Below are 57,532 nucleotides of genomic sequence, written 5' to 3' on the forward strand. Positions count from 1 at the left end.
CAGCGCGATGCGGTGACTGTGCTGGGCTACCTTTTCTACGTGGGCGATCGCACCAAAACGGATTTGCCTTATCTCGAAAAAACGCCGGGCAATCATGACTGGTATCACCTGCGCCATCAGGAAGCGCTCACCAGCGACGCGGTTGTGCATCTGGCGCAGGCGGCGCAGGATCGCTACGGCTTTAAAGATTTCAAACTGAAGGGCGGCGTGTTGCCCGGCGAGCAGGAGATCGACACGGCCCGCGCGCTGAAAAAACGCTTCCCGGATGCGCGAATCACGGTTGACCCAAACGGCGCCTGGCTGCTGGATGAAGCCATCGCGCTGTGTAAAGGGCTGAACGATGTGCTCACGTATGCTGAAGATCCGTGTGGCGCAGAACAAGGATTCTCCGGGCGTGAAGTGATGGCGGAGTTCCGTCGTGCGACGGGGCTGCCGGTCGCGACCAACATGATTGCCACCAACTGGCGTGAAATGGGCCATGCGGTGATGTTAAACGCGGTGGATATTCCGCTCGCCGACCCGCACTTCTGGACGCTCTCCGGCGCGGTGCGCGTGGCGCAATTATGCGATGACTGGGGGCTGACCTGGGGCTGCCATTCGAACAACCATTTCGATATTTCCCTGGCGATGTTCACTCACGTTGGCGCTGCCGCGCCGGGTAAACCGACGGCGATTGACACCCACTGGATCTGGCAGGAGGGCGATTGTCGCCTGACGAAGCAACCGCTGGAAATTAAAGACGGAAAAATTGCAGTGCCGGATGCGCCGGGTCTTGGCGTGGAGCTGGACTGGGAGCAGGTGCAAAAAGCGCATGACGCTTACAAGAAACTGCCCGGCGGCGCGCGCAATGACGCAGGCCCGATGCAATACCTGATCCCCGGCTGGACTTTTGATCGTAAACGCCCCGTTTTCGGCCGTCGCTAATTCATATAAGGACTGAATGATGAGTACACAATTTACGACCCCTGTTGTTACCGCTATGCAGGTTATCCCGGTTGCGGGGCATGACAGTATGCTGATGAACCTGAGCGGGGCGCATGCGCCGTTCTTCACCCGTAATATCGTCATTATTAAAGACAATTCTGGTCACACCGGCGTGGGGGAAATCCCTGGCGGCGAGAAAATCCGCCAGACGCTGGAAGAGGCGATCCCGCTGGTGGTGGGTAAAACGCTGGGTGAGTACAAAAACGTGCTGAATGCCGTGCGTCATCAGTTCGCCGATCGTGATGCGGGCGGGCGCGGCTTACAAACCTTCGACTTACGTACCACCATTCATGTGGTCACCGGCATTGAAGCGGCGCTGCTTGATCTGTTAGGCCAGCACCTGGGGGTTAACGTGGCATCCCTGCTGGGTGAGGGGCAACAGCGTAGCGAAGTGGAAATGCTTGGCTATCTGTTCTTTGTCGGCAACCGTAAAGCGACGCCGCTGCCGTACCAGAGCCAGCCGGATGAGAAATGCGACTGGTATCGTCTGCGTCACGAAGAGGCGATGACTCCTGATGCGGTCGTCCGCCTGGCGGAAGCGGCATACGAGAAGTATGGCTTTAACGACTTTAAACTGAAGGGCGGCGTTCTGGCGGGAGATGAAGAGGCGGAATCCATTGTAGCGCTGGCGAAACGCTTCCCGAATGCCCGCGTGACGCTGGACCCGAACGGCGCCTGGTCGCTGAACGAAGCAATCCAAATCGGTAAGTACCTGAAAGGCTCGCTGGCCTATGCGGAAGATCCGTGCGGGGCGGAGCAGGGTTTCTCTGGCCGCGAAGTGATGGCGGAGTTCCGTCGCGCGACCGGTCTGCCGACGGCCACCAATATGATCGCCACTGACTGGCGTCAGATGGGGCATACGCTCTCCTTGCAGTCTGTGGACATTCCGCTGGCTGACCCGCATTTCTGGACGATGCAGGGATCTGTTCGCGTCGCGCAGATGTGCCATGAGTTCGGCCTGACCTGGGGTTCGCATTCCAATAACCACTTTGATATTTCCCTGGCGATGTTCACGCATGTGGCGGCCGCCGCGCCAGGCAAGATCACCGCGATCGATACCCACTGGATCTGGCAGGAAGGTAATCAGCGTCTGACCAAAGAGCCGTTTGAAATCAAAGGCGGTATGGTGCAGGTGCCTGATAAACCAGGTCTTGGCGTTGAGATTGATATGGATCAGGTGATGAAGGCGCACGAGTTGTATCAGCAACACGGCCTGGGCGCGCGTGATGATGCGATGGGAATGCAGTATCTGATCCCGAACTGGACATTCGACAATAAGCGCCCGTGCATGGTGCGCTGACTGTATTGAACCGGTTTCGTCATGGGGTCGGTTCTTCTCCTGGTGTATGCTTAGTACAGTCAACATGCGTAAGGATGCTTTATGAAAATAGTGATCGCACCGGACTCTTATAAGGAAAGTTTGAGCGCTCTTGAGGTAGCGACCGCCATTGAGGAGGGGTTTCGTGAAATCTGGCCTGATGCGGATTACGTAAAACTCCCGGTTGCTGATGGTGGTGAGGGAACGGTTGAAGCGATGGTCGAGGCCACGGCAGGCCGGATTGTTGATGTTGACGTGACGGGCCCGCTCGGTGACAGCGTGCGGGCATTTTATGGGCTTTCTGGCGACGAACGTTCGGCCTTTATCGAAATGGCCGCCGCCAGCGGGCTGGAGTTGGTTCCACCGCAATTACGCGATCCGCTAAAAACCACCTCGTGGGGAACCGGTGAGTTAATTCGCCACGCTCTCGATGCCGGGGTGGAACATATTATTATTGGCCTTGGCGGTAGCGCGACGAATGACGGCGGCGCCGGTATGGTGCAGGCGCTGGGGGCGAAATTGCTGGATGCGCAGCACCAGGAGATTACGCAAGGCGGCGCGGCGCTGGAAGCGCTCTCAAAGATTGATATCAGCGGTATTGATAAACGTCTTGCCGCGTGTCGTATCGAAGTCGCCTGCGATGTCACGAATCCGCTGACCGGGAAAGAGGGGGCATCTGCGGTATTTGGTCCGCAAAAAGGCGCCACGCCGGAGATGATTCAACGCTTAGACGACGCGCTGACGCACTATGCCCGGCTGATTTCCCGCGATCTGGATATTAACGTATTCGAACTGGCGGGCGGCGGCGCGGCGGGCGGTCTGGGGGCCGCATTATATGCGTTTTGCGGCGCGGAGTTACGGCGCGGCATTGAGATCGTGACCGATGCCTTGCATCTGGAAGAGTGCGTTGCTGATGCGGATCTGGTTGTTACCGGAGAAGGGCGCATCGACAGCCAAACGATTCACGGCAAAGTGCCTGTCGGCGTGGCAAAGGTCGCGAAACGACATAATAAGCCCGTGATTGGCATTGCAGGTAGCCTGACGGCGGATGTGGGTGTTGTACACCAACATGGGCTGGATGCTGTTTTCAGCGTGATTTATACCATCTGTACGCTGGATGAGGCGCTGGAGAATGCCGCAGAAAATGTGCGCATGGCTGCGCGCAATATCGCCGCCACCCTTAACGTGGGGCAACATTTACGTTAACTGCCTGATGGCGCTGCGCTTATCAGGCCTACGGTCACGCACCTGTAGGCCGGTCACGTTGCGCTTATCAGGCCTACGGTCACGCACCTGTAGGCCGGTCACGCTGCGCTTATCAGGCCTACGGCCACGCACCTGTAGGCCGGATAAGACGCGCTAGCGTCGCCATCCGGCATCCCCTCATCCTAATATTTTCTTTGCTTCGCGCGCGACGTTGTCCATCTCATCAAGCAGTTCCAGGAACTCGGGTTCAAGCTCCTCTTCTTTGGTGCCGCTGCGTAACTGCTGCTCAATTAACTGGCACAAGTTTTTCATGCGCGGCACCCCGCTGTAGCCGCAGCTGCCGTGCAGCGTGTGGATGAGATCCACCAGCCCTTCGGGCGCCTCTCCCACCAGCTGTTCTTCAATTTTGTTACGCACTTCCGGCAGGAAGTCGATGAGCATTTGCAGCAGATCCCGCGCCAGATCGGATTTTCCGGCCGCCTGGCGCAGCGCCAGTTGCCAGTCGAGCGTTGCGTTCGGGTTGACGATAAACTCTGTCGATTCAGCGGCGGGTAATCGGGTTGCTACCACGGCCCCCGGCTTATAGCGTAACAGCAGACTGTGCAGCTTTTCTTCTTCTATCGGCTTGGCCAGATAGTCATTCATCCCCGCGCTCAGCAGCTTCTCTTTCTGACCCGCCATCGCATGTGCCGTCACGGCGATCACCGGCGTTTGCTGCTGATGCGGAAGCTGATGAATCAGCTCACAGGCGCGGATACCGTCCATATCCGGCATCTGAATGTCCATCAGGATCAAATCAAACTGCATCTGTTTGGCCCGTTCCACCGCCTGATGCCCGCTGTCGCAAAGCTCCACATGCTGGACTTTGTCCTCCAGCAGCGCGCCGATCAGCTTCAGGTTGGCCGGGTTATCGTCGACCGCCATTACCGTCATGGCGATTTTGTTCTCATCCGTCAGCAGCGGTTCAACATGCTGATTTAAATGGCAGTATTCCGTCAGCGCAGGCAGTAAACGCGTTGAGGTGAGCGGTTTTAACAGACAGGCCGCCGCGCCGCCTTGCTTGAGTTTTTCGGCGTTAATCTGGGCATGGCAAGGCAGCGCCAGCAGCAGGAAGTCCGTCATGGCGGCGGCTTTTGCCAGCCGTTCTTGCTGCATGGTGAGCGGTTCGTTAAAGGTCACCGGAACGCTGATGAGCAGGATATCGTAGTGATCCAGCGGCAACGCTGAGAACGTCGGGCTGTAGATCACCTCCAGCGGCGTGTCGCTCAGCATATCCAGCGTGCATTGCGCGGCGGTGGCGTTCGGTTCGACGTAGGCCAGCCGTTTTCCGACCAGACAGCGCGTTGGCGGCGCGTCGCTTATCACATTCGGGTTGAGATCGAGATTAATGTGGAACCAGAAAGTGGAACCGCGATTGGGCTGACTGTGGAACGAGATATCGCCGCCCATCTCATTGACCAGTTTTTGCGTAATCACCAGCCCCAGACCGGTTCCGCCATGACGGCGTGAAATGCTGGCGTCCGCCTGGCGGAAAGCCTGGAACAGACGCGACTGGTCGCGCTCGGGAATGCCGATGCCGGTATCGCGGATCTGGATTTCAATCTGTACTTTGGTATTACTGAGCGCGCGCTTTTCAACCAGAATGTCGATATTGCCGCTTTCGGTAAATTTAATGGCATTACCGACCAGATTGGTAATGACCTGCTGTAGGCGCAGCGGGTCGCCGATGACGTTATCCGGTACGTCATTTTTGATGTTTAACGTGAGCTCCAGCCCTTTGTCATGGGATGAATGCGCCAGCAGCGTCACCACTTCATCCAGCGTGCTGCGTAGCGGGAAGGGAATGCTTTCCAGAATCAGCTTGCCCGCTTCCAGCTTGGAAAAATCGAGCACGTCATTGATGATCGCCAGCAGGTTGTTGGCCGAACGTTCGATAGTATTGAGGTGATCGCGCTGGGTTGTATTAAGTTCGGTTTTTAGCGTCAGACGGGTAAAGCCAATCACGCCGTTAAGCGGCGTGCGCAGTTCGTGCGACATGTTGGCCAAAAACTCAGACTTAATACGCGCCGCTTCCTGAGCTCGCTTCTTCGCCAGATCCAGCTCAACGTTCTGGATCTCCATCTGTTCCAGCGTTTCGCGCAGATCCGAAGTGGCCTGATCGATATTATGCTGCATCTCTTCATGGTAAGCGGCAAGCGACATCGCCATTGAGTTGATGCCGTTTTTCAGCATATCCAGCTCGCCCAGCATAAAGCCCTCGACGCGGCTGTCGAGCTGCCCACGACGAATGCGGTCAACGGTATTGACCATATTACGAATGGGGCCGGTGACGTCGCGCATCAGACGCCAGCCAAAAATTAAGGCAATGCCGATACAGAACAGCATCATCACGCTGGAGATGAAAATCTCTTTGTACTGTTGCAGGCGGACGGACTTGAGATCCAGTTCAAGCGCCACATATCCCAACATATTTCTCGGCGTTTTGGCGTCTGTTACGGGGGATTCGTCCGGTGAATACCTTTCGGAGATAATCGGCGTTCGCAGGATCATAATGTCCCCGTGGCGGGTCACGCTCAGCCTGCGGGGAAACGGCTCCCCGGTGGCGAGCTGCATTTCTGACGGATCGAGATGGAAATTGGATGTGACAAACAGCCGGTTATTCTCGTCATAAACGGAAATGGCGCGCACGATGTCGGAGTGGCGGCGATGGAGAACGCTGATGAGCTGCCCGATTGATTCGCGGTTTTGCAGGTTCATGCCATATTCGCTGGAGACCGCAAGAGGTTCGATAATGCTGGCGCCAGCATCTTCCAGTTGACGCTGCAAGTCGTTATAGCGATGCACAACGAAAAAGATACTGAGCAGTAAACCAATGAGGACGGTCGGGGCCAGGATCAGAATCATCATGCGTGCGCGCAGGCTGTAGTTGGTCATGGAGTTCCGTTATGGGACAATTAGGGTCACACTGTTAAATTGAGAAATATCTCGTCGATGGCGCAATTCTACTCTGCAAAACGACGCGTGACGACGCGTCAGATCATAACCGTTACGGTCAATGACCTCGATCCTTTTGGTCAGGGCGTGGCTCGCCATAATGGAAAGGCGCTGTTTATACCGGGATTACTGCCCCAGGAAAAGGGCGACGTCGTCATTACTGAAGATAAAAAACAGTTCGCCCGCGCGCAAGTTAAGCGTCGCCTGAATGATAGCCCGGAACGGGAAACGCCGCGCTGCCCGCACTTTGGCGTCTGTGGCGGCTGCCAGCAGCAGCATGCCAGCGTCGCGCTGCAACAACGCAGCAAAAGCGCCGCGCTGTCGCGCTTAATGAAATGCGATGTCGCCGAGGTGATCGCCGATACGCCGTGGGGCTATCGGCGCCGTGCGCGTTTAAGCTTGAATTATCTGCCTAAAACTCAGCAATTGCAGATGGGATTTCGCAAGGCGGGCTCCAGCGATATCGTGGATGTCAGGCAGTGCCCCATTCTGGTGCCCCAGCTTGAGGCGCTGCTGCCTCGCGTCAGGGCGTGTCTGGAAAGTTTGCAAGGAAACCGCCACTTTGGCCATGTCGAGCTGGTACAGGCGGGGAATGGCACCCTGATGGTGCTGCGTCATACGGCGCCCTTGAGCGCGGCGGACAGAGAAAAACTGGAACGCTTTTCGCATTCTGAGGGACTGTCTCTGTTTCTGGCCCCTCAAAGCGACATACTTGAACCGCTTACCGGGGAGGCGCCCTGGTATGATTCAAACGGGCTACGCTTAACCTTCAGCCCGCGCGACTTTATTCAGGTCAACGAAGGGGTGAACCAGAAAATGGTCGCCCGGGCGCTGGAATGGCTGGATATTCAACCTGACGACCGGGTTCTGGATCTGTTCTGCGGCATGGGGAATTTTACTCTGCCGCTGGCGACGCGCGCCGCCAGCGTTGTGGGCGTTGAAGGCGTTCCGGCGCTGGTGGAAAAAGGCCGGGAAAACGCGCGGCGTAACGGATTACAGAATGTGACATTCTTTCACGAAAATCTCGAAGAAGATGTCACGAAGCAGCAATGGGCGAAAAATGGTTTTGACAAAATTTTGCTCGATCCCGCTCGTGCCGGGGCGGCAGGCGTGATGAAACACATTATAAAGTTAAAACCAATTCGTATTGTTTATGTATCCTGTAATCCTGCTACGCTGGCACGGGATAGCGACGCCTTGTTGAATGCCGGATACCAAATTCAGCGGCTGGCGATGCTCGACATGTTCCCACACACTGGGCATCTGGAATCAATGGTGTTGTTTGAGTGTTTGTAATGAGTCATGGCTTGCTGACTTCGGTAGGCCTGGTCCCTTAAGGAGAGGACAATGGTTGCGGTAAGAAGTGCACATCTTAATAAAGCTGGTGAGTTTGATCCGAAAAAATGGATCGCGAGTCTGGGTATCTCCAGCCAGCAGTCGTGTGAACGCTTAGCCGAAACCTGGGCGTATTGCCTGCAACAGACACAAGGACATCCCGATGCGGAACTGTTGCTGTGGCGTGGCGTGGAGATGGTGGAAATCCTCTCTACGTTAAGTATGGATATCGACACGCTGCGGGCGGCGCTGCTCTTCCCCCTGGCTGACGCCAATGTCGTCAGCGAAGATATCCTGCGCGAGAGCGTGGGGACATCGATCGTCAATCTGATTCACGGCGTGCGCGATATGGCGGCGATTCGTCAGCTGAAAGCGACGCATAACGATTCCGTCTCCTCCGAGCAGGTGGATAACGTTCGTCGGATGCTGCTGGCGATGGTGGACGACTTCCGCTGCGTGGTCATCAAGTTGGCGGAACGTATCGCCCATCTGCGCGAGGTTAAAGACGCGCCGGAAGATGAACGCGTACTGGCGGCGAAAGAGTGCACCAATATCTATGCTCCGCTGGCTAACCGGCTGGGCATCGGGCAACTGAAGTGGGAGCTGGAAGATTACTGCTTCCGCTATCTGCACCCGGCGGAATACAAGCGGATTGCCAAACTGCTGCACGAACGCCGCATTGACCGCGAGCATTACATTGAAGAGTTTGTCGGGCATTTGCGTTCTGAAATGAAAACCGAAGGTGTGAAGGCGGAGGTCTATGGCCGCCCGAAACACATCTACAGCATCTGGCGCAAAATGCAGAAAAAGCATCTGGCGTTTGATGAGCTGTTTGACGTGCGCGCCGTGCGTATTGTGGCTGAACGTTTGCAGGACTGCTATGCCGCGCTGGGGATTGTGCATACGCACTATCGCCATCTGCCGGACGAGTTCGATGATTACGTCGCCAACCCGAAACCTAATGGCTACCAGTCAATTCATACGGTGGTGCTTGGCCCTGGCGGTAAAACCGTTGAGATCCAGATTCGTACCAAACAGATGCACGAAGATGCCGAACTGGGCGTCGCGGCGCACTGGAAGTACAAAGAGGGAGCGGTCTCCGGGGGCGCACGCACGGGCCATGAAGACAGAATTGCGTGGCTGCGTAAGCTGATCGCCTGGCAGGAAGAGATGGCGGATTCTGGCGAAATGCTGGATGAAGTGCGCAGCCAGGTCTTTGACGACCGGGTGTATGTCTTTACGCCAAAAGGCGATGTGGTGGATCTGCCCGCAGGCTCCACGCCGCTTGACTTTGCCTACCATATCCACAGCGATGTGGGGCATCGCTGCATCGGGGCGAAAATCGGCGGGCGTATCGTGCCGTTTACCTATCAGTTGCAGATGGGCGATCAGATTGAAATCATCACCCAGAAACAGCCAAACCCTAGCCGGGACTGGCTCAACCCGAACCTGGGCTATGTGACGACCAGCCGTGGCCGTTCTAAAATCCACGCCTGGTTCCGCAAGCAGGATCGGGACAAGAACATTCTCGCCGGGCGGCAAATCCTCGACGATGAACTGGCGCATTTGGGCATCAGCCTGAAAGAGGCGGAAAAACACCTGCTGCCGCGCTACAACTTCAATGAGCTGGAGGAACTGCTGGCGGCGATTGGCGGCGGGGATATTCGCCTTAACCAGATGGTGAACTTCCTGCAATCGCAGTTTAATAAGCCGAGCGCCGCCGAACAGGATGCCGCCGCGCTGAAACAGCTTCAGCAGAAAACATACGCCCCGCAGAATCGCCGTAAAGACGATGGTCGCGTGGTGGTGGAAGGGGTCGGCAACCTGATGCACCACATTGCGCGCTGCTGCCAGCCGATTCCAGGAGATGAGATTGTCGGGTTTATCACCCAGGGGCGCGGTATTTCCGTACACCGGGCGGACTGCGAACAGCTTGTGGAACTGCGTTCTCATGCACCGGAACGTATCGTGGATGCGGTGTGGGGCGAGAGCTACTCTGCGGGATATTCGCTGGTGGTACGCGTTCAGGCCAACGATCGCAGCGGCTTGTTGCGGGATATCACCACCATTCTGGCTAACGAGAAGGTAAACGTGCTGGGGGTGGCCAGCCGCAGCGACACCCGGCAGCAGCTCGCCACCATCGATATGACCATCGAAATTTACAACCTGCAAGTGCTGGGGCGCGTTCTCAGTAAACTCAACCAGGTGCCGGATGTGATCGACGCGCGTCGTTTGCACGGTAATTAATTTTTCCAGGCCGGATACGCTTTGTAGGCCTGATAAGACGCGTCAGCGTTGCCATCAGGCATTGCCAGTTGCCGGATGGCGGCTGTCGCCTTATCCGGCCTACGTTGGTGACAATTTTCAGGATATTCCAATGAATCAAATCGATCGCCTGCTTGGCATCATGCAACGCTTGCGCGACCCGGAAAACGGCTGCCCGTGGGACAAAGAGCAGACGTTTGCCACCATTGCGCCGTATACCCTTGAAGAAACCTATGAAGTGCTCGACGCCATTGCCCGTGAGGACTTTGACGACCTGCGCGGAGAGCTGGGCGATCTGCTGTTTCAGGTTGTGTTTTATGCGCAGATGGCGCAGGAAGAAGGGCGCTTTGACTTTAATGATATTTGCGCTGCCATCAGCGATAAACTGGAGCGCCGCCATCCGCATGTCTTTGCGGACGTTGCCGCTCACAACAGTACCGAGGTATTAGCCCGCTGGGAGCAAATCAAAACCGAAGAGCGCGCGCAGAAAGCGCAGCATTCGGCGCTGGATGATATTCCCCGCAGCTTACCGGCGTTAATGCGCGCGCAAAAAATCCAGAAGCGCTGTTCGAACGTCGGCTTTGACTGGACGACGTTAGGGCCGGTTGTCGATAAGGTGTATGAAGAGATCGACGAGGTCATGTTCGAGGCGCGGCAGGCTGTCGTAGACCAGGCTAAACTGGAGGAGGAAATGGGCGACCTGCTCTTTGCCACCGTCAATATGGCGCGTCATTTAGGGACAAAAGCAGAGACCGCGTTACAAAAAGCCAATGAAAAGTTCGAACGGCGTTTTCGTGAAGTTGAGCGGATTGTTGCGGCGCGAGGCCTGGAAATGACGGGAGTTGATCTGGAAACAATGGAAGAAGTCTGGCAGCAGGTAAAACGCCAGGAAATTGATCTCTAACGAATTTAGGCAGTCAAGGGCGTTTTGTGTGATTTTTTAAATAACAAGCTCTTGATTTACGTCAAAAACATTTACCCCAAAGGGGCTATTTTCTCTTCCCGTTATGTTGATGAAACACCTTGTATACTGCCTCTTCGAGTTATTCGAGTCGCAACAAGGCGGCGACTGAAAGAATCCCCAGGAACATAGAAATGCGATGTGACTGGGGGGAGTGAAGGAAGCTAACACTGGTGCGGCTTGAAGAACGAAGGAGAGGGGATAATGAAAGTTTGTGGCGTACGCCATGTTCGGGTATACTGCTTTCCCGTCCTGGTTATTCCATCGTCTTTTAAACCTAACTTCTCAGGTTCAGCATGACAACGAACTATATTTTTGTGACCGGCGGGGTCGTATCCTCTCTGGGTAAAGGCATTGCCGCAGCCTCCCTCGCAGCCATTCTTGAAGCCCGTGGCCTCAACGTGACCATCATGAAACTGGATCCGTACATCAACGTCGATCCCGGTACTATGAGTCCAATCCAACACGGGGAAGTGTTCGTTACTGAAGACGGCGCCGAAACCGATCTGGACCTGGGTCACTATGAGCGCTTCATTCGCACCAAGATGAGCCGCCGCAACAACTTCACCACGGGCCGTATTTACTCCGACGTTCTGCGTAAAGAACGCCGTGGCGACTATCTGGGCGCAACCGTACAGGTTATCCCGCACATCACCAACGCGATTAAAGAGCGCATCATCGAAGGCGGCGAAGGCCACGACGTGGTGCTGGTCGAAATCGGCGGTACTGTCGGTGATATCGAGTCCCTGCCGTTCCTGGAAGCGATTCGTCAACTGGCGGTTGATATCGGTCGTGAGCACGCGCTGTTTATGCACCTGACGCTGGTGCCGTACATGGCCGCGGCAGGCGAAGTCAAAACGAAACCGACGCAGCACTCCGTTAAAGAACTGCTCTCCATCGGTATCCAGCCGGATATTCTGATCTGCCGTTCCGATCGCGCCGTTCCGGCCAATGAGCGTGCGAAGATTGCATTGTTCTGTAACGTTGCTGAAAAGGCCGTTATTTCTCTGAAAGACGTCGATTCTATTTATAAAATTCCGGGCATGTTGAAATCTCAGGGTCTGGACGATTATATTTGTAAACGATTCAGCTTAGACTGCCCGGAAGCGAACCTGGCCGAATGGGAACAGGTTATCTACGAAGAAGCGAACCCGGCGGGCGAAGTGACTATCGGTATGGTCGGCAAGTACATTGAACTGCCGGATGCCTATAAGTCGGTGATTGAAGCGCTGAAACACGGTGGCCTGAAGAACCGTGTCACCGTCAACATCAAGCTGATCGATTCGCAGGATGTTGAAACGCGCGGCGTCGAAATTCTGAAAGATTTAGACGCTATCCTGATCCCAGGCGGCTTCGGCTACCGCGGCGTTGAAGGTAAGGTCGCGACGGCGCGTTATGCGCGTGAAAACAATATTCCTTATCTGGGTATTTGCCTGGGTATGCAGGTTGCGCTGATTGAATTTGCGCGCAACGTAGCGGGTATGGAAAACGCCAACTCAACGGAATTTGTGCCAGACTGTAAGTACCCTGTTGTGGCGCTGATTACCGAGTGGCGTGACGAGAACGGCAACGTTGAAGTCCGTACTGAGAAGAGCGATCTGGGTGGCACCATGCGTCTTGGCGCGCAGATGTGTCAGCTTTCCGATGAGAGCCTGGTTCGCCAGATGTACGGTACGCCGACAATCACTGAGCGCCATCGTCACCGCTATGAAGTCAACAACATGTTGTTGAACCAAATTGAAGCTGCGGGTCTGCGCATTGCGGGCCGTTCCGGGGATGATCAGTTGGTCGAGATCATCGAAGTGCCGAACCATCCGTGGTTCGTTGCCTGTCAATTCCACCCGGAATTTACTTCAACGCCGCGTGACGGGCATCCGCTGTTTGCAGGCTTTGTGAAAGCCGCCAGCGACTATCAGAAGCGTCAGGCGAAGTAAGAAGTAAAAAAAGTTAGAACGGCAACGCGTACCAAAGGTACGCGTTGTTTGTCTGGAGTTTTAGTTTAACTTGTACTGAGGAAAACCTAATGTCCAAAATCGTTAAAGTCATCGGTCGTGAAATCATCGACTCCCGTGGTAACCCGACTGTTGAAGCCGAAGTACACCTGGAAGGTGGTTTCGTTGGTATGGCAGCCGCTCCGTCAGGTGCTTCTACGGGTTCCCGCGAAGCGCTGGAACTGCGCGATGGCGACAAATCCCGTTTCCTGGGTAAAGGCGTAACCAAAGCTGTTGCAGCGGTTAACGGCCCGATCGCTCAGGCAATCCTTGGCAAAGACGCCAAAGATCAGGCTGGCATTGATAAAATCATGATCGACCTGGACGGTACTGAAAACAAATCTAACTTCGGTGCGAACGCGATCCTGGCTGTGTCTCTGGCTAACGCCAAAGCCGCTGCGGCCTCTAAAGGTCAGCCGCTGTACGAGCACATCGCTGAACTGAACGGCACCCCGGGCAAATACTCCATGCCGGTTCCGATGATGAACATCATCAACGGCGGCGAGCACGCTGACAACAACGTTGATATCCAGGAATTCATGATTCAGCCGGTTGGCGCTAAAACCCTGAAAGAAGCAGTGCGTATGGGTTCTGAAGTGTTCCACAACCTGGCTAAAGTTCTGAAAGCTAAAGGTATGAACACTGCTGTTGGTGACGAAGGCGGCTATGCGCCGAACCTGGGCTCCAACGCTGAAGCACTGGCTGTTATCGCTGAAGCGGTTAAAGCTGCTGGCTACGAGCTGGGCAAAGACATCACTCTGGCGATGGACTGCGCAGCATCTGAATTCTACAAAGACGGCAAATACGTTCTGGCTGGCGAAGGCAACAAAGCATTCACCTCTGAAGAATTCACTCACTTCCTGGAAGACCTGACCAAACAGTACCCGATCGTTTCTATCGAAGACGGTCTGGACGAGTCTGACTGGGACGGTTTCGCATACCAGACCAAAGTGCTGGGCGACAAAATCCAGCTGGTTGGTGACGACCTGTTCGTAACCAACACCAAGATCCTGAAAGAAGGTATCGACAAAGGCATCGTTAACTCCATCCTGATCAAATTCAACCAGATCGGTTCTCTGACCGAAACGCTGGCTGCTATCAAGATGGCGAAAGACGCTGGCTACACTGCCGTTATCTCTCACCGTTCTGGCGAAACTGAAGACGCGACCATCGCTGACCTGGCTGTTGGTACCGCAGCAGGCCAGATCAAAACCGGTTCTATGAGCCGTTCTGACCGTGTTGCTAAATACAACCAGCTGATTCGTATCGAAGAAGCGCTGGGCGAAAAAGCTCCGTACAACGGTCGTAAAGAGATCAAAGGTCAGGCGTAATCCTGCTCTTCACTCTTAACGTAAAAAACCCGCTCCGGCGGGTTTTTTTATGGCGTGCGTTTGGCGCAGTTGCTGTGCATGACCTTAGCGAGGCTTTCTGCGATAATCACTGATTATCCCCTTAACAGAGAATGCTATGCAGTACCCGATTAACGAGATGTTCCAGACCCTGCAAGGTGAGGGTTACTTTACCGGCGTCCCCGCCATTTTTATCCGTTTACAGGGATGCCCGGTTGGCTGTGCCTGGTGCGATACCAAACACACCTGGGATAAGCTTGAAGATCGGGAAGTGTCGTTATACAGCATCCTGGCGAAGACCAAAGAGAGCGACAAGTGGGGCGCGGCAAGTAGTGAAGACCTGCTGGCGGTGATAAGCCGACAGGGGTATACCGCGCGTCATGTCGTGATCACCGGCGGAGAGCCCTGTATCCATGACCTGATGCCATTGACCGATTTACTTGAGAAGAATGGATTCAGCTGTCAGATTGAAACCAGCGGTACCCACGAGGTGCGCTGTACGCCGAATACCTGGGTGACGGTCTCGCCGAAGGTGAATATGCGCGGTGGCTATGATGTCCTGTCGCAGGCGCTGGAGCGTGCGAATGAAATCAAGCACCCTGTTGGTCGCGTCCGTGATATTGAAGCGCTGGATGAGCTATTGGCGACGCTGAGCGACGATAAGCCGCGAATCATTGCCTTGCAGCCAATCAGCCAGAAAGAAGACGCGACGCGTCTGTGCATTGAAACCTGTATCGCGCGTAACTGGCGCTTATCAATGCAGACGCACAAATATCTGAATATTGCGTGATAAAAAATCGTTAGCGCGCTTGCCGGGGGCGCTTCGCTTGCCCGGCCTACGGTCATACTCATTTGTAGGCCGGATAAGACGCAACGCGTCGCCATCCGGCACGTTCGCCCGTTCATTTACAGGCCGGATAAGACGCGAGATAAGGAATGCTACGCGTTCGACCAGCTTTGAATCGAATCGACGTTATCCAGATTGCCATGCAGCACTTCATACGACTTTTTCAAAATCACATCGGTGTATTGCGTTAAGTCGCGGAAAATCCCTTTATTCAGTGCGTCATAGCGTCTGGCATTGCTCTCTATCGGCATAAACACATCTTTTACCCGCACCATTTTTTCAACCGCGGTCTCATAGTTCGGGTACAGACCAAGCCCTATGGCCGTGTTAATTGCCGCTCCCAGACTCGCGCAGCCATTTATCACATTGCGTCTGGCGGGGAGATTGAACACATCGGCAAAGATTTGCATAAACAGGTCGCTATTCGAACCACCCCCGGTGATGATCACATGTTTAGCAAAGTGGTTCATTTCATTGCACATATTGTCGTAGTTGTTTTTCAGCGTCAGCGCAACGCTCTCCAGAATAGAACGGTAAATCCATGCGTAATCCATGCTGGAATCAAAGCCGATCATGATTCCTCGCTTGAACGGTTCCCAGGGATTGGTCAGCCAGTCGAGAACCGTCATTAAACCGTTACAGCCAGGAGGTACGCCGGCCGCTTTCTTATTGAGTAAATCTTCCGGCGACAGCCCCTGTGCTTTGGCGTCCTGAATCAGTGATTCGCCCAACATATCCCGCAGCCAACTGACCGTCCACATGCCTTTACGAATACCGTAGCCTTCATAGAGCAGGGTTTCGGGAATAGAAGACATAATCGGCCAGTAAGCGACCGGATCTTTGGGGAGCGCTTTGCCGTTCATCATCAGGGCGATATAAGTGCCTAATGAGATAACTGCGGTTTCATCGTCCAGCAATCCTGCGCCCAGTGCTTCCACCGGTTTGTCGCTGGTGGTGCAGACCACGGGTAAGCCAACAGGGAAACCTGTTGCCAGGGCGGCGGCTTCAGTCAGATGACCGAGCACGCTTCCCGGCATCTGGACGTCAAACAGCATCCTGCGCGGAATGTTGAACTTCTTCATCACCGCATCGTCATCGCTCCACGCCCAGGTTTTGTAATCCACCGGCCACTGCCCAAAATAGTTGGCGATATTGTCTTTAAACTCACCGGTTAAGCGATGCGACAGATAACCTGAAAATGAGGTGACATAAGCCACATCGGAGTTGGTATGCTCGTAGGGACGGGTTACGCGCGCGTCCTGCCAGCTAATCAGCGGAGCTGCGGGCATGCCGTCGGCTTTTAATAATGCGCGACAGCAACGGATGGAACCCAGACCGATTCCAGCAATGTCTTTTCTGTCACCCGAAAACTGACTCATCAGGTCTTGCCCTGCGGAGCATAAAGACGTCCATAAATCATCATCAGGATGTTCTGCCGTATTGGCATCGGGTGTATACATGGGCTGTAACAATCCTTTCCCTTCGCACACCACATTCCCTTCGAGATCGTACATCACGACCTTCGTACTCTGACTTCCGCCATCAATTCCAATGATGTATTTCGTCGACATTGTCATTCTCCTTAATTTTCTCTCTTCACTCGCCGGAGGCTTCTGCGGCCAGCGATGTCATCTTTTCCGGTGTGGCGTTAGCGGTACGAATTTTGCGAAAGAGCAAAAAGGTAAACAGAATCACCATACACAGCGCCGCCAGTCCCATCAGCCACATGTTGCGATAGGCTTCCGCTGCCGGGAGCGTGTCCTGCCAGTGGCCTACGATCGGATAAACAAAAACGTCGGGCAGAAAACCGATAACCGAGCAGATACCTACCGTCGTTCCCATGATGTAAGACGGCGTTCTGGCTTCACCAGGGCAGGCCCAGTAAAGCCCGCGTGAGGCGTAGCAGGTGAAGCCCAACAGCAGAATCAGGCCGATCCCCATCACGACAGACTGCGGATTTGAGTTGGTGACCAGCAGCGCAATAAGCGCGACGGCTCCGACAATGGAGAGAAGCTGAATGACACGCGTCGGCGATTTAATTTTGCTGTAAGTGGTAATGATGCCGCCCAGCGGGCCGCAGATAGCGCGGAAAATTTTGTTGATCACAATGCCCATGTAACTCGCGGCGACCAGCGACATGCCATACATTTCGGTCAGGTAGTTGGTGGAGTAGCTGAGGATGGCATAGATCGTAAAGACGCCGAAGATGACCATGCTGCAATACCAGGTGGTGCTGATGCGTAACACGGCCAGAATATCGCTGAGCTGGAATGATTTTTTCTCTTCTTTCACCGCGCTGCTGTGATGATGACCATCGCTGACGAAGAACCAGCACAGGATGCCCAGCAGGATATAGACCACGCTGTAAATCAGAATCACCGTTTTCAGGCTGTTGCTGTCATCCGGCGCGAAGCGAGAAAAGACCCACATGGTAAACACTGCCAGCGACATCACGCCGACGCCGCGCAGCCCTTCCATCCAGCCCATAATTTTGCCTTGTTCACTGTGATCGCCAAGCAGCGACGCGGCTTTAATGGATACGGACCACAGCATCAGGATTGTCGTAATCGCGAACGCGACCTGAATGCACAGCATGACCCATAGCGGTGGATACGTCGCCATGACCAGACCGAGTAGTCCGGTAATAATCATTGCGGAGGTAATCATTTTGCGATGGGAAAATTTATCGGCGATGATTCCGCTGGGCGCATAAAGAATAATAGCAGCAACACCAAAGGTACTCATTATTAGCCCTATTTCGGTATTGCTAAATCCCATAAATTTTGCCATGGGAATTTGATATATATAGCGTAAATAAGCCAGATCAAAACTGACGCCACCGCTAAAACTAATAATGGCGAGGGTTATCCAGCGGCGATATGAGTTGTGTTGCATATCGAATTCCCATTTGTAATGGACAAAAAAAAGAGAAAAGTAAGCCGCCTTTTCAGGAGGATTACTTTTCTCAGGTCTCTAGTAATTACGTTAGAAATAGCATGGAAGGGCAGCTTATAGTGTGAGAATAATCACGCTTCTTGTTTTTTACCATAATTACAAAGCGAACGGTTCATCTGTGATTACGATCACATTAGATGTCTGGAGGTTGTGCTAAAAATTTACGCCAGTTACCAGAGATAATGAGAAAGGTAACTTCCCTCTCGCGGGGGAAGTTACCTTTCTTTTTTTTTGCCTGAAGGAATTTGGAGCCAACTATGTCGATCGAATCTCTCAATGCATTCTCAATGGATTTTTTCTCCCTGAAAGGGAAAACGGCAATTGTAACGGGCGGGAACAGTGGTCTGGGTCAGGCTTTCGCAATGGCGCTGGCGAAAGCCGGAGCCAATCTTTTTATTCCCAGCTTCGTAAAGGATAACGGTGAAACGAAAGAACTCATTGAAGCACAAGGTGTTGAAGTGGCGTTCATGCAAGTGGACATCACCGAGAAAGGCGCGCCGCAGAAGATTATTGCCGCCTGCTGCGAGCGTTTTGGCACGGTAGATATTCTGGTGAACAACGCCGGGATCTGTAAGCTGAATAAGGTTCTGGACTTTGGCCGCGCGGACTGGGACCCGATGATTGATGTCAACCTGACCGCGGCGTTTGAGCTGAGCTATGAAGCGGCAAAAATTATGATCCCACAAAATAGCGGGAAAATTATTAATATCTGCTCTTTGTTCTCTTATCTTGGCGGGCAGTGGTCTCCGGCTTATTCAGCAACCAAGCATGCGCTTGCTGGTTTTACCAAAGCATATTGCGATGAACTTGGGCAATATAATATTCAGGTTAACGGTATTGCGCCGGGTTATTATGCCACTGATATTACGCTGGCAACCCGCAGTAACCCGGAAACTAATCAGCGTGTACTGGATCATATTCCGGCCAATCGTTGGGGTGATACTCAGGATCTTATGGGGGCGGCGATATTCCTCGCCAGTCAGGCATCAAATTATGTTAATGGTCATCTTTTGGTTGTCGATGGCGGTTATCTGGTGCGTTAATTTTAATATCGGTGGTTTCTGGTTTTTATTTTATTCTGCATTGACTATCAGGAAGGATTTATTATGTCATTATCCCGTGAAGCGATTGTTGACCAGTTAAAAGAAATTGTGGGTTCCGGGCGTGTTATTACGGATGAAACCGTATTAAAGAAAAACAGTATTGACCGTTTTCGCAAATATGCGGATATTCACGGCGTTTACACGCTGCCCATTCCGGCGGCCGTGGTTAAGCTCGGTTCGACGGAGCAGGTCTCTCGCGTTCTGGCATTCATGAATCAGCATAAAATCAATGGCGTGCCGCGTACCGGCGCGTCTGCGACGGAAGGCGGTCTGGAAACCGTCGTCAAAGATTCTGTGGTGCTGGACGGCGCAGGGATGAATCAAATCCTGAGTATTGATATCGAAAACATGCAGGCAACCGCGCAATGTGGCGTACCGCTTGAGATTCTGGAAAACGCGCTGCGTGAAAAAGGCTATACCACCGGACACTCGCCGCAGTCTAAGCCGCTGGCGCAGATGGGCGGTCTGGTCGCCACTCGCAGTATCGGCCAGTTCTCCACGCTGTACGGCGCGATTGAAGATATGGTGGTGGGGCTGGAAGCCGTACTGGCGGACGGCACCATTACCCGCATCAAAAACGTGCCTCGCCGGGCGGCCGGGCCGGATATCCGCCATATCATCATTGGGAACGAAGGCGCGCTGTGCTACATCACTGAAGTCACAGTGAAAATCTTTAAGTTCACGCCTGAAAACAACCTCTACTACGGCTATGTGCTGGACGACATGAAAACCGGTTTCGACATCCTGCGTGAAGTCATGGTGGAAGGCTATCGCCCCTCCATTGCGCGCCTGTACGACGCCGAAGATGGAACCCAGCACTTCACGCATTTTGCCGACGGCAAATGTGTGCTGATTTTTATGGCTGAAGGCAATCCGCGACTGGCGCAAGCCACCGGAGAAGGGATTGCGGAGATCGTGGCGCGCTACCCGCAGTGCCAGCGGGTGGACAGCAAACTTATCGAAAACTGGTTCAACCATCTGAACTGGGGGCCGGAAAAAGTGGCTGCCGAACGCGTACAGATCCTGAAAACCGGCAATATGGGCTTCACGACGGAAGTATCCGGTTGCTGGAGCTGCATCCATCAAATCTACGAAAGCGTGATCAACCGTATCCGTACCGAGTTCCCGCATGCGGACGATATCACCATGCTGGGCGGCCACTCTTCTCACAGCTATATCAACGGCACCAACATGTATTTTGTGTATGACTACAACGTGGTGGACTGCAAGCCGGAAGAGGAGATTGATAAATACCATAACCCGCTCAACAAGATCATCTGCGAAGAGACGATCCGTCTTGGCGGCTCAATGGTGCATCACCACGGCATTGGTAAGCACCGCGTTCACTGGAGCAAGCTGGAACACGGTAGCGCCTGGCCGCTGCTGGAAGGTCTCAAGCGCCAGTTTGATCCAAACGGTATTATGAATACAGGCACGATCTACCCGATTGAAAAATAGAGAGTTATACGCAAAATCCTTTAAGCTGCATCAGGCAGCTTAAAGGGCGAAGCGTATAAACGGCTTCTCAACCGGGAAGCCGCGACTTTACCGGACAATGAAGGGGCTACGATGAACACTTCACCGGTGCGAATGGATGATTTACCGCTGAATGGTTTTCATTGCCGCATTGCTGCGCTGACATTCGGCGCGCATTTGACCGATGGCTATGTATTAGGCGTCGTCGGCTATGCCATGATCCAACTGACCCCCGCCATGCAACTGACGCCTTTTATGGAAGGGATGATTGGCGGCTCGGCGCTGGTTGGACTTTTTCTCGGTAGCCTGATCCTGGGATGGGTATCTGATTATATCGGGCGTCAGAAAATTTTTACCTTCAGCTTTATGCTGATAACCATCGCCTCTTTCCTACAGTTTTTTGCCACAACGCCGGAACAGCTTATTGGCTTGCGCATTCTGATTGGTATCGGCCTTGGCGGTGACTACTCGGTTGGTCATACATTGCTGGCTGAATTTGCGCCGCGTCGCCATCGGGGAATATTACTGGGCGCATTCAGTGTGGTGTGGACTATCGGCTATGTTCTGGCGAGCCTGGTGGGGCATCATTTTATTCAGGAAACGCCGGATGCCTGGCGCTGGCTGCTGGCATCGGCATCATTACCCGCGCTGTGCATTACGTTCTTACGCTGGGGAACGCCGGAGTCGCCTCGCTGGCTGATGCGTCAGGGGCGGATAACAGAAGCGTATGCGATTGTGCACCGCTATTTTGGCACGCATGTGCTGCTCGGCGATGAGGTGGCGGCGCCGACGAGCAGACATATCAAAACGCTATTTTCAACGCATTACTGGCGAAGAACCGCGTTTAACAGCGTGTTCTTTGTCTGCCTGGTGATCCCGTGGTTTGTGATTTACACCTGGCTTCCCACCATTGCACAAACGATCGGTCTTGAAAATGCGCTAACCGCCAGCCTGATGCTTAACGCGCTGCTGATTGTTGGCGCGCTGCTGGGGCTGTTGTTAACACACCTGTTGGCGCACCGCCAATTTCTGCTCGGCAGTTTTATGCTGCTCGCCGCGACGCTTGTCGTCATGGCTTGTTTACCGGCGGGAAGCAGCCTGACGCTGTTGCTGTTTGTGTTGTTCAGTACCACCATTTCTGCCGTCAGCAATCTGGTGGGGGTTCTGCCTGCGGAAAGCTTCCCGACGGATATTCGTTCCCTGGGCGTCGGGTTTGCCACGGCAATGAGCCGATTAGGGGCGGCGATCAGCACCAGTTTGTTGCCCTGGACGCTGGCGCAGTGGGGAATGCAGGTTACGCTATTACTGCTGGCTGGGGTATTAGTCATCGGATTTGTGGTGACCTGGCTGTGGGCGCCGGAAACCAAGGCGCTGCCGCTGGTGGCTGCCGGGAGTGTGGACAAAAGACAGGGAGGTGTGAATGAACATTCTGTTAGCGTTTAAGGCAGAGCCCGATCCCGGTATGTTGGCGGAGAAAGACTGGCAGGCGGCGACGGCGGATACCCACGGCCCGGATGTCTCCTTGCTGCGTTGCTCCCCAGGTGCGGATGAACAGGCGGCGGCAGCGTTGCTGCTGGCTCAGCGCAATGGGGGCTGTGAGATGACGTTGACTGCGTTAAGCATCGGCGATGAGCGGGCGCTCCACTGGTTACGTTATTTTGTCGCGCTGGGTTTTGAGACGCCGGTGTTGCTGGAGACGACGGCAGACCTGCGGTTTGCTCCCGAATTTGTCGCCAGGAACATTGCCGACTGGCAGCGTAATCACGGTGCGGATCTGATTATAACGGGCTGTCAGAGTAGCGAGGGTCAGAACAGTCAGACGCCATTTCTGGTTGCTGAAATGCTGGCGTGGCCCTGTTTTACCCAGGTGGAGCGTTTTACGCTTGAGCCTCCTTTTATTGTGGTTGAGCAGCGAACGATGACCGGGCTTCGGCGTTGTCGGGTACGGTTCCCGGCCGTCATCGCCGTCAGGCAGTGTGGTGAAGTGGCGCTTCCCGTACCGGGGATGCGCCAGCGTCTGGCGGCGGCGAAAGCAGACGTCGTGCGTCGGAGCGTTGTGGTTGAGACAACACCAGCGGTTCAGTGCCTGCGTCTGGAGAGACCGGAACAGCGGCGGCATGCAACGATTATCAGCGGCGCGACGGCACAGGAAAAAGCCCGGAGGCTATGGGCGGATTATTTGCGCCAGAGGATGCCGTCATGAAAATTGCTATCATTACTGACTCGCATGAGTGTGCGGCGATGGCGAGCTGGATCGCAGAGAATGCGCTTTGCACCGCAGAACTGGAGCGCTGGATTATCGATCCCGTGCCGGATGTTGCAGAGCAGGTGCTGGATGCGCTGGCGGCGCAATGGCTGCGGACACCTGTTGATATGCTGATCTTTCCGGCAGGTAGTCCGGGCGATGAACTGGCGACGCGACTCGCCTGGCGTCTGCATGGCGGCAGCCTCTGTCAGGTTCAGGCTGTGGATGTGCGACAAGGCCTGGTGAAAAAATCCCATTGGGGGAATGCGCTGACGGCAACGTTGCAAATTACCGCGCGCCCTTTGTGCCTGTCGCTGGCGCGACAGCCGGAGGTGAGCACTTCTGGTCATTCCTTGCCTGTGATGACGGAATATCTGATTACCCCCACGGCGCCCCCCGACTGGCTGGATAAGGTGGAAAGCGTAAATAGCGTCGCTACCCATCCTTTGTTACGTGCCGGGCGCGTACTGGTGGTTGGGCAAGGGGGAAGTGAAGCGGATGCAGATAAGATTACCGCGCTTGGTCAGGCGCTTGATGCTGAGGTAGGGTACAGCCGTGCGCGGGTGATGAACGGCGGTTTTGATGCCGATCGCGTGACTGGAATATCGGGGCATCTGCTGTCGCCGGATGTCTGTATCGTGGCTGGCGCGTCAGGGGCGGCGGCGTTGATGGCCGGAGTACGCCAGAGCCGTTTTGTTGTGGCGATAAACCACGATGCCAGCGCGCCGGTTTTTGCGCAGGCGGATGTCGGGATTGTCGATGACTGGCTACCGGTGCTGGAAGAGTTGGTCCGCTGCAAAAATGCCTGATGGCGCTACGCTTATCAGGCCTACGTGTAGGCTACAAAATGCCTGATGGCACTATGCTTATCAGGCCTACGTGTAGGCCGGATAAGACGATTTATCGTCGCCATCCGGCGTTGCCCGGCTTAATTAAGGTGTTTCGCTAACGTCCAGACGTCGGTATTGGTGGTGGAAAGCGCCGCCACACCGGCTTTCATCGCATTGCGGGCGTCTTCTTCATCGCATACCAGCCCCCCGGCAATCAGCGGCTGGCGTATCTTCTCTGTCACCCAGCCCAACACTTTCGGCATACAGCCCGGCAGGATCTCAATACAGTCCGGGTTTGACTGCGCGACCTGCTTATCAATATTGTGAAATGAAATGGAATCAACGATAAACAGACGGTGAATACAGAAAAAACCTTCCGCTCTGGCGGCTTTCAGCATTGCCGCTTTCGTGCTGATGATGCCATCCGCTTCGGTGACCAATTTTAAAAACTGGATCACGACCTCTTTATTTGACGCCCCCTCCAGCAGATCAACGTGGATAAACGCATATTTACCCGCATTTTTTATTTTCTTCACAATCGCGCTGATGGTGCAAATGTTACCGTACAGCACGGAGATGAACTGACATTCGGAATCAATGGCTAACTGTAGGCTGGCGTTATCTTTAACGGCGGCAATCACCGGATTCTGGCGGAGCAGGTGTAACAGGGGCATAGATTATCCTTATATACTCGTCATACTTCAATTTGCTGGTGCGTTGGCTTTCCTCGCAACTCGAATTATTTAGAGTATCAAATTAGCCAAATCGGTAAGTGATGCCAAACCCAGATGCCGGGTAGCGCCACTGTTGCAGCGTTTTTTCATCACACAGTAGTCGACAGGCGCCGCACTCCAGGCAGCCGCGAAAGTCGACTTGTAGGCCCCCTTCCGGCGTGCGGGAAAAGAGTCCGGCGGGGCAGGACGTGATCAGCCGTTCTGCCGTTTTGCTGTCGACAGCGGCAGCCGTAACGATATGGGAAATTTCGGCGGGGCGCCAGATGTTGCGGGCTACAGACATCGTAAGCTCCTGATAATATCGCCTGCCAGATGGCGCAGGCCGTGACGGCGAAAATGACGCCAGACGATCTGGCGCAGCGGCGGCACGGGATGATGCCCCTGATGCCAGAGCTCGTGAGAAATATCCTGCATTAATGCAGGCCATTGACGATACCATCCCGGGCGCTGCAACAGCGCGGGAACATCCCGATAGCGTTGCAAAACCTCCCACAGCAGACTGTGCCGGATGTCCTGATGATAGGCCGGGAACAGATTTTGCGGCGCATGTTTCTGGCAGGCGTTAATCAGGGTTTGCGCGGCCGCCTGAGCGCCGATGAGCGCCATATCCATACCGCGTACGGAGAAGCCGGTATTGACGCAGCTGCGCAACGCATCGCCTGTCAGCAGCCAGCCTTCGCCTGCGTACTGGACGGGCATGCTGTGTAAGCCGCCCTCCGGCACCAGATGCGCGCCGTACTCCAGCGTTTCGCTGCCTCTGAGCAAAGGACGCAGCGCCGGATGCGCTTTGAGCCGTTCCAGCATTTCGACTGTCGGAATGTCGCTCTGTGCAACAGAAGAGAGTGGACACACGACGCCTAAAGAGAGCGTCTCCTGGTTGGTATAAAGAAACGCGCCGCCGGGGAGATCGCCGCAAATTTCTCCGCTAAACAACATGGCGGCACCTTCCGCCCCGGACAATCGGAAGCGCTCTTCAAGCGTCTGTTTATCCAGCGCCAGCACCTCCTTGATCCCCAGCGCCATTGATGTCGCGGCGGGGCGAGGCAGGAATCCATACCGTTCCGCCAGCACGCTGTTTGCTCCTTCTGCCAGCACGACATAACGGGCGCGCAGCGTTTCATCTTCGCACATGACGCCGCAGACTCGGCCATCTTCAATATGGAGCGCTTCAACCGTAACGCCGTTAACGCACTGTACCCCTGCGGCCTCGGCCTGAGCGACAAACCAGGGATCGAAGCGGGCGCGCAGCAGACTCCATGAGTCACCGTCTGGTTGCAGGCTGGACCAGGTTGTTGCGCCATCACGGGTTAATAGCGTGAGGTTTTCCTGAGTGATACGGCGTTCAAGGGGGGCGGACTGGTGAACGTCGGGAAGAAGCTCGGCGAGCGCATGACAATATAAACGACCGCCGGAAAGATTTTTGCTGCCGGGAAACTCACCGCGTTCAAGCAGCAGGACTGAGAGTCCAGCCCGCGCACAGCGTAAAGCACAAGCGGTGCCCGCTATCCCTGCACCAATGATGATGATATCGAAATCGTCAGCCATGTTGTGCTCCAGAAATCCTGAGAACACAACCCTAACATAACGTTATTTAAGGAAAATTGACCCGCGACACAAACAAAAAAATCACTCGCCGCGATACACGCAGCCTGCTGTGCAGGTCTCTTTCACCATTACTGCGCTCAGCAGCGGTACGGCAGGTTTAACCTGATCCCAAATCCATTTTGCCAGCACTTCGCTGGTTGGATTTTCCAGACCTGGAATATCGTTCAGATAATAATGATCCAGACGATCGTACGTCGGTTTGAACGCGGCTTTCAGTTCGGCGAAATCCATGATCCAACCGGTATGCGGATCGACGTCACCGGTAATTTCAAGGCGCACCATAAATGAATGACCATGCAGGCGGCCACATTTATGCCCTTCCGGTACGTGGGGCAGGCGGTGAGCGGCTTCAAAGGTGAAATCTTTAAACAAGGTGGTGGACATGGATGATTAACTCTCAAGAATACAAAAACCGCCGTAGGGTACCGGAAAGCACATTTTTTATCATTAACTAAAACGGCGTTGACGCGCGGATAATGAGATTCACACAAGAATTGTGAATTATTTCTTTCTATTTCAATAGGTTGTTTAATCGCTTTTGTTGTTAATAACTATAACTAAAACAGGTTAGTCCATTTGGTTATTTGTTATTTCCATCCCTTCTTTAATTGTTATTATCCCCGCCGTTAACCTTATCGCTAGTTTGGTCTTTTTGCATAAATTCCGCTTTGCTACTGGAACATAACGACGCATGACAACACAGGCCCCACCATCCGCTTTGCTTCCGCTAAACCCGGAGCAGCTGGCACGCCTTCAGGCGGCCACAACCGATCTTTCTCCCACCCAGCTTGCCTGGGTTTCCGGCTATTTCTGGGGAATGCTGAACCAGCAGCCGGGCACGCTCGCCGCCACGCCAGCGCCTGTCGCTGAAATGCCGGGTATTACGCTTATTTCTGCATCGCAAACCGGCAATGCGCGGCGCGTGGCGGAAGCCCTGCGCGATGACCTGCTGGCGGCGAAACTGAGCGTCACGCTGGTTAATGCGGGCGACTACAAATTCAAACAGATCGCCAATGAAAAGCTGCTGGTTGTGGTCGCGTCCACGCAGGGCGAAGGCGAGCCGCCGGAAGAAGCCGTTGCGCTGCGTAAGTTTCTGTTCTCTAAAAAAGCGCCGAAGCTCGACAACACCGCCTTCGCCGTCTTTGGCCTCGGTGATACCTCCTATGAATTTTTCTGCCAGGCGGGTAAAGATTTCGACAGCAAGCTGGCGGAACTGGGGGGGGAGCGTCTGCTCGATCGCGTCGATGCGGATGTGGAATATCAGGCGGCGGCACAAGAATGGCGGGCTCGCGTTGTTGACGTACTGAAAGCGCGCGCGCCGAGCGCATCGGCAGCGCAGGTCGCTGTCGCGGCAACGGGGGCCGTGAATGACGTGCATTCCAGCCCTTATACCAAAGAAGCGCCGCTGAGCGCCTCGCTCGCCGTCAATCAGAAAATCACCGGCCGCGACTCGGAAAAAGATGTGCGCCATATCGAAATCGATCTGGGCGATTCCGGCCTGCGTTATCAGCCGGGCGATGCCCTGGGCGTCTGGTATCAGAACGATCCTGAACTGGTCAAAGAGATCGTCGAACTGGTCTGGCTGAAAGGCACGGAGCCGGTTACCGTTAACGGTAAGGTGCTGCCGCTTGCCGAAGCCTTGCAGTGGCATTTTGAGCTGACGGTGAACACCGCCAATATCGTGGAAAACTACGCCACGCTGACCCGCAGCGAATCGCTGTTGCCGCTGGTGGGTGATAAAGCCCAGTTGCAGCATTACGCCGCGACGACGCCTGTCGTTGATATGCTGCGTTTCTCTCCGGCTCAGCTGGATGCTGATGCGCTGGTGGGGCTGCTGCGCCCGCTGACGCCGCGTCTTTACTCGATAGCCTCTTCCCAGGCGGAAGTCGAGAGTGAAGTGCATATCACCGTAGGCGCCGTGCGTTATGAAATAGAAGGCCGGGCGCGGGCGGGCGGGGCATCAAGCTTCCTGGCCGACCGCGTGGAAGAAGAGGGTGAAGTGCGCGTATTTATCGAACACAACGATAATTTCCGTCTGCCGGCCAACCCGGAAACACCGGTGATCATGATAGGTCCAGGCACCGGGATCGCCCCTTTCCGCGCCTTTATGCAGCAGCGTGCGGCAGATGAAGCGCCGGGTAAAAACTGGTTGTTCTTTGGCAACCCGCACTTTACCGAAGATTTTCTCTACCAGGTGGAATGGCAGCGCTACGTCAAAGAGGGCGTCCTGAGCCGCATCGATCTGGCCTGGTCCCGCGATCAAAAAGAAAAAATATACGTACAAGACAAACTGCGCGAACAGGGCGCAGAGCTGTGGCGCTGGATTAATGACGGCGCGCACATTTATGTCTGCGGCGACGCCAATCGCATGGCGAAAGACGTTGAGCAGGCACTGCTGGAAGTGATTGCCGAATTCGGCGGTATGGATGCCGAGGCGGCGGATGAATTTTTAAGTGAGCTGCGCGTTGAGCGCCGTTATCAGCGAGATGTCTACTAATGAGCGAAAAACATCCAGGCCCACTGGTGGTCGAAGGTAAACTGGCAGATGCCGAGCGCATGAAGCTTGAGAGCAACTACCTGCGCGGCACCATTGCTGAAGATTTGAATGACGGCCTGACCGGCGGTTTTAAAGGCGACAACTTTCTGCTGATCCGTTTTCACGGTATGTACCAGCAGGATGACCGCGACATTCGCGCCGAGCGCGCCGAGCAGAAGCTGGAGCCGCGTCATGCGATGCTGCTGCGTTGCCGTCTGCCGGGTGGGGTTATCACCACCAGTCAGTGGCAGGCGATCGATAAATTCGCCGCTGAAAATACGATTTACGGCAGCATTCGCCTGACTAACCGTCAGACCTTCCAGTTCCACGGCATTCTGAAAAAGAACGTGAAGCCGGTACATCAGATGCTGCACTCCGTTGGGCTGGACGCGCTGGCGACCGCCAACGACATGAACCGTAACGTGCTGTGCACCTCTAACCCATATGAGTCTGAGCTGCATGCCGAAGCCTATGAGTGGGCGAAAAAGATCTCCGAGCATTTGCTGCCGCGCACCCGCGCCTATGCGGAGATCTGGCTTGATCAGGAAAAGGTCGCCACAACGGATGAGGAGCCGATCCTCGGCCAGACCTATCTGCCGCGTAAGTTCAAAACGACCGTGGTGATCCCGCCGCAGAACGACATCGATCTGCACGCCAACGACATGAACTTTGTCGCCGTGGCGGAAAATGGCAAGCTGGTGGGCTTTAACCTGCTGGTCGGCGGCGGGCTTTCTATTGAGCACGGGAACAAGAAAACGTATGCCCGCACCGCGAGCGAGTTCGGCTATCTGCCGCTGGAGCATACTCTGGCGGTGGCGGAAGCGGTGGTGACGACTCAGCGTGACTGGGGTAATCGCACCGATCGTAAAAACGCCAAAACCAAATACACTCTGGAGCGTGTTGGGGTCGAGACGTTCAAGGCGGAAGTCGAGCGTCGTGCAGGCATCAAATTTGAACCGATCCGCCCGTATGAATTTACCGGGCGCGGCGATCGCATCGGTTGGGTGAAAGGCATCGACAACAAATGGCACCTGACGCTGTTTATTGAGAATGGCCGTATTCTGGATTATCCGGGGCGCCCGCTGAAAACCGGTCTGCTGGAGATCGCGAAGATCCATAAGGGTGAATTCCGTATTACCGCCAACCAGAACCTGATCATTGCCGGCGTGCCGGAAAGCCAGAAAGTGAAGATTGAAAAACTGGCGCGCAACCACGGCCTGATGAATGCAGTCACATCGCAGCGTGAAAACTCGATGGCCTGCGTATCGTTCCCGACCTGCCCGCTGGCGATGGCGGAAGCGGAGCGTTTCCTGCCGACCTTTGTCGATAAAGTGGACGCGTTGATGACCCACCACGGCGTGAGCGATGAGCACATCGTGCTGCGCGTGACGGGCTGCCCAAATGGCTGCGGACGCGCCATGCTGGCGGAAGTCGGTCTGGTGGGGAAAGCGCCAGGTCGTTATAACCTGCATCTGGGCGGCAATCGCATCGGAACGCGTATCCCGCGTATGTTCAAAGAGAACATTACCGAGCCGGAAATTCTGGCGTCGCTGGATGAACTGATTGGGCGCTGGGTGAAAGAGCGCGAAGCGGGTGAAGGCTTCGGCGACTTTACGGTGCGTGCGGGCATCATTCGCCCGGTGCTCGATCCCGCCCGGGATTTCTGGGAATAACGTGCATCGCCGGATGGCGGCATAAATGCCTTATCCGGCCTACGTAGACGGTAGGCCTGATAAGCGTAGCGCCATCAGGCAAGGCAAACAGTGAGGAACTTATGTCCGTACTCGATCTAAACGCCCTGAATGAATTGCCGAAAGTCGAGCGCGTCATGGCGCTGGCTGAAACCAACGCGCAGCTGGAAAAGTTGGATGCTGAAGGACGCGTGGCGTGGGCGCTGGAGAATCTACCCGGTGAATACGTGCTCTCGTCGAGCTTTGGTATTCAGGCGGCGGTCAGCCTGCATCTGGTTAACCAGATTCGCCCGGATATTCCGGTTATCCTGACCGATACCGGCTATCTGTTCCCGGAAACCTACCAGTTTATTGATGAGCTGACGGAAAAGCTGAACCTGAACCTGAAAGTCTATCGTGCGACGGAAAGCGCGGCCTGGCAGGAAGCCCGCTACGGTAAACTGTGGGAGCAAGGCGTTGAGGGCATTGAGAAATACAATGACATCAACAAAGTCGAGCCGATGAACCGGGCGTTAAAAGAGCTTAACGCGCAAACGTGGTTTGCTGGCCTGCGCCGCGAACAATCCGGGAGCCGGGCGCATCTGCCTGTGCTGGCGATTCAGCGCGGCGTTTTTAAAGTGCTGCCCATCATCGACTGGGATAACCGGACGGTGTACCAGTATCTGCAAAAACACGGTCTGAAATACCATCCGCTATGGGATCAGGGCTATCTGTCGGTTGGCGATACCCACACCACCCGTAAATGGGAGCCCGGCATGGCGGAAGAAGAGACGCGATTCTTCGGGCTGAAGCGCGAGTGCGGGCTGCACGAAGGGTGATTGTTGCCTGATGGCGCTGCGCTTATCAGGCCTACAGACACTGTCTGGTAGGCCGGATAAGGCATTTATGCCGCCATCCGGCAAGTGCAGCTCTGTAGGCCCGGTAAGGCGTAGCCGCCACCGGGCGACACATCAGGCTTTACCGGCTTTCGCCAGTTCTTTTACCAGTGGCAACATGATGCGCACGACATCGCGACTGCGGTGTTCAATTCTTCCTGGTAGCGCCTTGTCGATGTGCTGTTGGTTATCCAGACGCACATCGTGCCAACTGTTTCCGGCCGGAAATGAAGGCGTTTTCGCACGCTGCTGATAGCCGTCTTTTTTCCCCAGATTCCAGTTGGTGGCTTCAACCGACAGCACGGAAATACCGGCTTTATCGAAGACTTCGGCGTCGTTACAGCAGCCTGTGCCTTTCGGGTAATCCTTGTTCAGACCCGGATTGGTCGCGGCGGCGATACCGTGGCTGCGCGCAATCGCCAGCGCCCGGTCGCGCGTCAGTTTGCGTACGGCTTCCGGCGTTTGCTGCCCGCTATTGAAGTAGAGTTTGTCGCCGACAATCAGGTTATCAAGGTTAATCACCAGCAGCGTATTTTTCTTCTCAGCGGCGCTCATTCGCTTAAGCAGGTTTTCTGCGCCCAGCTTTCCCTCTTCTTCACCGCTGGTAGCGATAAAGCGGATGCCGTACTGCGTCGGGATGTCTTTCAGGCGTTCAGCCAGTTCCAGCATCACGCCCAGCCCGGCGGCGTTATCGTCAATGCCCTGCAAGGTTAAACCGCCGAGATTGGCGTCGGTATCGGCATCGCTCAGCGGCGCATAGGTATCCAGGTGCGCCATAATAATAATTTGTTGCGGCGCTTTCCCTTCGTGCGCCGCAATAACGGTACTGCCCGCCACGTTATGCCAGTTCTTGCGATTATTCCTGGCGGTATAAATATAGCGGCTATTAAATGTTCGGATATCGCTGCGATATCCCATCTGCTCAAATTGCTGACGTAAATAATCGGCAGAGAGCATCTCCGCCGGTGTTCCGGTCATTCTGCCGGGAAAGAATGTTGCAATGTGTCGTGCCTGAATATTGGCGATATCGCCAGGCTTCGGTGACGTTGCCTGCGCGGGAAGGATAAAGCATACGCCGAGCGCCAGGAGCGCTGCACGGAGGCGCGATGCGGAAAACATAGTGAGTCCTTAAATACAGAGCAGAAATTTTTACCCGCTTAGTATGAAACCGTGATTGCCGTAAAACAATTTCATTTGCTCTGAAATGCCCTAAATTCGGTGGGTTAAGCACTTTTTGATATTTGCTTTCTCAAATCGTTATTCCTTTGAGGAACTACTCATTCCAATTCGTAATTTCATTCGTTCTCCCGCGCTCCCTATAGTCGTGTTATCTGAATGTTTAGCAAAATAGCGGTATTGCAAAGGAACGGTTATGGACCAAAAACGACTCACCCACCTGCGGCAGCTGGAAGCGGAAAGCATCCATATCATTCGCGAGGTGGCCGCCGAATTTTCTAATCCGGTGATGATGTATTCCATCGGTAAAGATTCCAGCGTCATGCTGCATCTGGCGCGTAAAGCGTTTTATCCAGGCTCGTTGCCGTTTCCGCTGCTGCACGTTGATACCGGCTGGAAGTTTCGTGAGATGTACGAATTCCGCGATCGCACCGCAAAGGCCTACGGCTGTGAACTGCTGGTGCATAAAAACCCGGAAGGGGTGGCGATGGGGATTAACCCGTTCGTTCACGGTAGCGCTAAACACACCGATATTATGAAAACCGAAGGGTTGAAACAGGCGTTGGATAAATATGGCTTTGACGCCGCGTTCGGCGGCGCGCGCCGCGACGAAGAGAAGTCGCGCGCCAAAGAGCGTATTTATTCCTTCCGCGACCGCTTTCACCGCTGGGACCCGAAAAACCAGCGCCCGGAGCTATGGCACAACTATAACGGGCAGATTAACAAAGGCGAAAGCATCCGCGTTTTCCCGCTCTCTAACTGGACCGAACAGGATATCTGGCAGTACATCTGGCTGGAAAATATCGAGATCGTGCCGCTGTACCTGGCCGCTGAGCGCCCGGTGCTGGAGCGCGACGGCATGCTGATGATGATCGATGACGATCGTATTGACCTGCAACCCGGCGAGGTGATCAAAAAACGCATGGTGCGTTTCCGTACCCTCGGCTGCTGGCCGCTCACGGGGGCGGTGGAATCCAGCGCGCAGACGCTGCCGGAAATTATTGAAGAGATGCTGGTCTCGACCACCAGTGAACGTCAGGGGCGCGTGATTGACCGCGACCAGGCGGGCTCAATGGAGCTGAAGAAACGTCAGGGGTATTTCTAAGGAGCCGCCATGAACACCACACTTGCACAACAAATCGCTAATGAAGGCGGCGTCGAAGCCTGGATGGTTGCCCAGCAACACAAAAGCCTGCTGCGTTTTCTGACCTGCGGCAGCGTCGATGACGGTAAAAGCACGCTGATTGGCCGACTGCTGCACGATACGCGTCAGATTTATGAAGATCAGCTCTCGTCGCTGCATAACGACAGTAAGCGTCATGGCACCCAGGGTGAAAAACTCGATCTGGCGCTGCTGGTCGACGGGTTGCAGGCTGAGCGCGAGCAGGGAATTACCATTGATGTGGCGTACCGCTATTTCTCGACCGAGAAACGCAAATTTATTATTGCCGACACGCCAGGGCACGAGCAGTACACGCGTAACATGGCGACCGGCGCATCGACCTGCGATCTGGCGATCCTGCTGATCGACGCCCGCAAAGGCGTGCTGGATCAGACCCGCCGCCACAGTTTCATCTCTACGCTGCTGGGCATTAAGCACCTGGTGGTGGCGATCAACAAGATGGATCTGGTGGGGTTCAGCGAGGAGACGTTCGCCCGTATTCGCGAAGACTACCTGACGTTTGCCGGGCAGCTGCCGGGGAACCTGGACATCCGCTTTGTGCCACTCTCTGCGCTGGAAGGGGATAACGTCGCGACCCAGAGCGCCAGTATGCCGTGGTACAACGGCCCGACGCTGCTGGAAGTGCTGGAGACGGTTGAGATCCAGCGGGTTGTCGACACCCAGCCGATGCGCTTCCCGGTACAGTATGTGAACCGGCCGAACCTCGATTTCCGTGGTTATGCCGGAACGCTGGCCTCCGGCAGCGTGAAGGTCGGGCAGCGTGTCAAAGTTCTGCCGTCCGGCGTTGAATCCAACGTGGCGCGCATCGTCACCTTTGATGGCGATCTGCAAGAGGCGCACGCCGGTGAAGCGATTACGCTGGTGCTGAAAGATGAAATTGACATCAGCCGTGGCGATCTGTTGCTGGATGCAGGCGAAAACCTGCCAGCCGTACAGAGCGCCGCCGTTGATGTGGTATGGATGGCGGAACAACCGCTGTCGGCCGGGCAGAGTTATGACATCAAGATTGCCGGTAAAAAGACCCGTGCGCGCGTCGATGCCATTCGCCATCAGGTTGATATCAACAACCTGACCCAGCGCGAGGTGGAAAGCCTGCCGTTGAACGGTATCGGCCTGGTCGAACTGACTTTTGACGAACCGTTAGTGCTGGATACATACCAGCAGAACCCGGTCACTGGCGGGTTAATCATCATCGACCGGCTGTCCAACGTGACCGTTGGCGCGGGGCTGGTGCGTGAGCCTATTGAGCGCACCGCCGCGACGCCTTCCGGGTTCAGCGATTTTGAGCTGGAACTGAACGCGCTGATCCGTCGCCACTTCCCGCACTGGGGCGCGCGTGATTTGCTGGGAGGCAAGTAATGGCGCTGCATGACGAAAACGTCGTCTGGCATGCCCATGCGGTGACGCGCGAAGATCGTGAAGCGCTGCATGGGCATAAAGGGGCTGTGGTCTGGTTTACGGGACTTTCCGGTTCGGGGAAATCAACGGTTGCAGGCGCGCTGGAAGAGGCCCTGCATAAGCTGGGCGTCAGCACCTGGCTGCTGGATGGCGATAATGTCCGTCACGGCCTGTGCAGCGATCTTGGCTTTAGCGACGCAGACCGTAAAGAGAATATCCGTCGGGTGGGGGAGGTTGCGAACCTGATGGTGGATGCCGGGCTGGTGGTGCTGACGGCGTTTATTTCGCCGCATCGCGCGGAGCGGCAGATGGTGCGCGAGCGCATCGGGGAGGGGCGGTTTATCGAGGTTTTTGTCGATACGCCGCTGGCAACCTGTGAAGCGCGCGATCCTAAAGGGCTGTACAAGAAGGCCAGGGCGGGTGAACTGCGTAATTTCACCGGCATTGATTCGGTATATGAAACGCCTGAATCGCCTGAAGTTCATCTGGATGGTGAACAATTAGTAACAAATTTGGTTGCCCAATTATTAGATCTACTGAGACAGGGCGATATTATCAGATCCTGAGACACCGCCGGGCTTGTATGCCTGGTGAGTCAAGGTTACAGGATTCGATATGCGTAATAGCCATAACATTACTATCACAAGGTCAGATGCCCTCACGACCGACGACGACACAACCTGGTCACTGCCGGGCGCCGTGGTCGGTTTTGCCTCGTGGCTGCTGGCGTTGGGAATTCCCTTTCTCATCTATGGCCCTAACACGCTGTTTTTCTTCCTCTATACCTGGCCCTTCTTCCTGGCGCTCATGCCTGTTGCGGTTGTGGTTGGCGTGGCCCTGCATTCAATCATGAGCGGCAAACTGTTCTACAGCATTACGGCTACGCTATTAACGGTAGGCGCGATGTTTGGCGCGCTCTTCATGTGGCTGTTGGGGTAGGTCAGCCCTCCCTTTTCATGACGGGCGAGAGTGGCCATAATTCAAACCGTAACCAACAATAAGATTATGTTCTCCCTGCACGAGATATGCGGATCGGCGGATAAATGTGGTACATTTGCCCGCGTTGTCGCGGCATTCCCGCCTCAGAGTAGAGTCTCTGGGAAAGTTATGGGATGATGGTGCCGTTTTTCAGGGGGCAGGATGGGTAAACTAACGCTGCTGCTGCTGACTTTACTGGTCTGGTTGCAGTATTCGCTGTGGTTCGGTAAGAACGGCATACATGACTACAGCCGCGTCAACGATGATGTGGCTGCGCAGCAAGCTACGAATGCGAAACTTAAAGCGCGTAACGATCAGCTTTTCGCCGAAATTGACGATCTCAATGGCGGCCAGGAAGCGATCGAGGAGCGCGCGCGTAATGAACTCAGCATGACCAAACCGGGCGAAACTTTTTACCGTCTGGTGCCTGACGCGTCTAAACGTGCTCAGGCTGCGGGGCAAACTAATCGATAAATCAGCCCAGGAAATGACATGGCAGCCACTTTATTGGACGTTTGCGCTGTGGTACCGGCTGCCGGATTTGGCCGCCGAATGCAAACGGAATGTCCTAAGCAATATCTCTCTATTGGCAATAAAACCATTCTTGAACACTCGGTGCATGCGCTGCTGGCGCATCCCCGGGTGACGCGCGTCGTTATCGCAATCAGCCCTGGCGACAGCCGCTTCGCCGAACTTCCTCTGGCGCAACATCCGCAGGTCACCGTCGTGGACGGAGGTGACGAACGCGCCGATTCCGTACTGGCAGGCTTACGGGCGGCCGGTGACGCGCAGTGGGTGCTGGTGCATGACGCCGCCCGGCCTTGTCTGCATCAGGATGACCTGGCGCGTCTGCTCTCGCTTAGCGAAACCAGCCGCACGGGCGGAATCCTCGCCGCTCCGGTACGCGACACCATGAAACGCGCCGAGCCGGGTCAAGCCGCCATTGCGCATACCGTAGAGCGTACCGACCTGTGGCACGCGTTAACGCCGCAATTCTTCCCACGCGAGCTGCTGCATGATTGCCTGAGCCGTGCGCTGAACGAAGGCGCGACCATTACCGATGAGGCGTCCGCGCTGGAGTATTGCGGTTTTCATCCCCAACTGGTTGAAGGCCGGGCTGATAATATAAAAGTCACCCGCCCGGAAGATCTGGCGCTTGCGGAATTTTATCTGACCCGAACAATCTAGACACAAAATCATTCAGGCTGCATCGAGGCGGCAACTGAGTGCATCCCCAGGAGCTTACATAAGTAAGTGACTGGGGTGAACAAAGGCAGCCAACAAAGAGGCAGCTTGAAGGATGATGTGTATATCAGGAGAATGCATAATGCGAATCGGACACGGTTTTGACGTACACGCTTTTGGCGGAGAAGGCCCAATTATCATTGGTGGCGTGCGCATCCCGTATGACAAAGGGCTGCTGGCGCATTCTGATGGCGACGTGGCGCTGCATGCGCTGACCGATGCGCTGCTCGGCGCGGCGGCGCTTGGCGATATCGGCAAACTTTTCCCGGATACCGATCCGGCCTTTAAAGGCGCGGACAGCCGCGAATTGCTGCGGGAAGCATGGCGACGCATTCAGGCCAAAGGCTATACCCTTGGTAACGTGGACGTGACCATTATCGCCCAGGCGCCGAAGATGCTGCCGCATATCCCGCAAATGCGCGTGTTTATCGCGGAAGATCTTGGTTGTCATATGGATGATGTCAACGTCAAGGCGACCACCACGGAGAAACTCGGGTTCACCGGGCGTGGGGAAGGGATTGCCTGCGAAGCGGTGGCGCTACTGATTAAGGCCGCGAAATGACCGAGTTTGAAAACCTGACGTACCTCCACGGAAAGCCGCAGGGCGCCGGGCTGCTTAAAGCGAACCCGGAAGATTTTGTGGTGGTTGAAGATTTAGGTTTTGAGCCAGATGGCGAAGGCGAACATATTCTGGTTCGCATTCTGAAAAACGGTTGTAACACCCGTTTTGTGGCCGATGCGCTGGCGAAATTCCTTAAAATTCATGCCCGTGAAGTGAGCTTTGCCGGGCAGAAAGACAAGCATGCCGTCACTGAACAGTGGCTGTGCGCGCGCGTGCCGGGCAAAGAGATGCCAGACCTGAGCGCATTCCAGATTGAAGGCTGTAAAGTGCTGGAGTACGCGCGTCACAAACGTAAGCTGCGTTTAGGCGCGCTGAAGGGCAACGCGTTTACGCTGGTGCTGCGTGAAGTCAGCCATCGTGATGATGTCGAAGCCCGGCTACAGGCCATCAATACGCGCGGCGTACCAAACTATTTTGGCGCGCAGCGATTCGGCATTGGCGGCAGCAACCTGCAAGGCGCGCTGCGCTGGGCGCAAAGCAATGCGCCGGTGCGCGATCGCAATAAACGCAGTTTTTGGTTGTCGGCGGCCCGCAGTGCGTTGTTTAATCAGATCGTCAACGAACGCGTGAAAAAACCAGACTTTAATCAAGTTGTTGATGGCGATGCGCTACAATTAGCGGGGCGCGGGAGCTGGTTTGTGGCCACGCAGGAAGAACAGGCGGAATTGCAGCGTCGCGTTGACGAAAAAGAACTGATGATTACGGCGGCGCTTCCCGGTAGCGGCGAGTGGGGAACCCTGCGCGACGCGCTGGCGTTTGAAGAGGCTGCCATTGCGGATGAGGGCGAACTGCAATCGTTACTGCTGCGCGAAAAGGTTGAAGCGGCGCGCAGAGCGATGCTGCTCTATCCGCAACAATTACGCTGGAACTGGTGGGATGACGTCACCGTTGAGCTGCGCTTCTGGCTACCGGCAGGCAGTTTCGCCACCAGCGTCGTAAGGGAACTGATTAACACAATGGGTGATTATGCGCATATTGCTGAGTAACGATGATGGGGTCCACGCGCCCGGTATACAAACGCTGGCGAAAGCGCTGCGTGAGTTTGCTGACGTACAGGTCGTCGCCCCGGATCGTAACCGCAGTGGCGCGTCAAACTCGCTGACGCTGGAATCCTCGCTTCGTACCTTTACCTTTGATAACGGCGATATCGCCGTGCAGATGGGCACACCGACCGACTGCGTCTACCTGGGCGTGAACGCGCTGATGCGTCCGCGCCCGGATATTGTGGTTTCAGGCATTAACGCGGGCCCCAATCTGGGCGATGATGTCATCTATTCCGGGACCGTCGCCGCAGCGATGGAGGGCCGTCACCTGGGTTTTCCCGCGCTGGCGGTATCGCTTGACGGCCATCAGCACTATGAGACGGCGGCAGCGGTAACCTGCTCTATTTTGCGTGCATTACGTCGGGAGCCGCTGCGTACCGGACGCATTCTGAATATCAATGTCCCGGATCTGCCGCTGGATCAAATCAAAGGCATTCGCGTAACCCGCTGCGGCAGCCGCCATCCGGCCGATCAGGTTATTCCACAGCAGGACCCGCGCGGCAACACGCTGTACTGGATCGGCCCGCCGGGAGGCAAATGCGACGCCGGGCCGGACACCGATTTTGCGGCAGTGGATGAGGGCTATGTCTCCGTTACCCCGCTGCATGTGGATTTAACGGCGTATAGCGCGCATGATGTGGTTTCGGACTGGTTAGACAGCGTGGGAGTTGACGCGCAATGGTAAGCAGACGCGTACACACTCTTCTTGAACAATTGCGCGCTCAGGGCATCAAAGATGAGCAAGTGCTGGATGCGCTTGCCGCCGTCCCGCGTGAAAAATTCATTGATGAAGCGTTTGAACATAAAGCCTGGGACAATATCGCTTTGCCGATTGGCCAGGGGCAGACCATTTCGCAGCCCTATATGGTGGCGCGAATGACAGAATTGCTTGAGCTGACGCCGCAATCCAGAGTGCTGGAGATCGGCACTGGCTCCGGGTATCAGACGGCGATTCTCGCGCATCTGGTACAGCATGTGTGCTCGGTGGAGCGCATTAAAGGGCTGCAATGGCAGGCGCGTCGTCGCCTGAAACAGCTTGATTTACACAATGTTTCAACTCGTCATGGCGATGGATGGCAAGGTTGGCAGGCTCGCGCCCCGTTTGACGCCATCATCGTGACGGCAGCTCCGCCGGAAATTCCGACGGCGTTAATGACGCAGCTGGATGAAGGCGGGATTCTCGTTTTACCCGTGGGTGAGGAGCATCAGTTCTTGAAACGGGTGCGTCGCCGGGGAGGCGAATTTATTATCGATACCGTGGAGGCCGTCCGCTTTGTGCCTTTAGTGAAAGGCGAACTCGCTTAAGCATCCTTTAATACCCGGATTTTTCCTGGTTATTTTATAAAGGGTAAGCGTATTGTGGGGACGTTTCCAGCGTCCAGGCCGATGCCTTGCACGGTTATTACGTCACTGGTTGTTAACCAAATTTTTCCTGGGGGATAAATGAGCGCGGGAAGCCCAAAATTCACCGTTAGCCGCATTGCGGCATTGTCGCTGGTTTCGCTATGGCTGGCAGGTTGTTCCAATTCTTCGAATCCTCCTGCGCCGGTAAGCTCAGTTAATGGTAATACCCCGTCGAGCACCAGCTCCGGGATGCTGATCACGCCGCCGCCCAAAATGGGGACAACGGCGCAACAAACGCCGCAGATTCAGCCCGTGCAGTCTGTTCAACCGGTTGCCCAGTCCCGGCAGATCCAGCCGGTCGCTGAGCAGCCTGTGCAAATGGAAAATGGCCGTATCGTGTACAACCGCCAGTATGGGAACATTCCGAAAGGCAGCTACACCGGCGGCAGCACATACACCGTTAAAAAAGGCGACACGCTTTTTTATATCGCCTGGATCACCGGGAACGATTTCCGCGACCTTGCTCAGCGTAACAACGTTCCGGCCCCATACGGCCTGAATGTGGGGCAAACGCTCCAGGTCGGCAATGCCTCAGGCACGCCAATTACCGGCGGCAACGCGATTACGCAGGCGGATGCAGTAGAGCAAGGAGTTGTGACCAAACCTGCACAAAATTCCACCGTTGTAGTTGCGTCGAAACCGACAATTACGTATTCTGAGGATTCAGGTGAACAAAGTGCTAATAAAATGTTGCCGAACAACAAGCCTGCTGGGACCGTGGTCACAGCGCCTGTAACGGCACCAACAGCGAGCACAACCGAACCGACTGCAAGCAGTACGTCAACCAGTTCGCCAATCTCCACATGGCGCTGGCCGACTGAGGGCAAAGTGATCGAAAACTTCGCGGCTACCGAAGGTGGCAACAAAGGGATCGACATTGCAGGCAGTAAAGGACAGGCTATTGTCGCGACCGCAGATGGACGCGTCGTATATGCCGGTAACGCGCTGCGCGGTTACGGTAATCTTATTATCATCAAACACAACGATGATTACCTGAGTGCCTACGCCCATAACGATACGATGCTGGTCCGGGAACAACAAGAAGTTAAGGCGGGGCAAAAAATCGCTACCATGGGTAGCACCGGAACCAGTTCTACACGCTTGCATTTTGAAATTCGTTACAAGGGGAAATCCGTAAACCCGCTGCGCTATTTACCGCAGCGATAATTCGGCGGAACCAGGCTTGCACTTGCTAGTTCCGTCCAGGGATCACGGGTAGGAGCCACCTTATGAGTCAGAATACGCTGAAAGTTCATGATTTAAATGAAGACGCGGAATTTGATGAGAACGGAGTAGAGGCTTTTGACGAAAAAGCCTTGAGTGAAGAGGAACCCAGTGATAACGACCTGGCTGAAGAGGAGCTGTTATCGCAAGGGGCCACACAGCGTGTGTTGGACGCGACTCAGCTTTACCTTGGTGAGATTGGTTATTCGCCACTGTTAACGGCCGAAGAAGAAGTTTATTTTGCGCGTCGCGCACTGCGTGGAGATGTTGCCTCTCGCCGTCGCATGATTGAGAGTAACTTGCGTCTGGTGGTAAAAATTGCCCGCCGTTATGGCAATCGTGGACTGGCGTTGCTGGACCTGATTGAAGAGGGCAATCTGGGGCTTATCCGTGCCGTCGAGAAGTTTGACCCTGAACGTGGGTTCCGTTTCTCAACATACGCTACCTGGTGGATTCGCCAGACGATCGAACGGGCCATTATGAACCAAACCCGTACGATTCGACTGCCGATTCACATTGTTAAAGAGCTGAACGTCTATCTGCGTACCGCACGAGAGTTGTCGCATAAACTGGATCACGAACCGAGCGCGGAAGAGATAGCAGAGCAACTGGATAAACCGGTTGATGACGTCAGCCGTATGCTTCGTCTCAACGAGCGCATAACCTCGGTAGACACCCCGCTGGGTGGTGATTCCGAAAAAGCGTTGCTGGATATCCTGGCCGATGAAAAAGAGAACGGCCCGGAAGACACCACGCAAGATGATGATATGAAACAGAGTATCGTCAAATGGCTGTTCGAACTGAACGCCAAACAGCGTGAAGTGTTGGCACGTCGTTTCGGTCTGCTGGGGTATGAAGCGGCGACACTGGAAGATGTGGGGCGTGAAATTGGTCTCACCCGTGAACGTGTTCGTCAGATTCAGGTTGAAGGCCTGCGTCGTCTGCGCGAAATTTTGCAGACTCAGGGGCTGAATATCGAAGCGCTGTTCCGTGAGTAAGTGATTATTCGTCAAAAAAGGCCAGTCGTGAGACTGGCCTTTTTCTTTGGGCGTCAGTTCGTATCGTAGGCCAAATAAGGCGTAGCCGCCATCTGGCACTTATTGCCCGATGGCGCTTTGCTTATCGGGCCGACAAAAATATCCCAGGCTGACTTTACCCCATCATCTTACGCACCAGCTGCGTGAACTGCGCACGCTCATCGTCGCTCAGGCGCCCTAAAAATTCATCATCCACACGATCCCCCAACGGCATGGCGCCGGTCAGCAGCGTTTCTCCTTCGCCAGTAAGATAAACAAAGCGGCGGCGTTTATCTTGTGGATCGCTTTCCCGCGTTACCAGTCCCCGGCTTTCCATTCGGCTTAGCATCTCCGCCAGCGTCGCTTTTGTACTGACCGCCGCCTCCATTAGGGCAATCTGCTCAATGCCTGGATGCTCAGCAATAGCGCGCATTACCGCATACTGTGGCTTGGTCAGTTCCGGTAATTCGTGCTGCCAGCGGGCCGTATGCTGTTGAAAAAGCTGACGTAACAGATGAAACGCTGTGTTTCGTAACTCCATGTGCGCTCCTGGCAAAATATCTGTTGCTATCATAACGGGTTGTAGCAATTTTTATAATGCTCAATCTTTTAGCTCTCCGTGCGGCTATGGGGAATGAAGCTTGTCCAGGTATTCCGGGTAGCGTATTTTATCTAAAACGTTCGTATACGAACAAAATGGAGTGATGGATGAGACTGATTGTGGGGATGACCGGCGCAACGGGGGCGCCGCTAGGCATTGCGCTGCTACAGGCGCTGCGGCAAATGCCGACAGTAGAAACACACCTGGTAATGTCTAAGTGGGCCAAAACGACCATTGAGCTGGAAACGCCTTACAGTGCGCGAGATGTTGCCGGACTGGCTGATTACTGCCATAACCCGGCGGATCAGGCGGCGACGATCTCTTCCGGCTCATTTCGCACCGACGGCATGATCATTATGCCTTGCAGTATGAAAACGCTGGCGGGGATTTGCGCAGGATATGCCGAGGGGTTAGTTGGCCGTGCCGCCGACGTGGTGCTGAAAGAAGGGCGCAAACTGGTGCTGGTGCCGCGTGAAATGCCGCTCAGCACGATCCATCTGGAAAACATGCTCGCCCTTTCCCGCATGGGGGTCGCGATGGTGCCGCCCATGCCTGCTTTCTACAACCATCCGCAAACCATTGATGATATTACGCAGCATATTGTGGCGCGTGTGCTGGATCAGTTTGGTCTGGAGCATCCGCGTGCCCGGCGCTGGCAGGGGTTGCAGCAGGCGCAGAATTTTTCACAGGAGAATGAATAATGGCATTTGATGACTTACGCAGCTTTTTGCAGGCGCTCGACGAGCAGGGGCAACTGCTGAAAATCAGTGAAGAAGTGAATGTAGAGCCGGATCTGGCTGCTGCGGCTAACGCAACCGGGCGCATTGGCGACGGCGCGCCCGCGCTGTGGTTCGATAATATCCGTGGCTTCACGGATGCGCGCGTGGCGATGAACACCATTGGTTCCTGGCAGAACCATGCCATCTCTTTAGGCTTGCCGCCCAATACGCCAGTAAAAAAGCAAATTGATGAATTTATCCGCCGCTGGGACACGTTCCCCGTCGCCCCCGAGCGCCGTGCCAACCCGGCGTGGGCGGAAAACACCGTTGATGGCGAGGCGATCAACCTGTTTGATATTCTGCCGCTGTTTCGCCTCAACGATGGCGATGGCGGCTTCTATCTGGATAAAGCCTGTGTCGTCTCCCGCGATCCGCTCGACCCGGATCACTTCGGCAAGCAGAATGTGGGTATCTACCGGATGGAAGTGAAAGGCAAGCGCAAGCTGGGCCTGCAACCGGTGCCAATGCACGATATCGCGCTGCATCTGCATAAGGCGGAAGAGCGTGGCGAAGATCTGCCGATTGCTATTACGCTCGGTAACGATCCGATCATCACTCTGATGGGCGCCACGCCGCTGAAATACGATCAGTCTGAGTATGAAATGGCGGGCGCGCTGCGCGAAAGCCCATACCCGATCGCCACCGCGCCGCTGACCGGCTTTGATGTGCCGTGGGGTTCAGAAGTGATCCTTGAAGGGGTGATCGAAAGCCGTAAGCGTGAAATTGAAGGGCCGTTTGGCGAGTTTACCGGCCACTATTCTGGTGGGCGCAATATGACGGTAGTGCGCATCGACAAAGTGTCTTATCGCACTAAACCGATTTTTGAATCGCTCTACCTCGGGATGCCGTGGACTGAAATCGACTACCTGATGGGGCCAGCGACCTGTGTGCCGCTGTATCAGCAGTTGAAAGCGGAGTTCCCGGAAGTGCAGGCGGTTAACGCCATGTATACCCACGGTCTGCTGGCGATTATCTCGACCAAAAAACGCTACGGCGGGTTTGCCCGCGCGGTCGGCCTGCGGGCAATGACCACACCGCACGGTCTGGGCTATGTGAAGATGGTGATTATGGTTGATGAGGATGTCGATCCGTTCAACCTGCCGCAGGTGATGTGGGCGCTGTCGTCGAAGGTCAACCCGGCAGGCGATCTGGTGCAGCTGCCGAACATGTCGGTGCTGGAACTGGACCCAGGCTCAAGCCCGGCGGGGATCACTGACAAACTGATTATCGACGCCACAACGCCGGTTGCGCCGGATAATCGCGGCCACTATAGCCAGCCGGTATGTGATTTACCGGAAACCAAAGCCTGGGCTGAAAAGCTGACTGCCATGCTGGCCAACCGTAAATAAGGAGTAGCAGATGATTTGTCCACGTTGTGCTGATGAACATATTGAATTGATGGCGACCTCTCCGGTCAAAGGGATCTGGACGGTGTATCAGTGCCAACATTGTCTGTACACCTGGCGTGATACTGAGCCGCTACGCCGTACCAGCCGCGAACATTATCCGCAAGCGTTTCGCATGACGCAGAAAGATATTGATCAAGCGCCGATGGTGCCGGGCATTCCACCGCTGCTGGCGGAAGATAAGCGTTAATAAAAAAGCCGGATGGCGGCTGACGCCTTATCCGGCCTACGGATTGTGGTGTGTCTTGCTGGCCTGTGCATCGGGCGTTGTGCCGGATGGCGGCTGACGCCTTATCCGGCCTACGGATTGTGATGCTTCTTGTAGGCCCGGTAAGCGTAGCGCCACCGGGCGTTTCTGATTTACACCAGACTCTTCAACCGGTAGATCCACTCCAGCGCCTGGCGTGGCGTCAGAGAGTCAGGGTCGAGGTTCTCCAGCGCTTCAACGGCAGGAGAGGTCTCTTCCGCAACCGACAGCAGCGACATCTGCGTACCATCCACCTGGGTCGCGGCGGCATTCGGCGAGAGGCTTTCCAGCTCGCGCAGCTTTTGCCGCGCGCGTTTGATCACCTCTTTCGGCACGCCCGCCAGCGCAGCTACCGCCAGACCGTAACTCTTGCTTGCCGCCCCGTCCTGCACGCTGTGCATAAAGGCGATGGTATCGCCGTGCTCCAGCGCGTCCAGATGCACATTCGCGACGCCTTCCATTTTCTCCGGCAACTGCGTCAGTTCGAAGTAGTGGGTGGCGAACAGCGTCAACGCTTTGATCTTATTCGCCAGATTTTCCGCACACGCCCACGCCAGCGACAGGCCGTCATAGGTTGATGTGCCGCGCCCGATTTCGTCCATCAAAACCAGACTGTTTTCGGTCGCGTTGTGCAAAATATTGGCGGTTTCGGTCATCTCGACCATGAAGGTTGAACGACCGGAAGCCAGATCGTCCGCCGCGCCTACGCGGGTAAAGATGCGGTCAATCGGGCCAATCTCAACGCTTTGCGCTGGCACGTAGCTGCCAATATACGCCAGCAGCGCAATCAGCGCGGTCTGACGCATATAGGTGCTTTTACCCCCCATGTTCGGCCCGGTGATAATCAACATTCGGCGCTGCGGGGAAAGGTTCAGCGGGTTGGCGATAAACGGCTCGTTCAGCACCTGCTCGACAACCGGATGGCGACCTTCGGTAATACGAATGCCGGGCTTATCGCTAAAAGTCGGACAGGTATAATTCAGCGTATACGCGCGTTCAGCCAGGTTGACCAGCACGTCCAGCTCAGCCAGCGCATTGGCGCTCTGTTGCAGCTCTGCCAGGTGAGGGAGCAGCAGATCGAACAGCTCGTCATAAAGCTGTTTTTCCAGCGCCAGCGCTTTGCCTTTAGAGGTCAGAACTTTGTCTTCGTACTCTTTCAGCTCGGGAATAATGTAGCGCTCGGCGTTTTTCAGCGTCTGACGGCGGACGTAGTTAATGGGCGCCAGGTGGCTTTGCCCACGGCTGATCTGGATGTAATAACCGTGTACGGCGTTAAAGCCGACTTTCAGCGTATCCAGCCCGGTACGTTCACGCTCGCGTATTTCCAGACGATCGAGATAGTCGGTCGCCCCGTCAGCCAGCGCGCGCCATTCGTCCAGTTCTTCGTTGTAGCCCGGCGCAATAACGCCGCCGTCGCGCACCAGAACCGGCGGCGCATCGATAATGGCGCGTTCCAGCAGATCGCGCAGTTCGGTAAACTCGCCCATTTTCTCGCGCAGGTTCTGCACGGGGGCGCTGGTTACGGTTTCAAGCTGTGCGCGCAGTTCCGGTAACTGCTGGAAGGCGTGACGCATACGGGCGAGATCGCGTGGTCGGGCGGTACGCAAGGCCAGACGGGCGAGGATACGCTCCAGGTCGCCCACCTGACGCAGCACCGGTTGCAATTCACTGGTCACATCCTGCAACGCGCCAATGGTCTGCTGACGTTCGATCAGGGTTTTCGTGTCGCGCACCGGCATATGCAGCCAGCGTTTGAGCATACGGCTGCCCATTGGCGTGACGGTGCAGTCGAGCACCGAAGCCAGCGTATTGTCCACGCCGCCCGCCAGGTTCTGGGTGATCTCCAGGTTGCGGCGCGTGGCGGCATCCATAATGATGCTGTCCTGCTGGCGTTCCATCGTAATGGAGCGAATGTGTGGCAGTGAAGTGCGCTGGGTGTCTTTGACGTACTGCAACAGACAGCCTGCGGCGCACAGTCCGCGTGGTGCGTTCTCTACGCCAAAGCCGATCAGGTCCCGTGTACCAAATTGCAGGTTTAGCTGCTGGCGAGCGGTATCGATTTCAAATTCCCACAGCGGGCGACGGCGTAAACCACGGCGGCCGTCGATCAGCGCCATTTCGGCAAAATCTTCGGCGTACAGCAGTTCTGCCGGGTTAGTGCGCTGTAATTCTGCGGCCATCGTTTCACGGTCAACCGGTTCGCTTAAGCGAAAACGCCCGGAGCTGATGTCCAGCGTGGCGTAACCGTAGCCTTTGCTGTCCTGCCAGATGGCGGCCAGCAGGTTGTCCTGGCGCTCCTGCAACAGCGCTTCATCGCTGATAGTGCCAGGCGTAACGATGCGCACGACCTTACGTTCAACCGGGCCTTTGCTGGTGGCCGGATCGCCAATCTGTTCACAGATTGCGACGGACTCCCCTTGATTGACCAGCTTCGCAAGGTAGTTTTCGACGGCGTGATGCGGGATGCCCGCCATCGGAATCGGTTCGCCCGCCGATGCGCCGCGTTTGGTCAGCGAAATATCGAGTAATTGCGAGGCGCGGCGTGCATCGTCGTAAAACAGTTCGTAAAAATCGCCCATGCGGTAAAACAGCAGGATCTCCGGGTGCTGGGCTTTCAGCTTGAGATACTGCTGCATCATGGGGGTATGGGCGTCGAGATTATCGATTGTACTCATGGAGTCGTGTCCAGTTCCCTGATTTTAAATGGATTGCGATGCTTTTTCTTTTCGTTGTTATCACATAAGGGGCACATGATAACGGAGATACGCATTTCAGGGAAAGCAGCGATGGACGACTTATCGATCCTTATTCCGTTTCTGATTTTTATAACTGCTGTTTGAGCCGCATTTCGGAACGCCGCTCCCGCAACGTAGCGTAAATAAATGCCACGATGAAGATCGCAGTGAACAATACTACGATGGTTGGCGCAGGGGCGCTGTCGAGGAAAAACGACAGATAAACGCCGAGAAAAGAGGTGACGACCGACAGCGTGACCGCCAGCATCAGCGCGCGGGCAAAACGCCGCGTCAGCAAAATCGCAATCGCGCCAGGGGCGATTAACAGCGAGATGGAAAGAATAATCCCCACCGATTTCAGCGTTGCGACGATGGTCAACGCGATCATGCACAACAGGCCATAATGCAGCAGGGAGGTATTAAGGCCGCTGGCTTTTGCCTGGTGCGGATCGAAGGCATGCAGTAAAAAATCTTTCCATTTTAGCCCGATAATCAGCGCAATACCCAGCGCAATCAGCGCCGTTTGCAGAATATCGCTGATGGACACGCCCAGCATATCGCCGAACAGAATATGATCCAGATGGACTTCAGACTGGATAGAAACGTACAGCACCAGCCCTGCGCCAAACATTCCTGAGAAGACGATTCCCATGATGGTATCGCGCTTAATACGGCTGTTATCGTCGAGATAGCCGGTGGCAACCGCGCAGAACAGCCCGGCAATAAACGCGCCGATGGCCAGCGGAATACCGGCGATATAGGCCAGCACAATGCCGGGGAACACGGCATGACTCATGGCGTCGCCCATTAACGCCCAGCCTTTCAGCACCAGAAACACCGACAATAACGCGCAGGGGATCGCCACAATTGCCGAGACCATGAGCGCGTTGATCATAAAATCAAACTGGAAGGGTTCCAGTAAGGCGGTTAAGCGCATGGGGTCTCCTTATTCAGGCGCGCACGACGGCGGTTGGCAAGCAGGCCGTGTTTCGGGGCGAAGATAAACGCCAGCAGAAACAATAGCGTTTGCAGGACGACGATGATCCCGCCGGTCGCACCATCCAGCCAGTAGCTGAGCCAGGCGCCGAAAAAGCTGGTCAGGCTGCCGATGGCGACGGCGATGGTTAACAGGCGCGGAAAACGATCGGTCAGCAGCCAGGCGGTGGCGCCAGGCGTGACCACCAGACAGATCACCAGAAAAGCGCCGACGGTTTGCAGAGCGGCGACGGTGGAGACCGACAGCAACGTGAAAAACAGCAGCTTCAGCCGGGCGGGGTTAAGCCCAATCGATCGCGCATGGTTTTCGTCGAAAAAAGTCACCATCAGATCTTTCCACTTCAGCAGCAAAATCACCAGAGAGACCGTGCCGATGATCGCCAGTTGCAGAATATCTTCCGGCGCAATAGCCAGCACGTTGCCGAGGATAATGGTCTGGATGTTGACCGACATCGGATTGAGCGAAACCATAAACAGCCCGATGCCAAAGAAAGAGGAGAAGATAAGACCGATAATCGCGTCTTCCTTCAGTCGTGAACGCTGGTTGAGAAAAAGCATGCTGCCCGCCGCCAGGCCGCCGGAGAGAAACGCGCCGAGAGAGAAGGGCAGCCCCAGCATATATGCGCCCGCCACGCCGGGGACGATGGAGTGGGAAAGCGCGTCGCCAATCAGCGACCAGCCTTTAAGCATCAGATAGCAGGAGAGAAAGGCGCACAGGCCGCCGACCATTGCCGAGACCCACATGGCGTTGAGCATGTACTGGTAGCTGAACGGTTCCACAAGCCAGTTCATGATGATTCTCCTCCGCCTGCCGCGCGCCGTGAGATAAAGGGACGCTCGTCGTCGGTGATGATATGCTCCTCGCCGCCGCTCAGCGCCACATGACGCAATACGCCGCTGAACGCCAGTTCGAGGTTTTCAGCGGTGAAGGTGGTTTCCGTCGGGCCGCTCGCCAGTACGGTACCTTTGATCATCACCGTGTAATCGCAAAACTCCGTTACCGAGCCGAGGTTATGCGTTGAAACCAGCATGGTGCGGCCTTCATCGCGCAGCTCGCGCAACAGGGCAATAATGCGGGCTTCGGTTTTCACGTCAACGCCGGTAAAAGGCTCATCCAGAAGAATAACCTGCCCGTCCTGGGCGATGGCTCTGGCCAGAAAGACGCGTTTTTTCTGCCCGCCGGAAAGCTCGCCAATCTGTCGATAGCGATATTCCAGCATGTCCACCCGCGCCAACGCGGCGTCCACGCTTTCACGATCGCGCGCGCTGGGGCGGCGCAGCCACCCCATATGGCCGTAGCGCCCCATCATCACCACATCTTCCACCAGTACCGGAAACGACCAGTCCACCTCTTCAGATTGCGGGACATAGGCGATCAGATTCTGTTTCAACGCTTTGTTGACGGGCTGTTGCAGGATGGCGATTTCTCCCTTCGCCAGTCGGACAAACCCCATCAATGCCTTAAACAGCGTCGATTTCCCTGAACCGTTGACGCCAACCAGCGCGGCAATCGAGCCGCCAGGCACCTGAAACGTTGTGTCCCGCAGGGCAGTGTGACCATTGCGATACGTCACCGTGACGCGATCAACGGTAATCGCAGATTGACTCATTTCTGGCTCCTCAGCCCGTCAGTGATGCCGCTGACGATGGTTTCAGTTGTGACGCGCAGCAGATCCAGATACGTCGGCACCGGACCGTCGGCAGCGCTCAGAGAATCAACATATAGCACACCGCCGTAGTGCGCGCCGGATTCACGCGCGACCTGGCGGGCCGGTTTATCGGAAACGGTACTTTCGCTGAACACCGCCGGGATGTGATGTTCCCTGATCGCGTCGATCACTTTGCGTACCTGCTTAGGCGTGCCTTGCTGATCGGCGTTGATCGGCCAGAGGTACAGCTCTTTCAGGTCGTTATCGCGCGCCAGATAGGAAAATGCGCCTTCACTGGTCACCAGCCAGCGCTTGTCGGCAGGAATCTTCGCCAGCGCGTCGCGTAGTGGATCGAGCGTCTGGCGGATTTGGGCTTTATAGTTTTCGGCGTTTTTCTGGTACGTCGCGGCGTTATCTGGATCGTATTTCACCAGCGCATCGCGAATGTTATCCACGTAAATCAGCGCATTTTCCGCCGACATCCAGGCGTGCGGGTTGGGTTTGCCGTTATACGGCCCTTCGGTAATGCCCATCGGCTTCACGCCGTTGGATACCGTAACTTCCGGCACGCCGGATAAGTGCTGGTAGAACCGGGCGAACCACAGCTCCAGGTTCAGGCCGTTAGAGAGGATCAGCTGCGCGCCCTGCGCCCGCTTAATGTCGCCGGGCGTCGGCTGATACTCGTGGATCTCCGCGCCAGGCTTCGTGATTGAACTAACGTCCGCCGCATCGCCCGCTACGTTTTTCGCCATGTCGGCGATGACGGTAAACGTTGTGATGACCTTAAATTTATCTTTTGCATAAGCAGGCGACAGCGCAAGCATCGCCAGCGCGCTGGCAAGGAGAATGGATTTCAGACGGAGCAAGTGCGGCATAGTATCCCTCATCATAATGCGGTTAATTATTCATCGAATATAGCCTTTGCTATGTTATATAGCACAAGGTATAGATAAATGAAAATAATTCTTATTTACGTAGGGCGCTAAGGATGTGTCACCTTAGGGTGATAGTCCTGAGAGAAGATAAGGTGTATTATTTATGCAACTTATTTGTGGAGGCATCATGTCCGGTAAGCGTATTGCTCGTGAAAAACTGACGATTAAAAAAATGATCGCGCTGTACGAGAGCCAGTGCCCGCAGGCCTCAAACGAGCAAGGTCATTACGATGCGCTGTTTGCCTATGCGCAAAAGCGGCTGGATAAGTGCGTGTTTGGCGAGGAAAAACCGGCCTGTAAGCAGTGTCCGGTGCACTGTTATCAGCCCGCGAAGCGTGAGGAGATGAAGCAGATCATGCGTTGGGCAGGCCCAAGAATGCTCTGGCGCCATCCGATTTTGACCATCCGTCACCTTATTGATGACAAACGCCCCGTCCCGGAGTTGCCGGAAAAGTATCAGCGCAAGAAATAAATGTGTCTTGCCGGATGGCGGGAGTTAATCGCAGTTGCGTAGGCCCGATAAGCGTTAGCGCCATCGGGCAACACCATTACGCTTTGGTCGCAATCAGAATCGCTGACGCCTTAATCAGCGCAATAACGCGACTGCCCTGCGCCAGTTTCATCTCTTCCTGACTCTCATTGGTGACAACGGCCACAATCTCAAAACCAGCGTCGGTTTTGATGTGTACAGTCGCGTTGACCGCGCCTTCCGTCACCTGAGATACGCTACCGGCAAACTGGTTGCGGGCGGAGAACTTCAGGCCGCAATCTTCGCTTGCCAGAGTAACCCAGGGGGCTTTAATCAAAGCAATGGCGTCTTTTCCGTTTGTCAGACCCAGCGCCTGCTGGCTGCTGTGAGTGACAATCGCCACCAGTTTTGCGCCGCCCGCCAGCGTCAGTTCAACTTCATCATTCACCGCACCCGTTGCGACTGCGCTAACCGTACCGGTCAGTTGATTACGTGCTGATACCGCCATACTGCCTCCTTTCGTTGAGATATCTGCCAGTATAGCCAGAGATGCTATACCAATGCATCTTTATCAATGCCTAATCGTTTCATGCGAGAGAGCAGGGTGGTGCGCTTCAGCCCCAGACGCTGCGCGGCGCCTTTTGGCCCCGCCACCACGCCATTTGTCTCTTTCAACACGCGCATAATGAGCTGAAATTCATCCTCGCCCTCCTGGGCGACTTCGGTGGCGACCGGCGGCGCGCCCGGCGTGAGCATTCCCATGTCCGGCAGCGAGAGTTGCAGCACGTTGCCCCGCGTCAGCAGAACGGCGCGCTCGACGACGTTTTCCAGCTCGCGGACGTTCCCCGGCCACTCCATATTGCTCAGCGTACGCAGCGTTTCGGCAGGAATACTGTTGATGTTGCGCCCCATCCGGCGGGCGATTTTAAAGGTGAAGGCTTTGACCAGCAGCGGAATGTCCTCCGGGCGCTCGCGCAGCGGCGGGAGCTGGATCGGAAAGACGTTCAGACGGTAATAGAGATCGTTGCGGAACTCACGATCGGCCACCATTTTTTTCAGATCGCGGTTGGTGGCGGCGATCAGCCTGACGTCCGTCTGGATCAGTTTATTGCTGCCCAGACGTTCAAATTCCTGCTCCTGGAGCACGCGCAGCAGTTTCGGCTGTAGCTCCAGCGGCATGTCGCCCACTTCATCAAGAAACAGCGAGCTTTTATCCGCCAGCTCAAAACGACCAATACGCTGCGCGCTGGCGCCGGTAAAGGCGCCGCGCTCGTGACCAAACAGATCGCTTTCCAGCAGCCCGGCGGGCATCGCCGCGCAATTCATCTTCACCATTCGCCGTGCGTTACGCCCGCTCAGATTATGAATCGCTCGGGCAATCAGCTCTTTACCGGTTCCTGTTTCACCGAGGATCAGGACGGTGCTGTCGCTTTGCGCCACCATCTCCACCTGTTTGAGCACGTTGTACATGGCTTCGCTGCGACCGATTATCTCGCCAAATTCGCTATCCACGTTATTGAGCTGCTCGGTAAGCGCCAGGTTCTCGTCGACCAGACGCTCTTTCAGCCGGTGAATTTCCTGATAGGCGAGGGCGTTGTCCACGGCAATCGCCACGCGTTCGGCAATCTGGCGCAGTAGTTTGAGGTTGGCGGTGGTAAACACTTTCTCTTCGCATTGCGCCAGCTTCAGCACGCCGAGCATTGTATTGCCGGACATCAGCGGCAGCAGACACAGGGTCTGTATCTGGTTGCCCCAGGTGTCGAACAGCATGCGTTCGTACGGCGCAAGCGTATCCCGCTCGTTCAGGTTAATCAGCAGCATCTCTTTGCTTTTGAAAACCCGTTCAGAGAGCGTTCCCGCTTCGTCCACTTCGCTTTGTTCATGCGCGGGATTATGTTCATCCAGATAATGTGTGGAATAGATGCTCAGCTTGTTTTTGCGGGAGCTGTGCAGGACGATGCTAATGGCATCGATATTAAAGTAGTGGTGGATCTCTTTCGCGACTTCGCTCACCAGTTCGTCGATGTCCAGCCGCGAAAGCACGGCATTGGTGATCGCCACCAGAATGCGGAAGTTGTCGCGCTCACGGCACAGGAGATCGTAGTCAACGTTATTGCTGACCCGACACTGAATTTGCTCAGCGACCACTGCGACAATCTGGGTGAAGGTTTGCAGACGTTCGTACTCTTTCTCGCTCCACGGCTGGTCGTTTTGGCGGATGAATTCGCAGCCGCCAAAAATGCGCCCTTCAGCGGCCAGCGGCAGCAAACAGTAGTGGCCAAACTCACCGTACAGCCCGCTTGTCGCCAGTTGCGGCCAGGTTTCGCTGAATTCGTGATGATTGCAGTGCAGCGCATCGGGGCGCGAGAGAATGCGCCGAACCGGGCCGTGTGCCAGCACGGTTTCGTCTTCATACGCGACAGGTTTACCATTTTCGCGAGTTGCATAATAACGCGCGCGTTGTGTCTGTGGCTGCCATAACACAATAGCCGCGCTGTCGGCCAGCGCTGAGCGCTTGACCAGTTGCGAAAGCGCTTCACTGAGCGACGCCAGGTCGGGCTGCTGCAATAATGTACGAGTGATGTCGAACAAACCTTGTTGTCCGAGATCGCTCATCGGTGTATACGACATGTTGCTTTTCCAGAAAAGCACCGCGATGCGGTGCGAAAACGGTAAATAAATTATAGATATAGGTAATATATTTTGGGTATCACCGCAGGCCTGTCCATCCGTAGGCCTGATAAGCGCAGCGCCATCAGGCACCTTTGCCGGATGGCGGCGTAAACGCCTTATCCGACCTACAAACTGCGTCGAACCGTAGGCCTGATAAGCGCAGCGCCATCAGGCGCTTTTGCCGGATGGCGGCGTAAACGCCTTATCCGACCTACAAACTGCGTCGAACCGTAGGCCTGATAAGCGCAGCGCCATCAGGCGCTTTTGCCGGATGGCGGCGTAAACGCCTTATCCGGCCGACAAACTGCGTTGAACCGTAGGCCTGATAAGCATAGCGCCATCAGGCGCTAGCATATACGCGGCAACGGTTCGGCGTGGGGTAAATCAAGGGTACGTTTCACGCCATACAGACCGGCCAGGCGAACGCCTCTGCGTTCAACCACCTCGCCGATCGGCGTCGCATCGCGGCCCAGCGGGTGCGCGCGCAGCGCGTCAAGCACAGCGTCTGCGGCCTGGCGCTCAACGGCGATCACCAGTTTGCCTTCATTGGCAAAGTTAAGCGCATCCAGCCCCAGCAGTTCGCAGACGCCGCGCACCGCCGGTTTGACCGGCAGCGCGGATTCAGACAACTCAATACCGAAGCCGCAGGCGGCGGCAAACTCATGGGCGACAGCATTCACGCCGCCGCGCGTCGCATCGCGTAAGGCTTTCACGCCTGGAATATCGCGCAGCGGCTGAATAAGCGGGGTTAATACCGCGCAGTCGCTGACCAGCTCGCCATCCAGCCCCAATTGTTCACGCAAATTGAGGATCGTTGCGCCATGATCGCCGAGCGTGCCGCTGACCAGCAGCACATCTCCCACGCTTAATGTCTGCGCCCCCCAGTGAATATTGGCGGGAATCGCCCCCATTCCGGCGGTGTTGATGAACAGCTTATCCGCCGCGCCGCGCTGAACGACTTTGGTATCACCGGTCACAATGGCGATACCGGCTTCGCGCGCGGTTGCCGCCATGCTGTTCACCACGCTTTTCAGCGTCTCCATCGGCAGACCTTCTTCGAGGATAAAGCCGCAGGAGAGATAACGCGGGATCGCACCGCTGACCGCCACGTCGTTGGCCGTGCCGCAAATCGCCAGTTTGCCGATATTGCCGCCGGGGAAAAACAGCGGGTCAATAACGTAGCTGTCGGTGGAGAAGGCCAGGCGGTCGCCTTCCGCCGCCAGTTGCGCCAGTTCAAGACGCGCCTGATCTTCCTGCTCAGCCAGCCACGGGTTGGCAAAAGCTTCCATAAACAGGCTGTTAATCAGCTGCTGCATGGCCAGACCGCCGCTGCCGTGGGCAAGTTGTACGCTGTTCATGCTTCACACTCCTGCTGACGATATTGATACCAGGCGGCGCATGCCCCCTCGGAGGAGACCATTAACGCGCCGAACGCCGTCTGCGGGTTACAGGTCGTGCCAAACAACGGGCACTGGTGCGGTTTGCACTTGCCGGTGAGCACTTCTCCGCAGCGCGCACGCGGATCGTCGCACACCTGTTGCGGCGCCGGGCGGAAGTGCGCTTCGGCGTCAAACCGCTGGTAGTCTGGCGTCAGGTGGACACCGGATGATTCAATCACGCCCAGCCCGCGCCATTCGCTGTCGCCGTTGACGCAAAACACCTCGGCGATAGCCTGTTGCGCCAGTAGATTACCGGCATCCGGCACCACGCGACGGTACTGATTCTCAACCTGGCTATGGGAGGCTATTTTCTGCTCAACCAGCATGACGACGCCTTGCAGTAGATCAAGCGGTTCGAATCCTGCCACCACCAGAGGACGATGGAAATCCGTCGCGATGAAGCTATAGGCGTCGGTGCCGATCACCATGCTGACGTGACCCGGCGCGAGAAACGCGTCAATTCCGTTATCCGGCTGCTCCAGCAGGCTGCGCAGCGTTGGAATAAGCGTGATGTGCTGGCAGAAAAAGTAAAAGTTCTGCACGTTGCGAAGCTTCGCCTGTTGCAGCGTGATGGCGGTGGTCGGCATGGTGGTTTCAAATCCCAGACCGAAGAAAACGACTTTGCGCGTTGGGTTTTCCTGCGCCAGTTTCAGGGCATCCATTGGTGAATAAACAATGCGGATATCTGCGCCACGGGCTTTGGCCTGCAATAGCGAACCCTGTTTCCCCGGTACGCGTATGGCATCGCCAAAGGTGCAGAAAATCACCTCAGGATGGCTGGCGATCTCCACGCAGCTGTCAATTCTGCCCATCGGCAGCACGCACACCGGGCAGCCGGGGCCGTGGATAAACTCCACGTTGTCGGGCAGCAGCTGGTCGAGGCCGAACTTGAAGATGGCGTGCGTATGACCGCCGCACACTTCCATGATGCGCAGCGGACGTTCGGCGGTATAAGGGAGATGCGCGGCACGTTCACGCAGGTGATCAATCAACTGCATTACCTGTTCCGGCGCG

51 protein-coding genes (2 of these 51 only partly in view) are annotated in these 57,532 nt (G+C 55.5%); 33 read left to right on the forward strand and 18 right to left on the reverse strand.

Annotated features, from left to right (window positions below; translation table 11 throughout):
* The 3 genes from OGX84_RS22290 to OGX84_RS22300 form a co-directional block, all read left to right on the forward strand.
* On the forward strand, positions 1–924 hold the 3' portion of the coding sequence (locus OGX84_RS22290; protein ID WP_012134897.1) for an enolase C-terminal domain-like protein. Its footprint begins 417 nt before the window's first position; only the last 924 of its 1,341 coding nucleotides appear in the window; its start codon lies off the left edge, out of view; it ends in the stop codon at positions 922–924.
* Between the two features lie 19 nt (positions 925–943).
* Positions 944–2,284, forward strand: coding sequence for a glucarate dehydratase (gudD, locus tag OGX84_RS22295; protein ID WP_024130902.1), 1,341 nt, complete (start codon positions 944–946; stop codon positions 2,282–2,284).
* 81 nt (positions 2,285–2,365) lie between these two features.
* Positions 2,366–3,508: a glycerate kinase gene (locus tag OGX84_RS22300; protein ID WP_047461590.1), complete on the forward strand. Its 1,143-nt coding sequence runs from the start codon at positions 2,366–2,368 to the stop codon at positions 3,506–3,508.
* A gap of 177 nt (positions 3,509–3,685) precedes the next feature.
* Here OGX84_RS22300 and barA read toward each other — a convergent pair whose 3' ends face one another.
* Positions 3,686–6,442 carry a two-component sensor histidine kinase BarA gene (gene barA, locus OGX84_RS22305; protein WP_049009494.1) on the reverse strand — a complete coding sequence of 919 codons (2,757 nt, stop codon included), beginning with the start codon at positions 6,440–6,442 and terminating at the stop codon, positions 3,686–3,688.
* A gap of 57 nt (positions 6,443–6,499) precedes the next feature.
* Between barA and rlmD the strand changes: the two genes are divergently transcribed.
* The 6 genes from rlmD to queE all read left to right on the forward strand — a co-directional run bounded on the left by rlmD (position 6,500) and on the right by queE (position 15,193).
* Entirely contained in the window at positions 6,500–7,798 is a 1,299-nt protein-coding gene (gene rlmD, locus OGX84_RS22310) for a 23S rRNA (uracil(1939)-C(5))-methyltransferase RlmD (RefSeq protein ID WP_286458407.1), read from the forward strand.
* Positions 7,799–7,849: 51 nt separating this feature from the next.
* Positions 7,850–10,084: a GTP diphosphokinase gene (gene relA / locus OGX84_RS22315; RefSeq protein ID WP_012134892.1), complete on the forward strand. Its 2,235-nt coding sequence runs from the start codon at positions 7,850–7,852 to the stop codon at positions 10,082–10,084.
* A gap of 130 nt (positions 10,085–10,214) precedes the next feature.
* Entirely contained in the window at positions 10,215–11,006 is a 792-nt protein-coding gene (gene mazG, locus OGX84_RS22320) for a nucleoside triphosphate pyrophosphohydrolase (protein ID WP_012134891.1), read from the forward strand.
* 353 nt (positions 11,007–11,359) lie between these two features.
* Positions 11,360–12,997 (forward strand): glutamine hydrolyzing CTP synthase, encoded by a 1,638-nt coding sequence (gene pyrG, locus OGX84_RS22325; RefSeq protein ID WP_047461602.1) that lies wholly within the window; start codon positions 11,360–11,362, stop codon positions 12,995–12,997.
* 89 nt (positions 12,998–13,086) lie between these two features.
* A complete protein-coding gene (eno, locus tag OGX84_RS22330) occupies positions 13,087–14,385 on the forward strand; it encodes a phosphopyruvate hydratase (protein ID WP_012134889.1) in 1,299 nt (432 codons plus the stop codon).
* Between the two features lie 136 nt (positions 14,386–14,521).
* Complete coding sequence (gene queE, locus OGX84_RS22335; protein WP_047461605.1) at positions 14,522–15,193, forward strand: 7-carboxy-7-deazaguanine synthase QueE; 672 nt, start codon at positions 14,522–14,524, stop codon at positions 15,191–15,193.
* Positions 15,194–15,342: 149 nt separating this feature from the next.
* On the opposite strand, the gene OGX84_RS22340 is transcribed toward queE, so the two are convergent.
* The gene (locus OGX84_RS22340) at positions 15,343–16,821 is read right to left on the reverse strand and encodes an FGGY-family carbohydrate kinase (RefSeq protein WP_112001647.1); all 1,479 of its coding nucleotides are present in this window, start codon (positions 16,819–16,821) and stop codon (positions 15,343–15,345) included.
* Between the two features lie 25 nt (positions 16,822–16,846).
* Positions 16,847–18,145 (reverse strand): MFS transporter, encoded by a 1,299-nt coding sequence (locus tag OGX84_RS22345; protein WP_112001648.1) that lies wholly within the window; start codon positions 18,143–18,145, stop codon positions 16,847–16,849.
* Between the two features lie 317 nt (positions 18,146–18,462).
* Here OGX84_RS22345 and OGX84_RS22350 point away from each other — a divergent pair, with 317 nt between their 5' ends.
* The 5 genes from OGX84_RS22350 to OGX84_RS22370 all read left to right on the forward strand — a co-directional run bounded on the left by OGX84_RS22350 (position 18,463) and on the right by OGX84_RS22370 (position 23,838).
* On the forward strand, positions 18,463–19,248 hold the full coding sequence (locus OGX84_RS22350) for an SDR family oxidoreductase (RefSeq protein WP_012134885.1): 786 nt from the start codon (positions 18,463–18,465) through the stop codon (positions 19,246–19,248).
* 63 nt (positions 19,249–19,311) lie between these two features.
* Positions 19,312–20,766 (forward strand): FAD-binding oxidoreductase, encoded by a 1,455-nt coding sequence (locus tag OGX84_RS22355; RefSeq protein ID WP_012134883.1) that lies wholly within the window; start codon positions 19,312–19,314, stop codon positions 20,764–20,766.
* A gap of 111 nt (positions 20,767–20,877) precedes the next feature.
* Positions 20,878–22,227, forward strand: coding sequence for an MFS transporter (locus OGX84_RS22360; RefSeq protein WP_024130900.1), 1,350 nt, complete (start codon positions 20,878–20,880; stop codon positions 22,225–22,227).
* Positions 22,205–22,987: an adenine nucleotide alpha hydrolase family protein gene (locus OGX84_RS22365; RefSeq protein ID WP_012134881.1), complete on the forward strand. Its 783-nt coding sequence runs from the start codon at positions 22,205–22,207 to the stop codon at positions 22,985–22,987. Before OGX84_RS22360 ends, OGX84_RS22365 begins: the two co-directional genes overlap by 23 nt.
* Entirely contained in the window at positions 22,984–23,838 is an 855-nt protein-coding gene (locus OGX84_RS22370) for an electron transfer flavoprotein subunit alpha/FixB family protein (RefSeq protein WP_112001649.1), read from the forward strand. The genes OGX84_RS22365 and OGX84_RS22370 overlap by 4 nt, the downstream gene beginning before the upstream one ends.
* Before the next feature lie 119 nt (positions 23,839–23,957).
* Here OGX84_RS22370 and OGX84_RS22375 read toward each other — a convergent pair whose 3' ends face one another.
* From OGX84_RS22375 to queD, 4 genes are all read right to left on the reverse strand, one after another.
* Positions 23,958–24,533: a glycerol-3-phosphate responsive antiterminator gene (locus OGX84_RS22375; RefSeq protein WP_012134878.1), complete on the reverse strand. Its 576-nt coding sequence runs from the start codon at positions 24,531–24,533 to the stop codon at positions 23,958–23,960.
* A gap of 82 nt (positions 24,534–24,615) precedes the next feature.
* Positions 24,616–24,876 (reverse strand): ferredoxin family protein, encoded by a 261-nt coding sequence (locus OGX84_RS22380; protein WP_112001650.1) that lies wholly within the window; start codon positions 24,874–24,876, stop codon positions 24,616–24,618.
* Positions 24,867–26,138, reverse strand: a complete 1,272-nt coding sequence (locus OGX84_RS22385) for an FAD-dependent oxidoreductase (protein ID WP_112001651.1) — start codon at positions 26,136–26,138, stop codon at positions 24,867–24,869. Before OGX84_RS22385 ends, OGX84_RS22380 begins: the two co-directional genes overlap by 10 nt.
* A gap of 81 nt (positions 26,139–26,219) precedes the next feature.
* Entirely contained in the window at positions 26,220–26,582 is a 363-nt protein-coding gene (gene queD / locus OGX84_RS22390) for a 6-carboxytetrahydropterin synthase QueD (protein ID WP_012134875.1), read from the reverse strand.
* Between the two features lie 307 nt (positions 26,583–26,889).
* Between queD and cysJ the strand changes: the two genes are divergently transcribed.
* The 3 genes from cysJ (at position 26,890) to cysH (ending at position 31,243) form a co-directional block, all read left to right on the forward strand.
* A complete protein-coding gene (cysJ, locus tag OGX84_RS22395; protein ID WP_104868258.1) occupies positions 26,890–28,695 on the forward strand; it encodes an NADPH-dependent assimilatory sulfite reductase flavoprotein subunit in 1,806 nt (601 codons plus the stop codon).
* Positions 28,695–30,407 (forward strand): assimilatory sulfite reductase (NADPH) hemoprotein subunit, encoded by a 1,713-nt coding sequence (gene cysI, locus OGX84_RS22400; protein ID WP_286458410.1) that lies wholly within the window; start codon positions 28,695–28,697, stop codon positions 30,405–30,407. The genes cysJ and cysI overlap by 1 nt, the downstream gene beginning before the upstream one ends.
* A gap of 101 nt (positions 30,408–30,508) precedes the next feature.
* On the forward strand, positions 30,509–31,243 hold the full coding sequence (gene cysH, locus OGX84_RS22405) for a phosphoadenosine phosphosulfate reductase (protein ID WP_058668019.1): 735 nt from the start codon (positions 30,509–30,511) through the stop codon (positions 31,241–31,243).
* A gap of 132 nt (positions 31,244–31,375) precedes the next feature.
* Here cysH and OGX84_RS22410 read toward each other — a convergent pair whose 3' ends face one another.
* Entirely contained in the window at positions 31,376–32,419 is a 1,044-nt protein-coding gene (locus OGX84_RS22410) for an aminopeptidase (RefSeq protein WP_112001654.1), read from the reverse strand.
* Between the two features lie 253 nt (positions 32,420–32,672).
* Here OGX84_RS22410 and cysD point away from each other — a divergent pair, with 253 nt between their 5' ends.
* The 12 genes from cysD to rpoS all read left to right on the forward strand — a co-directional run bounded on the left by cysD (position 32,673) and on the right by rpoS (position 42,571).
* On the forward strand, positions 32,673–33,581 hold the full coding sequence (gene cysD, locus OGX84_RS22415) for a sulfate adenylyltransferase subunit CysD (RefSeq protein WP_047461624.1): 909 nt from the start codon (positions 32,673–32,675) through the stop codon (positions 33,579–33,581).
* A 9-nt stretch (positions 33,582–33,590) separates the two neighbouring features.
* Positions 33,591–35,018 carry a sulfate adenylyltransferase subunit CysN gene (gene cysN / locus OGX84_RS22420; RefSeq protein WP_104868262.1) on the forward strand — a complete coding sequence of 476 codons (1,428 nt, stop codon included), beginning with the start codon at positions 33,591–33,593 and terminating at the stop codon, positions 35,016–35,018.
* Complete coding sequence (cysC, locus tag OGX84_RS22425; RefSeq protein ID WP_104868263.1) at positions 35,018–35,623, forward strand: adenylyl-sulfate kinase; 606 nt, start codon at positions 35,018–35,020, stop codon at positions 35,621–35,623. Before cysN ends, cysC begins: the two co-directional genes overlap by 1 nt.
* A gap of 49 nt (positions 35,624–35,672) precedes the next feature.
* The gene (locus OGX84_RS22430) at positions 35,673–35,996 is read left to right on the forward strand and encodes a DUF3561 family protein (protein WP_012134865.1); all 324 of its coding nucleotides are present in this window, start codon (positions 35,673–35,675) and stop codon (positions 35,994–35,996) included.
* A 201-nt stretch (positions 35,997–36,197) separates the two neighbouring features.
* A complete protein-coding gene (gene ftsB / locus OGX84_RS22435) occupies positions 36,198–36,509 on the forward strand; it encodes a cell division protein FtsB (protein WP_012134864.1) in 312 nt (103 codons plus the stop codon).
* Between the two features lie 18 nt (positions 36,510–36,527).
* Complete coding sequence (ispD, locus tag OGX84_RS22440) at positions 36,528–37,223, forward strand: 2-C-methyl-D-erythritol 4-phosphate cytidylyltransferase (RefSeq protein ID WP_112001655.1); 696 nt, start codon at positions 36,528–36,530, stop codon at positions 37,221–37,223.
* 139 nt (positions 37,224–37,362) lie between these two features.
* Entirely contained in the window at positions 37,363–37,842 is a 480-nt protein-coding gene (gene ispF / locus OGX84_RS22445) for a 2-C-methyl-D-erythritol 2,4-cyclodiphosphate synthase (RefSeq protein WP_012134862.1), read from the forward strand.
* Positions 37,839–38,888, forward strand: coding sequence for a tRNA pseudouridine(13) synthase TruD (gene truD / locus OGX84_RS22450; RefSeq protein ID WP_012134861.1), 1,050 nt, complete (start codon positions 37,839–37,841; stop codon positions 38,886–38,888). The genes ispF and truD overlap by 4 nt, the downstream gene beginning before the upstream one ends.
* Entirely contained in the window at positions 38,869–39,630 is a 762-nt protein-coding gene (surE, locus tag OGX84_RS22455; protein ID WP_012134860.1) for a 5'/3'-nucleotidase SurE, read from the forward strand. The genes truD and surE overlap by 20 nt, the downstream gene beginning before the upstream one ends.
* A complete protein-coding gene (gene pcm, locus OGX84_RS22460) occupies positions 39,624–40,250 on the forward strand; it encodes a protein-L-isoaspartate O-methyltransferase (protein ID WP_012134859.1) in 627 nt (208 codons plus the stop codon). The genes surE and pcm overlap by 7 nt, the downstream gene beginning before the upstream one ends.
* A 138-nt stretch (positions 40,251–40,388) precedes the next feature.
* Positions 40,389–41,516, forward strand: a complete 1,128-nt coding sequence (gene nlpD / locus OGX84_RS22465; protein ID WP_286458412.1) for a murein hydrolase activator NlpD — start codon at positions 40,389–40,391, stop codon at positions 41,514–41,516.
* 62 nt (positions 41,517–41,578) lie between these two features.
* Positions 41,579–42,571: an RNA polymerase sigma factor RpoS gene (gene rpoS, locus OGX84_RS22470; RefSeq protein ID WP_000081498.1), complete on the forward strand. Its 993-nt coding sequence runs from the start codon at positions 41,579–41,581 to the stop codon at positions 42,569–42,571.
* Between the two features lie 154 nt (positions 42,572–42,725).
* Here the strand turns inward: rpoS and OGX84_RS22475 are convergent, their stop codons facing one another.
* On the reverse strand, positions 42,726–43,130 hold the full coding sequence (locus OGX84_RS22475) for a MarR family winged helix-turn-helix transcriptional regulator (RefSeq protein WP_286458414.1): 405 nt from the start codon (positions 43,128–43,130) through the stop codon (positions 42,726–42,728).
* Between the two features lie 167 nt (positions 43,131–43,297).
* Here OGX84_RS22475 and OGX84_RS22480 point away from each other — a divergent pair, with 167 nt between their 5' ends.
* The 3 genes from OGX84_RS22480 to OGX84_RS22490 are packed head-to-tail and all read left to right on the forward strand — an operon-like array spanning position 43,298 to position 45,565.
* On the forward strand, positions 43,298–43,891 hold the full coding sequence (locus OGX84_RS22480; protein WP_286450563.1) for a non-oxidative hydroxyarylic acid decarboxylases subunit B: 594 nt from the start codon (positions 43,298–43,300) through the stop codon (positions 43,889–43,891).
* Positions 43,891–45,318: a non-oxidative hydroxyarylic acid decarboxylases subunit C gene (locus OGX84_RS22485; RefSeq protein WP_286450564.1), complete on the forward strand. Its 1,428-nt coding sequence runs from the start codon at positions 43,891–43,893 to the stop codon at positions 45,316–45,318. The genes OGX84_RS22480 and OGX84_RS22485 overlap by 1 nt, the downstream gene beginning before the upstream one ends.
* A 10-nt stretch (positions 45,319–45,328) precedes the next feature.
* Positions 45,329–45,565, forward strand: a complete 237-nt coding sequence (locus OGX84_RS22490) for a non-oxidative hydroxyarylic acid decarboxylases subunit D (protein WP_012134852.1) — start codon at positions 45,329–45,331, stop codon at positions 45,563–45,565.
* A 170-nt stretch (positions 45,566–45,735) separates the two neighbouring features.
* Here OGX84_RS22490 and mutS read toward each other — a convergent pair whose 3' ends face one another.
* From mutS to sitA, 5 genes are all read right to left on the reverse strand, one after another.
* Positions 45,736–48,297, reverse strand: a complete 2,562-nt coding sequence (gene mutS, locus OGX84_RS22495) for a DNA mismatch repair protein MutS (protein ID WP_012134851.1) — start codon at positions 48,295–48,297, stop codon at positions 45,736–45,738.
* Positions 48,298–48,445: 148 nt separating this feature from the next.
* Positions 48,446–49,294 carry an iron/manganese ABC transporter permease subunit SitD gene (gene sitD / locus OGX84_RS22500; RefSeq protein WP_058668012.1) on the reverse strand — a complete coding sequence of 283 codons (849 nt, stop codon included), beginning with the start codon at positions 49,292–49,294 and terminating at the stop codon, positions 48,446–48,448.
* Positions 49,285–50,145 carry an iron/manganese ABC transporter permease subunit SitC gene (gene sitC, locus OGX84_RS22505; RefSeq protein ID WP_286458415.1) on the reverse strand — a complete coding sequence of 287 codons (861 nt, stop codon included), beginning with the start codon at positions 50,143–50,145 and terminating at the stop codon, positions 49,285–49,287. Before sitC ends, sitD begins: the two co-directional genes overlap by 10 nt.
* Complete coding sequence (gene sitB, locus OGX84_RS22510) at positions 50,142–50,963, reverse strand: iron/manganese ABC transporter ATP-binding protein SitB (protein WP_058668011.1); 822 nt, start codon at positions 50,961–50,963, stop codon at positions 50,142–50,144. Before sitB ends, sitC begins: the two co-directional genes overlap by 4 nt.
* Positions 50,960–51,877, reverse strand: a complete 918-nt coding sequence (sitA, locus tag OGX84_RS22515; RefSeq protein WP_047461652.1) for an iron/manganese ABC transporter substrate-binding protein SitA — start codon at positions 51,875–51,877, stop codon at positions 50,960–50,962. Before sitA ends, sitB begins: the two co-directional genes overlap by 4 nt.
* A 187-nt stretch (positions 51,878–52,064) precedes the next feature.
* On the opposite strand from sitA, the gene OGX84_RS22520 reads away from it, so the two are divergent.
* Positions 52,065–52,409: a nitrous oxide-stimulated promoter family protein gene (locus OGX84_RS22520; protein WP_024130896.1), complete on the forward strand. Its 345-nt coding sequence runs from the start codon at positions 52,065–52,067 to the stop codon at positions 52,407–52,409.
* Positions 52,410–52,485: 76 nt separating this feature from the next.
* Here OGX84_RS22520 and OGX84_RS22525 read toward each other — a convergent pair whose 3' ends face one another.
* From OGX84_RS22525 to hypD, 4 genes are all read right to left on the reverse strand, one after another.
* Complete coding sequence (locus tag OGX84_RS22525; protein WP_012134844.1) at positions 52,486–52,914, reverse strand: TOBE domain-containing protein; 429 nt, start codon at positions 52,912–52,914, stop codon at positions 52,486–52,488.
* 44 nt (positions 52,915–52,958) lie between these two features.
* Positions 52,959–55,037: a formate hydrogenlyase transcriptional activator FlhA gene (gene flhA, locus OGX84_RS22530; protein ID WP_115181229.1), complete on the reverse strand. Its 2,079-nt coding sequence runs from the start codon at positions 55,035–55,037 to the stop codon at positions 52,959–52,961.
* Positions 55,038–55,426: 389 nt separating this feature from the next.
* A complete protein-coding gene (gene hypE / locus OGX84_RS22535) occupies positions 55,427–56,437 on the reverse strand; it encodes a hydrogenase expression/formation protein HypE (protein ID WP_012134842.1) in 1,011 nt (336 codons plus the stop codon).
* A protein-coding gene (hypD, locus tag OGX84_RS22540; RefSeq protein WP_012134841.1) for a hydrogenase formation protein HypD crosses the window boundary here: on the reverse strand, positions 56,434–57,532 show its 3' portion. The gene runs 23 nt beyond the window's last position; the window shows 1,099 of its 1,122 coding nt (coding positions 24–1,122); the start codon falls outside the window, past its right edge — the gene reads right to left on this strand; the stop codon is at positions 56,434–56,436. Before hypD ends, hypE begins: the two co-directional genes overlap by 4 nt.

The organism is Citrobacter sp. CK202 (assembly GCF_030333225.1).
Classification (GTDB): Bacteria; Pseudomonadota; Gammaproteobacteria; order Enterobacterales; family Enterobacteriaceae; genus Citrobacter_B; species Citrobacter_B koseri.

What these genes read in the sequence shown, in the direction of transcription:
- barA (WP_049009494.1), bottom strand. Translation starts at nt 6,442, where the DNA reads ATGACCAACTACAGCCTGCGCGCACGCATGATGATTCTGATCCTGGCC.
- OGX84_RS22300 (WP_047461590.1), top strand. Translation starts at nt 2,366, where the DNA reads ATGAAAATAGTGATCGCACCGGACTCTTATAAGGAAAGTTTGAGCGCT.
- queE (WP_047461605.1), top strand. Translation starts at nt 14,522, where the DNA reads ATGCAGTACCCGATTAACGAGATGTTCCAGACCCTGCAAGGTGAGGGT.
- OGX84_RS22520 (WP_024130896.1), top strand. Translation starts at nt 52,065, where the DNA reads ATGTCCGGTAAGCGTATTGCTCGTGAAAAACTGACGATTAAAAAAATG.
- OGX84_RS22485 (WP_286450564.1), top strand. Translation starts at nt 43,891, where the DNA reads ATGGCATTTGATGACTTACGCAGCTTTTTGCAGGCGCTCGACGAGCAG.
- OGX84_RS22360 (WP_024130900.1), top strand. Translation starts at nt 20,878, where the DNA reads ATGAACACTTCACCGGTGCGAATGGATGATTTACCGCTGAATGGTTTT.
- ftsB (WP_012134864.1), top strand. Translation starts at nt 36,198, where the DNA reads ATGGGTAAACTAACGCTGCTGCTGCTGACTTTACTGGTCTGGTTGCAG.
- cysN (WP_104868262.1), top strand. Translation starts at nt 33,591, where the DNA reads ATGAACACCACACTTGCACAACAAATCGCTAATGAAGGCGGCGTCGAA.
- OGX84_RS22345 (WP_112001648.1), bottom strand. Translation starts at nt 18,145, where the DNA reads ATGCAACACAACTCATATCGCCGCTGGATAACCCTCGCCATTATTAGT.
- cysD (WP_047461624.1), top strand. Translation starts at nt 32,673, where the DNA reads ATGGACCAAAAACGACTCACCCACCTGCGGCAGCTGGAAGCGGAAAGC.
- gudD (WP_024130902.1), top strand. Translation starts at nt 944, where the DNA reads ATGAGTACACAATTTACGACCCCTGTTGTTACCGCTATGCAGGTTATC.
- OGX84_RS22480 (WP_286450563.1), top strand. Translation starts at nt 43,298, where the DNA reads ATGAGACTGATTGTGGGGATGACCGGCGCAACGGGGGCGCCGCTAGGC.
- hypE (WP_012134842.1), bottom strand. Translation starts at nt 56,437, where the DNA reads ATGAACAGCGTACAACTTGCCCACGGCAGCGGCGGTCTGGCCATGCAG.
- OGX84_RS22525 (WP_012134844.1), bottom strand. Translation starts at nt 52,914, where the DNA reads ATGGCGGTATCAGCACGTAATCAACTGACCGGTACGGTTAGCGCAGTC.
- nlpD (WP_286458412.1), top strand. Translation starts at nt 40,389, where the DNA reads ATGAGCGCGGGAAGCCCAAAATTCACCGTTAGCCGCATTGCGGCATTG.
- sitC (WP_286458415.1), bottom strand. Translation starts at nt 50,145, where the DNA reads ATGAACTGGCTTGTGGAACCGTTCAGCTACCAGTACATGCTCAACGCC.
- mazG (WP_012134891.1), top strand. Translation starts at nt 10,215, where the DNA reads ATGAATCAAATCGATCGCCTGCTTGGCATCATGCAACGCTTGCGCGAC.
- OGX84_RS22365 (WP_012134881.1), top strand. Translation starts at nt 22,205, where the DNA reads ATGAACATTCTGTTAGCGTTTAAGGCAGAGCCCGATCCCGGTATGTTG.
- pcm (WP_012134859.1), top strand. Translation starts at nt 39,624, where the DNA reads ATGGTAAGCAGACGCGTACACACTCTTCTTGAACAATTGCGCGCTCAG.
- OGX84_RS22430 (WP_012134865.1), top strand. Translation starts at nt 35,673, where the DNA reads ATGCGTAATAGCCATAACATTACTATCACAAGGTCAGATGCCCTCACG.
- OGX84_RS22475 (WP_286458414.1), bottom strand. Translation starts at nt 43,130, where the DNA reads ATGGAGTTACGAAACACAGCGTTTCATCTGTTACGTCAGCTTTTTCAA.
- cysJ (WP_104868258.1), top strand. Translation starts at nt 26,890, where the DNA reads ATGACAACACAGGCCCCACCATCCGCTTTGCTTCCGCTAAACCCGGAG.
- OGX84_RS22370 (WP_112001649.1), top strand. Translation starts at nt 22,984, where the DNA reads ATGAAAATTGCTATCATTACTGACTCGCATGAGTGTGCGGCGATGGCG.
- sitB (WP_058668011.1), bottom strand. Translation starts at nt 50,963, where the DNA reads ATGAGTCAATCTGCGATTACCGTTGATCGCGTCACGGTGACGTATCGC.
- mutS (WP_012134851.1), bottom strand. Translation starts at nt 48,297, where the DNA reads ATGAGTACAATCGATAATCTCGACGCCCATACCCCCATGATGCAGCAG.
- OGX84_RS22380 (WP_112001650.1), bottom strand. Translation starts at nt 24,876, where the DNA reads ATGTCTGTAGCCCGCAACATCTGGCGCCCCGCCGAAATTTCCCATATC.
- ispD (WP_112001655.1), top strand. Translation starts at nt 36,528, where the DNA reads ATGGCAGCCACTTTATTGGACGTTTGCGCTGTGGTACCGGCTGCCGGA.
- truD (WP_012134861.1), top strand. Translation starts at nt 37,839, where the DNA reads ATGACCGAGTTTGAAAACCTGACGTACCTCCACGGAAAGCCGCAGGGC.
- eno (WP_012134889.1), top strand. Translation starts at nt 13,087, where the DNA reads ATGTCCAAAATCGTTAAAGTCATCGGTCGTGAAATCATCGACTCCCGT.
- cysC (WP_104868263.1), top strand. Translation starts at nt 35,018, where the DNA reads ATGGCGCTGCATGACGAAAACGTCGTCTGGCATGCCCATGCGGTGACG.
- OGX84_RS22340 (WP_112001647.1), bottom strand. Translation starts at nt 16,821, where the DNA reads ATGTCGACGAAATACATCATTGGAATTGATGGCGGAAGTCAGAGTACG.
- sitA (WP_047461652.1), bottom strand. Translation starts at nt 51,877, where the DNA reads ATGCCGCACTTGCTCCGTCTGAAATCCATTCTCCTTGCCAGCGCGCTG.
- pyrG (WP_047461602.1), top strand. Translation starts at nt 11,360, where the DNA reads ATGACAACGAACTATATTTTTGTGACCGGCGGGGTCGTATCCTCTCTG.
- OGX84_RS22375 (WP_012134878.1), bottom strand. Translation starts at nt 24,533, where the DNA reads ATGCCCCTGTTACACCTGCTCCGCCAGAATCCGGTGATTGCCGCCGTT.
- OGX84_RS22355 (WP_012134883.1), top strand. Translation starts at nt 19,312, where the DNA reads ATGTCATTATCCCGTGAAGCGATTGTTGACCAGTTAAAAGAAATTGTG.
- surE (WP_012134860.1), top strand. Translation starts at nt 38,869, where the DNA reads ATGCGCATATTGCTGAGTAACGATGATGGGGTCCACGCGCCCGGTATA.
- OGX84_RS22385 (WP_112001651.1), bottom strand. Translation starts at nt 26,138, where the DNA reads ATGGCTGACGATTTCGATATCATCATCATTGGTGCAGGGATAGCGGGC.
- flhA (WP_115181229.1), bottom strand. Translation starts at nt 55,037, where the DNA reads ATGTCGTATACACCGATGAGCGATCTCGGACAACAAGGTTTGTTCGAC.
- sitD (WP_058668012.1), bottom strand. Translation starts at nt 49,294, where the DNA reads ATGCGCTTAACCGCCTTACTGGAACCCTTCCAGTTTGATTTTATGATC.
- relA (WP_012134892.1), top strand. Translation starts at nt 7,850, where the DNA reads ATGGTTGCGGTAAGAAGTGCACATCTTAATAAAGCTGGTGAGTTTGAT.
- rlmD (WP_286458407.1), top strand. Translation starts at nt 6,500, where the DNA reads ATGGCGCAATTCTACTCTGCAAAACGACGCGTGACGACGCGTCAGATC.
- OGX84_RS22490 (WP_012134852.1), top strand. Translation starts at nt 45,329, where the DNA reads ATGATTTGTCCACGTTGTGCTGATGAACATATTGAATTGATGGCGACC.
- OGX84_RS22350 (WP_012134885.1), top strand. Translation starts at nt 18,463, where the DNA reads ATGTCGATCGAATCTCTCAATGCATTCTCAATGGATTTTTTCTCCCTG.
- OGX84_RS22410 (WP_112001654.1), bottom strand. Translation starts at nt 32,419, where the DNA reads ATGTTTTCCGCATCGCGCCTCCGTGCAGCGCTCCTGGCGCTCGGCGTA.
- ispF (WP_012134862.1), top strand. Translation starts at nt 37,363, where the DNA reads ATGCGAATCGGACACGGTTTTGACGTACACGCTTTTGGCGGAGAAGGC.
- rpoS (WP_000081498.1), top strand. Translation starts at nt 41,579, where the DNA reads ATGAGTCAGAATACGCTGAAAGTTCATGATTTAAATGAAGACGCGGAA.
- cysI (WP_286458410.1), top strand. Translation starts at nt 28,695, where the DNA reads ATGAGCGAAAAACATCCAGGCCCACTGGTGGTCGAAGGTAAACTGGCA.
- queD (WP_012134875.1), bottom strand. Translation starts at nt 26,582, where the DNA reads ATGTCCACCACCTTGTTTAAAGATTTCACCTTTGAAGCCGCTCACCGC.
- cysH (WP_058668019.1), top strand. Translation starts at nt 30,509, where the DNA reads ATGTCCGTACTCGATCTAAACGCCCTGAATGAATTGCCGAAAGTCGAG.